Annotated in this window: 54 protein-coding genes and 1 tRNA gene (2 of these 55 cut by a window edge); 29 read left to right on the top strand and 26 right to left on the bottom strand. The window is 68.7% G+C overall.

Features of this window, described 5'->3' with window-relative positions:
* Window positions 1–223 carry the 5' portion of a YciI family protein gene (locus C9I47_RS07775; protein ID WP_111266230.1) on the bottom strand. Its footprint begins 77 nt before the window's first position, so 223 of the gene's 300 nt are visible here — the first part of the coding sequence; the start codon lies at window positions 221–223; the stop codon falls past the left edge of the window.
* Window positions 224–703: 480 nt separating this feature from the next.
* Between C9I47_RS07775 and C9I47_RS07770 the strand changes: the two genes are divergently transcribed.
* The 6 genes from C9I47_RS07770 (at window position 704) to C9I47_RS07745 (ending at window position 6,565) form a co-directional block, all read left to right on the top strand.
* Window positions 704–1,675, top strand: coding sequence for a segregation and condensation protein A (locus C9I47_RS07770; RefSeq protein ID WP_111266229.1), 972 nt, complete (start codon window positions 704–706; stop codon window positions 1,673–1,675).
* Window positions 1,676–1,715: 40 nt separating this feature from the next.
* Entirely contained in the window at window positions 1,716–2,672 is a 957-nt protein-coding gene (gene scpB / locus C9I47_RS07765) for an SMC-Scp complex subunit ScpB (RefSeq protein WP_111266228.1), read from the top strand.
* Window positions 2,665–4,173, top strand: coding sequence for a pseudouridine synthase (locus tag C9I47_RS07760; protein WP_111266227.1), 1,509 nt, complete (start codon window positions 2,665–2,667; stop codon window positions 4,171–4,173). Before scpB ends, C9I47_RS07760 begins: the two co-directional genes overlap by 8 nt.
* A 187-nt stretch (window positions 4,174–4,360) precedes the next feature.
* A complete protein-coding gene (locus C9I47_RS07755) occupies window positions 4,361–4,723 on the top strand; it encodes a DUF3592 domain-containing protein (protein WP_111266226.1) in 363 nt (120 codons plus the stop codon).
* A 136-nt stretch (window positions 4,724–4,859) separates the two neighbouring features.
* Window positions 4,860–5,966 (top strand): NAD(P)/FAD-dependent oxidoreductase, encoded by a 1,107-nt coding sequence (locus C9I47_RS07750; RefSeq protein WP_111266225.1) that lies wholly within the window; start codon window positions 4,860–4,862, stop codon window positions 5,964–5,966.
* A complete protein-coding gene (locus tag C9I47_RS07745; RefSeq protein ID WP_111266224.1) occupies window positions 5,963–6,565 on the top strand; it encodes a hypothetical protein in 603 nt (200 codons plus the stop codon). Before C9I47_RS07750 ends, C9I47_RS07745 begins: the two co-directional genes overlap by 4 nt.
* A gap of 93 nt (window positions 6,566–6,658) precedes the next feature.
* Here the strand turns inward: C9I47_RS07745 and C9I47_RS07740 are convergent, their stop codons facing one another.
* The 7 genes from C9I47_RS07740 to C9I47_RS07710 form a co-directional block, all read right to left on the bottom strand.
* Window positions 6,659–7,234 carry an OmpA family protein gene (locus C9I47_RS07740; protein WP_111266223.1) on the bottom strand — a complete coding sequence of 192 codons (576 nt, stop codon included), beginning with the start codon at window positions 7,232–7,234 and terminating at the stop codon, window positions 6,659–6,661.
* 300 nt (window positions 7,235–7,534) lie between these two features.
* Complete coding sequence (locus C9I47_RS07735; RefSeq protein WP_111266222.1) at window positions 7,535–7,999, bottom strand: aminoacyl-tRNA deacylase; 465 nt, start codon at window positions 7,997–7,999, stop codon at window positions 7,535–7,537.
* A gap of 176 nt (window positions 8,000–8,175) precedes the next feature.
* Entirely contained in the window at window positions 8,176–8,946 is a 771-nt protein-coding gene (locus C9I47_RS07730; RefSeq protein ID WP_111266221.1) for a slipin family protein, read from the bottom strand.
* Entirely contained in the window at window positions 8,943–10,427 is a 1,485-nt protein-coding gene (locus tag C9I47_RS07725; protein ID WP_111266220.1) for an NfeD family protein, read from the bottom strand. Before C9I47_RS07725 ends, C9I47_RS07730 begins: the two co-directional genes overlap by 4 nt.
* A 93-nt stretch (window positions 10,428–10,520) precedes the next feature.
* The gene (locus tag C9I47_RS07720) at window positions 10,521–12,833 is read right to left on the bottom strand and encodes a hypothetical protein (RefSeq protein ID WP_145985450.1); all 2,313 of its coding nucleotides are present in this window, start codon (window positions 12,831–12,833) and stop codon (window positions 10,521–10,523) included.
* Window positions 12,834–12,886: 53 nt separating this feature from the next.
* Window positions 12,887–13,684, bottom strand: coding sequence for an amidohydrolase (locus C9I47_RS07715; protein WP_111266218.1), 798 nt, complete (start codon window positions 13,682–13,684; stop codon window positions 12,887–12,889).
* 10 nt (window positions 13,685–13,694) lie between these two features.
* Entirely contained in the window at window positions 13,695–14,855 is a 1,161-nt protein-coding gene (locus C9I47_RS07710) for a pyridoxal phosphate-dependent aminotransferase (RefSeq protein ID WP_111266217.1), read from the bottom strand.
* Between the two features lie 130 nt (window positions 14,856–14,985).
* Between C9I47_RS07710 and C9I47_RS07705 the strand changes: the two genes are divergently transcribed.
* From C9I47_RS07705 to C9I47_RS07650, 12 genes are all read left to right on the top strand, one after another.
* Window positions 14,986–15,492, top strand: a complete 507-nt coding sequence (locus tag C9I47_RS07705; RefSeq protein WP_190238633.1) for a DUF3293 domain-containing protein — start codon at window positions 14,986–14,988, stop codon at window positions 15,490–15,492.
* A 42-nt stretch (window positions 15,493–15,534) separates the two neighbouring features.
* Window positions 15,535–16,248: a heme ABC exporter ATP-binding protein CcmA gene (gene ccmA / locus C9I47_RS07700; protein ID WP_111266216.1), complete on the top strand. Its 714-nt coding sequence runs from the start codon at window positions 15,535–15,537 to the stop codon at window positions 16,246–16,248.
* Between the two features lie 4 nt (window positions 16,249–16,252).
* The gene (ccmB, locus tag C9I47_RS07695) at window positions 16,253–16,939 is read left to right on the top strand and encodes a heme exporter protein CcmB (protein WP_111266215.1); all 687 of its coding nucleotides are present in this window, start codon (window positions 16,253–16,255) and stop codon (window positions 16,937–16,939) included.
* A gap of 41 nt (window positions 16,940–16,980) precedes the next feature.
* Complete coding sequence (gene ccmC / locus C9I47_RS07690; protein ID WP_111266214.1) at window positions 16,981–17,742, top strand: heme ABC transporter permease CcmC; 762 nt, start codon at window positions 16,981–16,983, stop codon at window positions 17,740–17,742.
* The gene (gene ccmD / locus C9I47_RS07685) at window positions 17,739–17,924 is read left to right on the top strand and encodes a heme exporter protein CcmD (RefSeq protein ID WP_111266213.1); all 186 of its coding nucleotides are present in this window, start codon (window positions 17,739–17,741) and stop codon (window positions 17,922–17,924) included. The genes ccmC and ccmD overlap by 4 nt, the downstream gene beginning before the upstream one ends.
* Before the next feature lie 25 nt (window positions 17,925–17,949).
* The gene (gene ccmE, locus C9I47_RS07680; protein WP_111266212.1) at window positions 17,950–18,429 is read left to right on the top strand and encodes a cytochrome c maturation protein CcmE; all 480 of its coding nucleotides are present in this window, start codon (window positions 17,950–17,952) and stop codon (window positions 18,427–18,429) included.
* Between the two features lie 52 nt (window positions 18,430–18,481).
* Window positions 18,482–20,470: a heme lyase CcmF/NrfE family subunit gene (locus C9I47_RS07675; RefSeq protein ID WP_111266211.1), complete on the top strand. Its 1,989-nt coding sequence runs from the start codon at window positions 18,482–18,484 to the stop codon at window positions 20,468–20,470.
* Window positions 20,467–21,036 (top strand): DsbE family thiol:disulfide interchange protein, encoded by a 570-nt coding sequence (locus tag C9I47_RS07670; protein WP_111266210.1) that lies wholly within the window; start codon window positions 20,467–20,469, stop codon window positions 21,034–21,036. The genes C9I47_RS07675 and C9I47_RS07670 overlap by 4 nt, the downstream gene beginning before the upstream one ends.
* 8 nt (window positions 21,037–21,044) lie before the next feature.
* Entirely contained in the window at window positions 21,045–21,506 is a 462-nt protein-coding gene (locus C9I47_RS07665; RefSeq protein ID WP_111266209.1) for a cytochrome c-type biogenesis protein, read from the top strand.
* Window positions 21,506–22,522 (top strand): tetratricopeptide repeat protein, encoded by a 1,017-nt coding sequence (locus C9I47_RS07660; protein WP_223250325.1) that lies wholly within the window; start codon window positions 21,506–21,508, stop codon window positions 22,520–22,522. The genes C9I47_RS07665 and C9I47_RS07660 overlap by 1 nt, the downstream gene beginning before the upstream one ends.
* 144 nt (window positions 22,523–22,666) lie before the next feature.
* Window positions 22,667–23,827 (top strand): homoserine O-acetyltransferase MetX, encoded by a 1,161-nt coding sequence (gene metX, locus C9I47_RS07655; protein WP_111266207.1) that lies wholly within the window; start codon window positions 22,667–22,669, stop codon window positions 23,825–23,827.
* A gap of 498 nt (window positions 23,828–24,325) precedes the next feature.
* A complete protein-coding gene (locus C9I47_RS07650) occupies window positions 24,326–24,919 on the top strand; it encodes a cysteine dioxygenase family protein (RefSeq protein WP_223250324.1) in 594 nt (197 codons plus the stop codon).
* Between the two features lie 46 nt (window positions 24,920–24,965).
* Here C9I47_RS07650 and C9I47_RS07645 read toward each other — a convergent pair whose 3' ends face one another.
* Window positions 24,966–25,457 carry a DUF1269 domain-containing protein gene (locus C9I47_RS07645; RefSeq protein WP_111266206.1) on the bottom strand — a complete coding sequence of 164 codons (492 nt, stop codon included), beginning with the start codon at window positions 25,455–25,457 and terminating at the stop codon, window positions 24,966–24,968.
* Between the two features lie 284 nt (window positions 25,458–25,741).
* On the opposite strand from C9I47_RS07645, the gene C9I47_RS07640 reads away from it, so the two are divergent.
* Window positions 25,742–26,209, top strand: a complete 468-nt coding sequence (locus C9I47_RS07640) for a DUF2214 family protein (RefSeq protein WP_111266205.1) — start codon at window positions 25,742–25,744, stop codon at window positions 26,207–26,209.
* Window positions 26,210–26,241: 32 nt separating this feature from the next.
* Here the strand turns inward: C9I47_RS07640 and C9I47_RS07635 are convergent, their stop codons facing one another.
* From C9I47_RS07635 to C9I47_RS07620, 4 genes are all read right to left on the bottom strand, one after another.
* Entirely contained in the window at window positions 26,242–26,787 is a 546-nt protein-coding gene (locus C9I47_RS07635; RefSeq protein ID WP_190238632.1) for a TFIIB-type zinc ribbon-containing protein, read from the bottom strand.
* A gap of 179 nt (window positions 26,788–26,966) precedes the next feature.
* Window positions 26,967–27,635, bottom strand: coding sequence for a phytanoyl-CoA dioxygenase family protein (locus C9I47_RS07630; protein ID WP_111266203.1), 669 nt, complete (start codon window positions 27,633–27,635; stop codon window positions 26,967–26,969).
* A gap of 70 nt (window positions 27,636–27,705) precedes the next feature.
* Window positions 27,706–28,065: a DUF1304 domain-containing protein gene (locus tag C9I47_RS07625; RefSeq protein ID WP_190238631.1), complete on the bottom strand. Its 360-nt coding sequence runs from the start codon at window positions 28,063–28,065 to the stop codon at window positions 27,706–27,708.
* Window positions 28,066–28,201: 136 nt separating this feature from the next.
* Window positions 28,202–28,672, bottom strand: a complete 471-nt coding sequence (locus tag C9I47_RS07620; protein WP_111266202.1) for a group II truncated hemoglobin — start codon at window positions 28,670–28,672, stop codon at window positions 28,202–28,204.
* A 716-nt stretch (window positions 28,673–29,388) separates the two neighbouring features.
* Between C9I47_RS07620 and C9I47_RS17495 the strand changes: the two genes are divergently transcribed.
* The 3 genes from C9I47_RS17495 to C9I47_RS07605 all read left to right on the top strand — a co-directional run bounded on the left by C9I47_RS17495 (window position 29,389) and on the right by C9I47_RS07605 (window position 32,322).
* Window positions 29,389–29,886, top strand: coding sequence for a hypothetical protein (locus tag C9I47_RS17495; RefSeq protein WP_145985448.1), 498 nt, complete (start codon window positions 29,389–29,391; stop codon window positions 29,884–29,886).
* 484 nt (window positions 29,887–30,370) lie between these two features.
* The gene (locus C9I47_RS07615; RefSeq protein ID WP_111266201.1) at window positions 30,371–31,123 is read left to right on the top strand and encodes an HNH endonuclease signature motif containing protein; all 753 of its coding nucleotides are present in this window, start codon (window positions 30,371–30,373) and stop codon (window positions 31,121–31,123) included.
* A gap of 935 nt (window positions 31,124–32,058) precedes the next feature.
* Window positions 32,059–32,322, top strand: a complete 264-nt coding sequence (locus C9I47_RS07605; protein WP_111266199.1) for a hypothetical protein — start codon at window positions 32,059–32,061, stop codon at window positions 32,320–32,322.
* A gap of 343 nt (window positions 32,323–32,665) precedes the next feature.
* Here the strand turns inward: C9I47_RS07605 and C9I47_RS17490 are convergent, their stop codons facing one another.
* Both C9I47_RS17490 and C9I47_RS07600 read right to left on the bottom strand, forming a co-directional pair.
* Window positions 32,666–32,917, bottom strand: coding sequence for a hypothetical protein (locus C9I47_RS17490; RefSeq protein ID WP_145985447.1), 252 nt, complete (start codon window positions 32,915–32,917; stop codon window positions 32,666–32,668).
* Between the two features lie 470 nt (window positions 32,918–33,387).
* Window positions 33,388–34,523 (bottom strand): IS3 family transposase gene (locus C9I47_RS07600; RefSeq protein ID WP_111265113.1). Its coding sequence is split into 2 segments (ribosomal slippage): window positions 33,388–34,268 and window positions 34,268–34,523, totalling 1,137 coding nucleotides; the frame shifts between segments, so codons are not numbered across the junction.
* 342 nt (window positions 34,524–34,865) lie between these two features.
* On the opposite strand from C9I47_RS07600, the gene C9I47_RS17485 reads away from it, so the two are divergent.
* Both C9I47_RS17485 and nhaA read left to right on the top strand, forming a co-directional pair.
* Window positions 34,866–35,123, top strand: a complete 258-nt coding sequence (locus C9I47_RS17485) for a hypothetical protein (protein ID WP_145985446.1) — start codon at window positions 34,866–34,868, stop codon at window positions 35,121–35,123.
* A 156-nt stretch (window positions 35,124–35,279) separates the two neighbouring features.
* Complete coding sequence (gene nhaA / locus C9I47_RS07595) at window positions 35,280–36,608, top strand: Na+/H+ antiporter NhaA (protein WP_111266198.1); 1,329 nt, start codon at window positions 35,280–35,282, stop codon at window positions 36,606–36,608.
* Between the two features lie 736 nt (window positions 36,609–37,344).
* Here nhaA and C9I47_RS07590 read toward each other — a convergent pair.
* Window positions 37,345–37,431: transfer RNA gene (locus tag C9I47_RS07590), tRNA-Leu, on the bottom strand.
* A 423-nt stretch (window positions 37,432–37,854) separates the two neighbouring features.
* Here C9I47_RS07590 and C9I47_RS07585 point away from each other — a divergent pair.
* The gene (locus tag C9I47_RS07585) at window positions 37,855–38,925 is read left to right on the top strand and encodes an aminopeptidase (RefSeq protein ID WP_111266197.1); all 1,071 of its coding nucleotides are present in this window, start codon (window positions 37,855–37,857) and stop codon (window positions 38,923–38,925) included.
* Window positions 38,926–38,949: 24 nt separating this feature from the next.
* Complete coding sequence (locus C9I47_RS07580; protein WP_111266196.1) at window positions 38,950–39,741, top strand: NRDE family protein; 792 nt, start codon at window positions 38,950–38,952, stop codon at window positions 39,739–39,741.
* Between the two features lie 67 nt (window positions 39,742–39,808).
* On the opposite strand, the gene C9I47_RS07575 is transcribed toward C9I47_RS07580, so the two are convergent.
* The 6 genes from C9I47_RS07575 to C9I47_RS07550 all read right to left on the bottom strand — a co-directional run bounded on the left by C9I47_RS07575 (window position 39,809) and on the right by C9I47_RS07550 (window position 43,844).
* The gene (locus tag C9I47_RS07575; RefSeq protein ID WP_111268031.1) at window positions 39,809–40,261 is read right to left on the bottom strand and encodes a hypothetical protein; all 453 of its coding nucleotides are present in this window, start codon (window positions 40,259–40,261) and stop codon (window positions 39,809–39,811) included.
* The gene (locus C9I47_RS07570; protein ID WP_111266195.1) at window positions 40,258–40,461 is read right to left on the bottom strand and encodes a PspC domain-containing protein; all 204 of its coding nucleotides are present in this window, start codon (window positions 40,459–40,461) and stop codon (window positions 40,258–40,260) included. Before C9I47_RS07570 ends, C9I47_RS07575 begins: the two co-directional genes overlap by 4 nt.
* Before the next feature lie 43 nt (window positions 40,462–40,504).
* Window positions 40,505–40,912: a YfeK family protein gene (locus C9I47_RS07565; RefSeq protein WP_190238630.1), complete on the bottom strand. Its 408-nt coding sequence runs from the start codon at window positions 40,910–40,912 to the stop codon at window positions 40,505–40,507.
* Window positions 40,909–41,979, bottom strand: coding sequence for a class III poly(R)-hydroxyalkanoic acid synthase subunit PhaC (locus C9I47_RS07560; RefSeq protein ID WP_111268029.1), 1,071 nt, complete (start codon window positions 41,977–41,979; stop codon window positions 40,909–40,911). Before C9I47_RS07560 ends, C9I47_RS07565 begins: the two co-directional genes overlap by 4 nt.
* 16 nt (window positions 41,980–41,995) lie before the next feature.
* The gene (gene phaE / locus C9I47_RS07555; protein WP_111266194.1) at window positions 41,996–43,105 is read right to left on the bottom strand and encodes a class III poly(R)-hydroxyalkanoic acid synthase subunit PhaE; all 1,110 of its coding nucleotides are present in this window, start codon (window positions 43,103–43,105) and stop codon (window positions 41,996–41,998) included.
* 124 nt (window positions 43,106–43,229) lie between these two features.
* Window positions 43,230–43,844, bottom strand: a complete 615-nt coding sequence (locus tag C9I47_RS07550) for a CDP-alcohol phosphatidyltransferase family protein (protein WP_111266193.1) — start codon at window positions 43,842–43,844, stop codon at window positions 43,230–43,232.
* A 216-nt stretch (window positions 43,845–44,060) separates the two neighbouring features.
* Between C9I47_RS07550 and C9I47_RS07545 the strand changes: the two genes are divergently transcribed.
* A complete protein-coding gene (locus C9I47_RS07545; protein ID WP_145985445.1) occupies window positions 44,061–45,956 on the top strand; it encodes a DUF1800 domain-containing protein in 1,896 nt (631 codons plus the stop codon).
* Window positions 45,957–45,966: 10 nt separating this feature from the next.
* On the top strand, window positions 45,967–47,532 hold the full coding sequence (locus C9I47_RS07540) for a DUF1501 domain-containing protein (protein WP_111266191.1): 1,566 nt from the start codon (window positions 45,967–45,969) through the stop codon (window positions 47,530–47,532).
* 159 nt (window positions 47,533–47,691) lie between these two features.
* Here the strand turns inward: C9I47_RS07540 and C9I47_RS07535 are convergent, their stop codons facing one another.
* Window positions 47,692–49,590: a D-(-)-3-hydroxybutyrate oligomer hydrolase gene (locus C9I47_RS07535; protein WP_223250323.1), complete on the bottom strand. Its 1,899-nt coding sequence runs from the start codon at window positions 49,588–49,590 to the stop codon at window positions 47,692–47,694.
* Between the two features lie 132 nt (window positions 49,591–49,722).
* On the opposite strand from C9I47_RS07535, the gene C9I47_RS07530 reads away from it, so the two are divergent.
* Window positions 49,723–50,400 carry a response regulator transcription factor gene (locus C9I47_RS07530; protein WP_111266190.1) on the top strand — a complete coding sequence of 226 codons (678 nt, stop codon included), beginning with the start codon at window positions 49,723–49,725 and terminating at the stop codon, window positions 50,398–50,400.
* A 27-nt stretch (window positions 50,401–50,427) separates the two neighbouring features.
* On the opposite strand, the gene C9I47_RS07525 is transcribed toward C9I47_RS07530, so the two are convergent.
* From C9I47_RS07525 to C9I47_RS07515, 3 genes are all read right to left on the bottom strand, one after another.
* The gene (locus C9I47_RS07525) at window positions 50,428–51,306 is read right to left on the bottom strand and encodes an amidohydrolase family protein (protein WP_170288342.1); all 879 of its coding nucleotides are present in this window, start codon (window positions 51,304–51,306) and stop codon (window positions 50,428–50,430) included.
* Between the two features lie 93 nt (window positions 51,307–51,399).
* Window positions 51,400–54,789 carry a hybrid sensor histidine kinase/response regulator gene (locus tag C9I47_RS07520; protein WP_111268026.1) on the bottom strand — a complete coding sequence of 1,130 codons (3,390 nt, stop codon included), beginning with the start codon at window positions 54,787–54,789 and terminating at the stop codon, window positions 51,400–51,402.
* Window positions 54,790–54,935: 146 nt separating this feature from the next.
* Window positions 54,936–55,326, bottom strand: the 3' end of a protein-coding gene (locus C9I47_RS07515; protein WP_111266189.1) for a TonB-dependent receptor. It continues 1,820 nt past the right edge of the window; only the last 391 of its 2,211 coding nucleotides appear in the window; the start codon falls outside the window, past its right edge; its stop codon occupies window positions 54,936–54,938.

The following is a 55,326-nucleotide window of genomic DNA, read 5'->3' as shown; positions in this document are numbered from 1 at the left end:
CCCAGGCCCGGGCGGCGTCCAGCGATTCGAACTCGGCGACCACCAGGCTGCCGCTGAAACCGGCCGGCCCCGGATCCTCGGCATCGATCGCCGGACACGGACCGGCCAGCATCAGCCGCCCCTCGTCGCGCAGCGCGACCAGTCGCGCCAGATGCCCGGCCCGGGCGGCCATGCGCCGCTCCAGTACCTCTTCACCGTCATAGCCTTCGATCACGTACCACATGCCGTCCGGGTCCTCTCCACGATGCCTGCGCCGGCTCCGGCGCTGAACCGGCATTGTAGGGCCTGGGGCCGATCGCCCCACAGCCGCTGGACAGGCTTCCCGCGAGCCCTTACCCTAGTTGTCAATAGCCAGAGGCCGGAACGCAGCGGCCCGTCACGACAGGCTCCCCACGCCGTCGTCACGCATTGCACCCACCGGTGCGTCGCTGCCGCACACCTGCCCGGGCCGTAACGACTCCCGCACCTCCTCCGCCGCGCGGCCCGCGTCGGGGCCATTGGGGCTGTTCCGCGCCGCATCGACCTTTATGCAGTCTGTCGCATCTCGTCCGTCGCACTCATGGGCAATCCGCCCGTGGCCGATCCAGGCTCCGGGGCATCCCGGCGTCGACGGCACCGCTCGATCCGTCTCCGACGGGTCGCGATCCGCAACACAGCGGCCGCCAAGGCCGAACCGCAAGGCCCCAGGAGGGGCCGCCCACGCATGACCCAGACAGCCGCGCCCGACGCGACCGAGCAGCCAGAAGCCGAGAACGGAGCCCCGTCGTCCGACGGCGGCGTCGCGACGGCCGAAGCCGGAGCGCAGGCGGAGACGGTGTCCGCCGCGGCCCAGCCGCAGCAGCAGGAGATGCCGCTGGCGGTGGTGCACGGCCAGCCGGTGCTGCAGATCCCGCAGGACCTGTACATCCCCCCGGACGCGCTGGAAGTCATCCTGGAGGCGTTCGAGGGACCGCTGGACCTACTGCTGTACCTGATCCGGCGGCAGAACCTGGACATCCTCGACATTCCGGTCGCCGACATCACCCGCCAGTACGTCGAGTACATCCAGGCCATGCACGAGATGCGCTTCGAGCTGGCCGCCGACTACCTGGTCATGGCCGCGATGCTGGCGGAGATCAAATCGCGGATGCTGCTGCCGCGGCCGCCGGCCGAGGAAGGCGAGGAAGAGGATCCGCGCGCCGAGCTGGTCCGCCGGCTGCAGGAATACGAACGCTTCAAGAAGGCCGCCGAGGACCTGGACGGCCTGCCCCGCCAGGATCGCGACACCGCGCCGGCAGCGGCCTTCGTTCCCGACCGGGCCGCGGTGCGGCTGCCGCCACCGGTCGAGCTGCGCGAGATGCTGCTGGCGCTGCACGACGTGTTCAAGCGCGCCGAGCTGTACACCCAGCACGCGATCAAGCGCGACGCGCTCAACGTCCGTCAACGCATGGGCGAGCTGCTGGAGCGGCTCAACGACGGCCAGTTCCACCGCTTCGAGCAGTTGTTCACCGTCGAGGAAGGCAAGCTCGGCGTGGTGGTGACCTTCCTCGGCCTGCTGACCCTGGCCAAGGAGCAACTGGTCGACATCGTCCAGGAGGCGCCGCTGGCGGCGATCTACGTCAAGTCGCTGGCGGTGCTGGACGACCCCAGCCAGATCGAGCTCAGCAGCGAGTTCGACGACGACGAGCCCGCCTGAGGCGCGGCCGTCCCCGACCCCAACCATTCCGAAGCACCGCATGGATCAATCGCTCATCACCCGGATCGTCGAGGCCGCCCTGCTGGCGGCGAACCAGCCGCTGACGCTGACCCAGTTGCACGCGCTGTTCCCCGAGGACGAGCCGGCGCCCAACGGCAGCGTCGAGAACGCGATCGAGACGCTGCAGGCGGGCTGCGCCGAGCGCGGCGTCGAACTGGTCGAGCTCGCCTCCGGATTCCGCTTCCAGGTCAAGGGCGACGTGCACCCCTGGGTCGCGCGCCTGTGGACCGAGCGCCAGACCCGTTACACCCGCGCGACCCTGGAGACCCTCGCCCTGATCGCCTACCGCCAGCCGATCACCCGTGGCGAGATCGAGCAGGTCCGCGGCGTGGCGGTCAACAGCAACATCATCAAGGCGCTGGAGGAGCGCGAATGGATCCGCGTCGTCGGCCATCGCGACGTGCCCGGCAAGCCGGCCCTGTTCGGCACCACCAAGGTGTTCCTGGACTACTTCGGCCTCAAGCGCCTGGACGAACTGCCGCCGCTGTCCGAACTCAAGGAGATCGGCGAGCTGGAACCCCAGCTCAAGTTCGACGACGGCCAGAAGCCGTCGGCCGCGCCCGGCGAAGGCGAGACGATCGCCGCCGGTGGCATCGCGACCGCCCCCCAGGAAGACGCCGCGAACGAGGCCGACGCCGGAACCGAGGCCGACGCCGACGCGGGCGACAACGAGAACCCAACCCCCCTTACCGCGGAGGACGACGGGACGCTCCCGTCCGAGGCCGCACAAGAACCCGAAGCCGCGCCGGGCGAGCGCGCGGCGGACGAGAACGACGAAATGGCGTCGCAGCCCGAGGCTGACGACGACCTTTCGGCAGCACCGGAAGTGGACGCGGGCGCACCGCCCGAGGCCATCGCCAACGCCGTCGAGACGACGACCGTTCCCGAGTCTGAGGCCGCCTCCGAAGAGGACGCGCCGGAGCAGAGAAATGACTGATACGAAGAGCCGCAAGCTCACCCTCAAGCGCGCCGGCAGCGACGCCGCCGCCCCCACGCCCCGCCTCGAGGAGCGCCTGCACAAGGTGCTGGCCCAGGCCGGGCTCGGTTCCCGTCGCGCCCTCGAACAGCGCATCGCCGACGGCCTGGTCAAGGTCAACGGCGAGGTCGCCCAGGTCGGCATGTCGATCAAGGGCGGCGACAAGGTCGAGCTGGACGGACGCCAGTTCGTCGCCAGCGCGCTGACCGATCCGGCACGCGTGCTGATGTACAACAAGCCCGAGGGCGAGGTGACCACGCGCGAGGACCCCGAAGGCCGTGCGACCGTCTTCGAGGCCCTGCCCCCGCTCAAGGGCGCCCGCTGGATCGCGATCGGCCGCCTCGACATCAACACCACCGGGCTGTTGCTGCTGACCACCGACGGCGAGCTGGCCAACGCGCTGATGCACCCCTCCTACGAGGTCGAGCGCGAGTACGTCTGCCGCGTGCGTCCGCCGGAAGGCCAGGAGAACGTCGCCGACAGCATCCCCGACCGGCTGCGCCGCGGTGTCGCCCTCGAGGACGGCCCGGCGAAGTTCGACGAGGTCGAACGCATCGGCGGCACCGACTCGCACGACTGGTTCCGGGTCGTGGTCAAGGAAGGCCGCAACCGCGAAGTGCGCCGTCTGTGGGAGTCGCAGGGCTGCCAGGTCAGCCGCCTCAAGCGCATCCGCTACGGCGAGGTCACCCTGCCGCGCGAGCTGCTGCGCGGCCACTCGCAGGAGCTGGCGGGCGACCGGGTCGAAGCGCTGCGCAAGCAACTGGGCCTGGAGGACGGCACGCCGTCCGCGCTGACCCTGCAGCCGGTGATCGGCCAGCGCAAGGCGGCCCGGGCGACCATCAACCTGACCGGCAGCGACCGTACCCAGGGCTATGTCGGCGGCCCCAGCCGCGCCGACGAGGGCCGCGAGCTGCGTCGCTTCGACCATGTCCGCGAGGACCGCGGTCGCGGCCGCGGCGGCAAGAAGGGTCATGGCGGCCTCACCGTCAGCGGCGAGGCCGCGGCCAAGCAGTCGCAGAAGCCGTTCAAGCAGCGCAAGCAGAAGGGCCCCAAGCTGCCCGAGGGCAGCCCGGCCGCGTTCCGCACCTGGTACGTCCCCGATGGCGTCGAGACCGGTCCCAACGGCCACCGCAATCCCGGCGGCGGTCGCGGCGCCGCCGGCAAGTTCGGCAAGGGACGTCCGGGCGGCGGCCAGGGCCAGGGCCAAGGCGCGAAGCCGCAGGGCAAGAAGGGCCCGGGCCAGCGCGCCGCGCATCCCTATGGCCATCCCGGCAATGCCGTGCACTTCCCGTCCGACCATGCCGGCGGCGGCGGCGGTGGCAACGGCCCCTACGGCGACAAGCCGCGCGGCCCGCGGCCTGGCGGCGGTCGTGGCCGGCCGTCCCACGGCCGCGGCGGCAACCGCGGCGGTGGCGGCGGTGGCGGCGGTGGCGGCGGTGGCGGCGGCAATCATCGCGGCTGATCCCGGCCGGATCGCGTGATCCCCACGAAGGGCGCCTCAACGGCGCCCTTTGCTTTATCTTGCGGGCACCGTTGCCAGCGGCCGACCGACCGGCGACCGTGCCGCGGCGCGGACATGAACGGCGGCCGCAGTCCGCCCGTGGCCGGTTTTTACGTTGGTGTCTGGGAAGACGGATACCGGAACGGACATGACAGGCCTGTTGCTGGGCATCGGCATTCCCATCGTCCTGCTGTTGGCGATGGTCGCGGTTCTCGCCCGCCGCGGCCTGCAGATGCGGCGGCTGCTGGCCGAAGGCGTCGAGACCGAGGGCCGGGTGATCGAGCAGGTCAGTCACACAGCCCGTACCTACCAGGCGCAGAAGCGGATCCGCTATGAATACATCGATGCCAGCGGCAAGCATCACCGGCACCTGTCCCTGGTTTCCGACGAGACCTGGGACGCGCATCCGCGCGGCACCCGCATCGCGGTGGTCTATGCACGCAGCCGCCCCTCGGTCAGTGCCCCACTGGCCCTGGTCGAACAGGCCCGCAAGGCGATGAAGTCGTCCTGATCGGTACGCCGCCCGGTGCCGTCCGCGGCGGACGCCATCCATGCCGGCGCCACTTCGCACCGGCTTCACACAGCCGCCATCCTGCCCACGCCGGCGGGATCGAGACTGCGCATGTCGCCTCTCCACGGACATGCCCATGCCCCTGCCCCCGGTCTCCCACGATTACGATCTGGTCGTCGTCGGCGCCAGTTTCGCCGGCGCCGCCTGCGCCCTCGCCGCCGCCCAGTCCGGGCTGCGTGTCGTCGTCCTCGAACGCAAGCGCGATCCCGGCGAGAAGCTCCACACCACCGGCATCATCGTCAAGGAAGCCGCCGAGCAGACCCTGCTGGGCCAGTTGCCGGCGCCCCTGACCCGGCGGGTGGAACAGGTGCGGCTGTACGCGCCCAGCCTGAAGCAGATCGCCCTCGCCGCGCCCGGCTACTACTTCCAGACCACCGACACCCCGCAGGTGATGCGCTGGCTGGCCGGGCAACTGCGCAGCCACGACGTCGAGCTGCGCCTGGGCACCCCGTTCACCGATGCGCGCCGGGTCGACGGCGGCTGGCACATCGAGGGCGTCGGCCGCTGCCGCTACCTGGTCGGCGCCGACGGGGCCCGCTCGCGGGTGGCCGCGCGCACCGGCCTGGGCCAGGTCCGGCAGTTCCTGTACGGGGTCGAATACGAGTTCCCCGGCGCCTGCCTGCAACACCCCGAGGCGCTGCACTGCTTCATCAGCAAGCGCTACGCGCCCGGCTACATCGGCTGGATCGCGCAGAGCCCGACCGGCATCCAGGCCGGATTGGCGCTACGCCACGATCCCGGCAACGCGCGGGTGCCCGACATCGACGGCTTCCTGCTGCGGGTCGGCGCGGCCGGCGGCCTGCCCCGCCGCCTCAAACCCGGCACCACCCGCGCCGGCCTGATTCCGTGCAGCGGCCCGGTCTGGCCGATGGTCGGCGACGGGGTGATGCTGACCGGCGACGCCGCCGGCATCGTCTCGCCGGTCACCGCCGGCGGCATCCACTCGGCCTGGGAACATGGCTGGGCCAGTGGGCGCGCGATCGCCGCCCATGTGCGCGGCGACGGCCCGCGTCCCGAACCGGTGGCGATGGCCGCGGCGCCGCGCTTCCGCACCAAGCGCGCCCTGCGCTGGGCCTACGACCGCCTGCAGTTCGACTGGCCGTTCGACCTGTTCATGCACTCCCCGCCGCTGCGCTGGGCCGCCGAGCAGGTCTACTTCCACAAGCGCGGCATCGCCGCGTGAGCGCGGCCGACGACGGCGCGCGGGTCGCGATGCCCGATACGGAACGCAAGGGGACGCCTCCCAGCGTCCGGCGCGGATGCCTGGATGCACTGGGTCTGCTGTTCGCACATGCGTGGATGACCTTCAACGTCGCCGTCGTGTTCGGCGTCCTGGTCGCGTTTGTCCATGCAATCCTTCCGCCCTACGCCCTGCTCGCGATGCTGGGATGGGCTCTCGACTACTGGCGGTTGAGCCTTCCAGCCATGCTGATCTGGATGGTGCTGCTCGCCGGCCTGTGGCGCGTCGCCGGCCCAACCTTCCTTCATCGTCCGATCGCATGGGGCATTTCCCTGCCGGTGCTGTTGCTGTGGATGCCGCTGCTGTCCGCCGAGTTCGTCCGCAGTTCCGCGATGGGCCTGTCCCTGAGGACTGCCCGAAGCCAATGCCATGACACCCGGAACATTCTCGAATCCACGCAAGGACGCATCGACGGATTCGCCATCCGCTCTCCTCACGCCTGGATGATCAAGGACGGTCAACGCTACCTGTGGAGCTATCGCACGATGGCGTTCGAGCCAGATCCGCGTCCACTGGCATGGGGACCGGTGTGCCGGCCATGAGAAACGAGGCGCCCCAAAGGATCCCGGCCGCGCAAACGACGAAGGGCGCCCTCAGGCGCCCTTCGCGTTCGATGCATCCCTGCCCGATAGTCCTTACATGGTGCTGGCGGTCTTCGGTCCGGCGTAGTCGACGACCAGGGCGATCCGGCGGTTGTCGCGGCCGGCCTCGCCGGTGGCGCCCGGACGCACCTGGCGGTTCTCGTCCTCGCCGTAGCTGACCGAACGTACCTGGGTCGCCGGCAGACCGGCGCTGTTGACCAGGTAATCGCGGGCGGCGTCGGCGCGACGCTGGCCGAGGCGCTTGTTGTAGGCGGCCGAGCCGGACGGGTCGGCGAAGCCTTCGACGGTGATCATCGCGCTGCTGTGGCTGCTGCGGATGGCATTGGCGAAGTCGTCCAGCAGCGGCTTGGCGTCCTCGCTGAGCATCGCCTCGTTGGTGGCGAAATAGGCGGCGGTGTCGACTCGGGTGCGGCCGGCCATCTGGGTGACCAGGGCATCGTGCTTGGCCGACAGTTCCTGGATCTGCGATTCCAGGCGGGCATCGGCGGCACGCAGGTCGGCGATCGCGGCGTCGAACTCGTCGCGCTTCACGTAGTGGCTGCAGCCGGCCAGCGTGGCGCTGGCCAGGACGACGGCCAGGATGGCCTTTCGGGACAGGGGCATGGTCATGTTGAGATTCTCCTTACATGTTCATTTGCGGCGTCGCGGCATGCGGGCATGCCGTGCGGGGGATGCGCCGACAGCGAAGCTAGGACAGCTTGAATTTGCACCGGATGAACGGGTGAACCGCTTGCGCGAACCATTCCCGAAACCGTGACGGCTCGCGCAGCGGTCGCGGCATACGCGTTCTATACGCACGCGTGTTCGGGCATGCGCCGGCACGCCGGGAGTCCGGTCACAGTTCCGGGCGCAGCGAACGGCGCTGTGGTTGTCGTTCATCCGCCCGGCGGCCCGGACCACCGCGATCGATCAATGGCGGGTCATAGACGCCATGTGCGGATGCACCAGCCGTTCGAAATCCTGCCAGCGGACCCACATCAGCTCGCGGTGGCTGCCGGCGTTGAACGCGATCCGCTCGTCGTCGGCCATGCTGTCGGCGACATAGACCTCCATCCCGTACAGATTGCCGAACGGCGGCATCGCGCCGACCTCGCACTCGGGGAAGCGGTCGCGGAACTCGGCCTCGCTCGCCAGCCTCGCCTCGCGCGCGCCGGCGGCGTCGCGCAGGCGCTCGATGTCGAGCCATTCGTTGGATGGCAGCACCGCCATCGCCAGTTTGCCGTCGACCCTGACCATCACGGTCTTGGCCATCGCATGGCTGTCGATATGCGCGCTGGCGGCGGTCTGCACCGCGGTGAACGCATGCGGGTGGGTCACGGTGTGGAAATCGACCTGCTGCTCGGTCAGGAATTCCTGCAAGCGTTGCGAAGTCATGGTCCGACCTCCTGGTTAAACCTGCTCTGGGCGGCCGCAGCCGGGCTGCGCGACCGCAATCGGTTGCCAAAGCCGTGCGACGACGACGGCCGCATCGGCCACCTACCCCAGTCTAGGACCGCCGCGCCACGGTGGGCCGCCGCACGTCGGAGATCCACACGTCGGAAATCCGCCGGCTATTCCCGCCCGTCGCCCTCGCCGCCGAGGCGGCGGGCCAGCGCCTCCACCGTGCCGACCGGCAGCGGGAACACGATCGTCGAACTCTTCTCGCCGGCGATCTCGGTCAGGGTCTGCAGGTAGCGCAACTGGATCGCACGCGGGTCCTCGCCCAGGATGCGGGCGGCCTCGACCAGCTTCTCGGCGGCCTGCTGCTCGCCTTCGGCGTGGATCACCTTGGCCCGGCGTTGACGCTCGGCCTCGGCCTGGCGGGCGATCGCGCGGACCATGGTCTCGTTGATGTCGACGTGCTTGATCTCGACATTGGCGACCTTGATGCCCCAGGCATCGGTCTGCGCATCGAGGATGGAACGGATGTCGTCGTTGAGCTTCTCGCGCTCGGCCAGCATCTCGTCCAGGTCGTGCTGGCCCAGCACCGAGCGCAGGGTGGTCTGGGCGAGCTGGCTGGTGGCCTCGTAGAAGTGCTCGACGTTGATGATCGCCTTCTGCGGATCGACGACCCTGAAATACACCACCGCATTCACCTGCACCGACACGTTGTCGCGCGATATCAGGTCCTGCGAGGGCACGTCCATCACGATCGTGCGCAGATCGACCCGGACCATCTGCTGGATGACCGGCACCAGGATGATCAGGCCCGGCCCCTTGACCTTCCAGAACCGTCCGAGCTGGAACACCACGCCGCGCTCGTATTCGCGCAGCACCTTGATCGCACTGGCCAGCAACGCCACCACGACCAGCAACAGGGGCACATAGAAGACCACGTTCATCGCTCACCTCCAGGTTGTGCGTGCGCGGGTTGCGGCCGTTCGCCGACCGGGGCGACGCGCAGGACCAGTCCGTCCAGCGCCTGCACCCGCACCGGTTCGCCGCGTTCGACCGGAACCGCGGCGCGCGCCTGCCAGACCTCGCCATGCACGCGCACCGTGCCGCGGCCATCGGCATCGAAGTCGGCCAGCGCCAACGCGCTGGCGCCGAGCAGTTCCTCGACCCCGGTGGTGACCGGCCGCGAACGCGCACGCGCGGCCAGCCAGACCGCACCGGCGAAGGTCAGCGCGCTGGCCATGCCGATACCCAGGATCAGCTGCCCCGAGACCCCGAACCCCGGCACCTGGGTGTCGAACATGATCAGCGAACCGGCGATCAGGGCGACCACCCCGCCGATGCCCAGCGCGCCGAAGCTCGGCATCGCGAACTCGACCGCGATCAGCACCACCCCCAGCACGATCAGGGCGACGCCGGCGTAGTTCACCGGCAGTACCTGCAGCGCGTACAGCGCCAGCAGCAGGCAGATCGCGCCGACCACGCCGGGCACGATCGCGCCGGGGCTGTAGCCCTCGAAGATCAATCCGTACAAACCGATCAGCAACAGCAGGTAGGCGACGCTGGGCTCGGTCAGCACCGACAACAATCTGAAGCGCCAGCCGGGCTCGACCGCGACCACCGGTCGGTCGCGGGTGCCCAGGACCGCCTCGCCGTCGCGCAGGCGCACGCTGCGGCCGTCGGCCTCGGCCAGCAGGCGCGGCAGGTCGGCGGCGATGATCTCGATCACCCCGCGCTTGTGGGCCTGGCCGGCGGACAGGGTCGCCGCCTCGCGCACCGCGGCCTCGGCGAAGGCGACGTCGCGACCGCGCAGTTCGGCCAGGCTGCGCAGATAGGCGACCGCGTCGTTGACCACCTTGTGGGTCATCGCGCTGTCGTCCCCGGCTCCGGCCCCGTCGTCGGCACCGTCGTCCCCGTCCCCGGGGGATTGGCCCGGGTCCGGCGCGATGCCCGGCCCGCCGCCGCCGATCGACACCGGGGTCGCCGCCCCCAACGATGTCGCCGGCGCCATCGCCGCCAGGTGGCAGGCGTAGAGGATGTAGGTACCGGCGCTGGCCGCGCGCGCGCCCTCGGGGGCGACCCAGCCGATCACCGGCACCTCGGAGGCGAGGATCGCCTGATTGATGTCGCGGGTCGCCGCATCCAGGCCGCCCGGCGTATCGATCCGCAACACCACCGCCGCCGCCGACTGCTCGGCGGCCTGTTTCAGGCCTCGGCGCAGGTAGTCGCGGGTGGCCGGGCCGATCCCGCCCTTGATCTCCAGCAGCAGGACGGCACCGGCAGCTTCTGTGCCAGCGGCCTCGGTGCCGGCGACTTCATCGCCTGCGTCGGCCGCACTCGCCTGTCGCGCCGACATCGCCGGCGCCAGCAGCGACCCCAGGAGCAGCAGCCCCAGGATCAGCAACGATGCGCGAACGTACCCGTTCATGATGATGGCAGCCGGGACGCGATTGCCCGCCTGCGGATTCAGTAAAGCGCAGAGCGCGTAAAAACGGCGGCAAGACCGGGCCTGCCGGCCCGTTCAGCGGATATACGCCGGCTGGGCGTCGTACCACCTGCGCGCCCGCAACAGGTGGTACTCGCGGTGCGCGCCGTCCAGGTCGACCGCCATGCTCAGCACGCCCCAGCGCGCGTAGAGATTGCCGCGGCGGTCCTGCCCCTGCAGGCGCAGGCGCGCGTTGACGTCGAAACGGTCGTTGTTGGCGACCAGGTTGTCGAAGATCAGAACATCGTCGCGCCAGCGCACGTCCCCGGTCACCCGCGCCTGGCCGGCATCGATCAGGCGTCCGACCCATCCGGGATAGTCGCGCTGGCGCGCGTACAACGCCAGCAGGAAGCCCACGTCCCTGGCGGTGATCCTGGCATGGCCGTCGATATCGACATCGGCCGCGGCGCCAGCGGCGCGGCCGGCCGCCCGCGCCGGATCCCAGTCCAGGCGCGCGCGGGTCAGATCGATCCGCGCCCACCAGCCGCGCCGGACCTCGCCGTCGGGCTCGACCAGGCTGATGTTGTCGAGCCTGACCTGGGAGCCGTCGATGTTGAAGCGGCCGTCCTCGATCCCGGCCCGGCGCAACCGCGTGTTGATATCGACGTTGCCGCGCAGCGCCATTCCCGCCGCATGCAGGCGGGTATCGCGTCCCCGGACCCGCAACCAGCCCTGTCCGACCGCACCGGCGCCGTCGACGCTGAGGTCGCCGCTGAGCCGGCCGCTGCCGCCCTCGAACCGCAACTGCGAACGCGGCAGATAGCGGTTGTAGGCGCGCAGGTCCGGCACCGATGCGTCCTCGAAACGCAGACGCGCCTTGAGCGCGCGCCCGGCGCGCGCCAGTGCCGCGCCCGGGGTCGGGCCGGCGGAGGCGCCCGCCCCCGCGCCGGACGGCGCCAGCAGACCGGTCGCCAGCGGCTCGACCGCCTGCACGTGCAGGCTGAGATCGCGGCCCTCGACGTAGCGCGCGCCGCGGCCCTTGTCGGCGGTGATCGAGAAGCGCTCCAGATTCAGCTCCAGCCGCGGGCGCACCCCGCCGGCCCCGGCGTCCTCATCCCCCTGCAGGGTGCCCAGCGCGCGGGCGCGGCCCTGGACCCGGTTGCCCATCAGGTCGACACTGACGTCGACGCCCGGCACTTCGACGCGGCTGCCGGCCGCGGGGGCGCCATCGACCAGACGCAGATCGGCGTCGACGCGTCCGGCCCCCTCCAGCGCCAGCCACGGCGCATCGGCGAAGAACGTGCCCAGCCAGTCCAGCGAGGCGAACTGCCAACTGCCGACCAGGTGTCCGGACGTCCGCGGTATCAGGCTGCGCGGGTCCCCCAACGGCACCTCGATGCCCTCGATCCGCAAGCGCGCGTCGACCGCCAGCGCATCGCCGTTCTCGTCGACCTGCCTGGGCAGATCGATGCGCAACCGGATGTCGTCGTCGACCTCCACGCCAAGCTGCAGGGTCGCCTGGCCGTCGCGCGAGGCCATCGACACCGGCGCGCTCCAGTCCAGCCGCCCGCCCGGCGCCAGTGCGCCGCGGTTCCACCCGATCCGCCCGCCGACCCGGCCATGGCCCGCGGCCGGCACCGGCTTCAGGTTCAGGCGTTGCGGGCCGCTGCGCTGCACCTGCAAGGCGCTGGTCCGCCCTTCCACCGACAGCTCCAGCTCGGTCTCGAGCAGTTTGCGCAGACCGCTGGCCTGTTCGCGGGTGTGCCGGTCGATCGAAAAACCCGCCTCCAGCACCGCCTCGTCCAAGAGCGTGTCGTCGGCGAGCGACAGGCGCGCGCGCTCGAAGCGCACCCGCGACGGGGTCAGCTCCAGCGGACCGCCCCGCAACTGCTTGTACAGGCCGAGCGTGGCCTGCCCCTCGCCATCCAGCCTCAGCGTGCCGAAGCGGGCGCCACGCACGCTGTCGCTGGCGATACGATCGAAGCGCAGGCGCCATCCGCCCGGCCGTGCCGGGGCCGGCTCCAGGCGCTGGTCGACACGCTCCAGTGCCGCCTCGACATCGGCGACCTCGATCGACGGGAACCGCAGTTCCTTCTCAAGCAACGGCAACAGCGCGATCCGGCCATCGGCGCGGCGCGCGTGCAGCGACCAGGTCACGTTGCCGGTGTGGCCCTGCAATCGCGGATCCCACAGCAACACCTGGCCCGGCCAGGCGGTCAGCCCGGCCTGCCAGTGCAACTGGAAGCGCTCGGGCTTGCGATTGATCGCCCAAGGCGCCAGCGCGGTGTTGAGGAACAGGTTGCCCAGCAGCAGGTAGACCAGATAAGCAGCGGCCAGGACGATGCCGGCGCGGCGCAACAGGCGTGCAGCACGCCGGCGTGATGGGGACCGTTCGGATATCTCGACCATGGCGCGAGCATAGCCGAGCCGAGCCGACCGGCGCGGCCGGCTGGCGCTGGCGGTCAGCGCAACTGGAAGCTGTCGCCGTCGAGCATCGCCGGGAACCGTTCGCGATGCGCGGCCAGTTCCGACGCCTGCAGGGTGGTGGTGACCACGACTTCCTCGTCGGTGCATTCGCTGACCGGGTGGCCGAGGAAGTCGATCACCGCGCTGTCGCCGGAGTAGTGAATGCCGTTGCCGTCGCTGCCGACCCGGTTGAGTCCGGCGACGTAGCACAGGTTCTCGATCGCCCGCGCCCGCAGCAGGGTCTTCCACGGGTAGGCGCGCGCGGCCGGCCAGTTGGCGACGAACAGCAGCAGGTCGTAGTCGAGCGCGTCGGCCCGCTCGACGTCGTAGCGGTTGCGCGCGAACACCGGGAAGCGCAGGTCGTAGCAGACCTGCGGACAGATCCGCCAGCCCTTCCACTCCACCGTCAGCCGCTCGCGGCCGGCGGCATAGCGCTGGTGCTCGTTGGCATAGCGGAACAGGTGGCGCTTGTCGTAGTGCTGGATGCCGCCGTCCGGGGTCACGAACAGCATCCGGTTGAAGACCTGGTCGCCGACCCGCAACTGCACGCTGCCGGTGATCGCCGCGCCGACCTTCGCCGCCTGCTCGCGCATCCACGCCACGGTCGGGCCGTCCATGTCCTCGGCGCGCTCGATCGCATCGTTGGAGAAGCCGCTGGTGAAGGTTTCCGGCAGCAGTACCAGGTCGGTGATGTCGTGCAATGGCGCGATCAGTCCGCCGTAGTACTCGCGGTTGGCCTCGGGGTCGTGCCAACGGGTGTCGCCCTGGATCAGGGAGATGCGCAGATTGTCCATGCTCGGGTCCTCAAAGCGTCTGCAGGCGGGCGATCGCCTCGTCGAGGGTCGCCTCGTTCTTGGCGAAGCACAGCCGCGCCAGGCGCTGGCCGGCCGGCGGCGCCTGGTAGAACGGCGACAGCGGGATCGCGGCGACGCCCTTGTGCTCGGTCAGCCAGCGGCAGAACGCGGCATCGTCGAGGTCGCTGACCGCCGAGTAGTCGACCAGTTGGAAATAGCCGCCCGGCACCGGCAACGGCTTGAGCCGGGTGGTCAGCAACTGTTCGCGGAAACGGTCGCGCTTGGCCTGGTAGAACGCGCCCAGTTGCTCGTAGTGCGCGGGCTCGGCCTCGATCATCTCGGCGAAGGCGGCCTGCGCCGGGGTGAAGGTGCAGAAGGTGTTGTACTGGTGCACCTTGCGGAACTCGGCGGTCAGCGCCGGCGGCGCGATGCAGTAGCCGACCTTCCAGCCGGTGCAGTGGTAGGTCTTGCCGAAACTGGAGATCACGAAGGCGCGCTCGCGCAGCTCGCGGTGGCGCAGCACCGATTCGTGGCGGGCACCGTCGAACACGATGTGCTCGTAGACCTCGTCCGACAGCAGCACGATGCCGGTGTCGCGCAGCAGCGCGGTCAGCTGGGCGATGTCGTCCGCACCGAGCATCGCCCCGGACGGGTTGTGCGGGGTGTTGATCATCAGCATCCGGGTGCGCGGGGTGATCGCCGCGCTGATCCGCGACCAGTCCGGCTCAAAGCCGGTCGGGCCACCGTCCCGCCCCAGCGGCACGTGCACGGCGATGCCGCCGGCCAGGTCGATCGCCGGTTCGTAGCAGTCGTAGCAGGGGTCGAGCACGATCACCTCGTCGCCCTGACGCACCACCGCATGGATCGCGTCGAAGATCGCTTCGCTGGCGCCGGAGGTCACGGTGATCTCGGCATCGGCGTCGGGACGGTGGCCGTAGCAGCGCTCGGTCTTGGCGGCGATCGCCGCGCGCAGGACCGGCAGCCCGTGAGCGGGCGCGTACTGGTTGAGGCCGGCACGCATCGCCCGGTCCAGCGCCTCGACCAGTCGCGCCGGCACCTCGAAGTCCGGAAAACCCTGTCCCAGATTGACCGCGCGGTGCTCGGCGGCCAGTTGCGACATCACGGTGAAGATGGTGGTGCCGACCTTCGGCAGCTTGGTCTCGGGAGTCATCGCTCGCGGGGGTGTCGGTGGGGCCTCCGAGTGTACGGAATCGTGGCGATCGGGGATGTTTCCGCCGCGCCGCCCGGCCCCGCCCAGCGCGGATGTTGCAGCCGGGCGCGACTACCGCGACACTGCGCGCATGCGCGAGCTCCACGTGGTCGATGCCTGCGAACTGGCCGCCGCCTATGCCGCGGCCCACTATGCGGTGGTGCTGGACGGCGACGCGATCCCGTTGCGCGTCGGCGAGAGCGCCGGCGACGTCGAGGCCTACTGGGCGGCGCGCCGCTACGCCTTCATCACCGCCTGGAATCCGGCCTCGCGCCCGTTGTCCGAGGAAGCCAACAATCTCGCCGACGCCCGACTGGTCGCCCGCATGCAGGTGCTGGATCTGTCCTTCCACCCGGCCTGGGCCAGCGACCACGACCGCCAATGGCGCGAATCCGGCTGGCTGATCGCCGACGTCGACCCGAGCACGCTCGACGCCCTCGCCGGCGAGTTCGGCCAGGCCGGCGTGCTGCACTGGGAACACGGCGAACCGGTGCGGCTGCGGATGATGCTGCAACGGCCCGGCGACTGCGCCGACCGGCCATGCGTGGACTGGCGGAGCGGAGCCGACGGCGACCGGACCGCCGACGCCATCCCGTAGAATGTCCGCTTCGCGGCCACAGCGGCCGCCCGCCGCCGCCTGATGACCCGACCCGACCGAACCACCGCGCCAGCGGATGCCCGCCCGCGGCCTTCCGCGCCAACCGAACCGGCCTTGCTGGAGGTGCGTGGCCTGCGTTTCTCGCGCAACGACCTGCCGGTGTTCGGCCCGCTGGATTTCGCGGTCGCCACCGGCGAGGCACTGCTGGTGCAGGGCGACAACGGCGCCGGCAAGACCACCCTGCTGCGGGTGCTGGCGGGCCTGCTGCGGGCCGATGCCGGCGAGGTCGCGATCCGTGGCGAGACGGCCGAACCCCTGTTGCGCGCCCGCGCGCTCGCCTACCTGGGCCACCTGCCGGGGCTGAAGGCCGACCTCAGCGTGGTCGAGAACCTGCAGCACCTGTGCGGCCTGCACGGCCAGCGCGGCAGCCAGACCATCGAAGGCGCACTGGAGGTGGTCGGGCTGGGCGGCTACGAGGAGGCGCTGAGCCGCCAACTCTCCGCCGGTCAGAAGAAGCGCCTGTCGCTGGCGCGGCTGTGGCTGTCGCCGGCACCGCTGTGGCTGATGGACGAGCCCTACGCCAATCTCGACCTGGAGGGCATCGAACTGGTCAACCGGATGGTTCGCGCGCACCTGGACGCCGGGGGCGCCTCGCTGGTCACCACCCACGGCGCCTATGCCGCGCCGCCGGTGCGTACCCGGCTGCTGGTGCTGGACCGGCGGGGACGCGACGGCGCTCCGCGGACGGAGGGCTGAGGGCATGGACGTCGAAGTAGGCCTCATCCAGTCCGCGCGCGCCCTGATCGTGCGCGACCTGCGCCTGGTCTGGCGGCGTCGCGGCGACGCCCTGCAGCCGGCCCTGTTCGCCCTGCTGATGGTGGTGCTGTTCGCGCTGGCGCTGGGCAACGAGCCGGCGACCCTGGCCCGGGTCGCCCCGGCCGTGCTGTGGCTGGCGGTTCTGTTGGCCGGATTGTTGTCGCTCGACAGCCTGTTCCGGGGCGATGCCGAGGACGGCTCGCTGGAACAGTGGATGCTGGCGCCGGTACCGCTGGCCTGGCTGGTCGGGGTGCGCACCGCGATGCACTGGGCCACCACCGCGCTGCCGCTGCTGCTGGCCGCGCCGCTGCTGGGCGAGATGCTGCACCTGCCGCGCGGCCAGTTGCCGGTGCTGCTGGCCTCGCTGGCGCTGGGGACCCCGCTGCTGAGCCTGATCGGCGCGGTGGTCGCCGCGCTGACGGTGGGGATGAGGCGCTCCGGTATACTGGTCGCCTTGTTGGCATTGCCCCTGTACGTGCCCGTCCTGGTGTTCGGCGCGGGCAGTGTCACCGCCGCCGCCCAGGGACACGACGTCGCGGGCGCGATGCTGTTGCTGGCCGCCGGACTGGTCCTGGCGGTGTTGCTGGCGCCGATGGCGGCAGCCGCCGCGATCCGCATCGCATTGAACTGACGCCCACCTCCCCTGCCCGGCATGGGAGCGGACAGACGCAAATGAATCCGATCGTCCTGTGGTTCCACAAACTCGGCTCTCCGCCCTACTTCGACCGCTTCGCCGCGCGTTGGGCGCCGTGGGGCCATGGCATCGGCCTGTTGATGATGGCGGTCGGGCTCTACGGCGGCCTGTTCCAGGTGCCGGCCGACTACCAGCAGGGCGACAGCTTCCGGATCCTCTACATCCACGTGCCCAGCGCCTGGATGAGCCTGGCGGTCTACGGCGCGATGGCCTTCTATGCGGCGATCGCGCTGATCTGGCGGATCAAGCTGTGCGAGATCCTGGCGATGGCCTGCGCGCCGATCGGCGCCGCCTTCACCTTCATCACCCTGGCCACCGGCTCGATCTGGGGCAAGCCGATGTGGGGCACCTGGTGGGACTGGGACCCGCGCCTGACCACCGAGCTGGTGCTGCTGTTCATGTACCTGGGCGTGATCGGCCTCTACCACGCGATCGACGACCGCCGCGCGGCCGCCCGTGCCGCCGGCCTGCTGGCGATCGTCGGCGTGGTGCTGCTGCCGGTGATCCGCTATTCGGTGGTGTGGTGGAACTCCCTGCACCAGGGACAGACCATCCGCATGTTCGGCGAGTCGAGCATGGACTCGAGCATGGTCTGGCCGCTGATCTGGGTCGTGCTCGGCAGCAAGTTCTGGTTCCTGGGCTCCCTGCTCGCCCGCGCCCGCGCCGACAACCTGCTCCGCGAATCGGGCAAGGCCTGGGTCGGCACCCTGGTGGCGCCGGCCACGGAGGCGCGTCGATGAGCTACCTCGGCTACGTGGCAGCCGCCTACGCGGTGTTCGCGGTGGTGATGGCCTGGGACTGGCTGGCGCCGCAACTGCAGATCCGCCGTGCGCTCGGCCGGGCCCGCCAGCGCGCGGCCCGCGAGGCCGCGCAGGCCCGGCGCGCCGAGACCCGCGCCGCCTCCGAGGAATTGATCCGATGAACCCTACCGAGCCGAAGCCCGCCGCATGAACCCGACCCGACGCCGCCGATTGATCTGGGTGATCGCCCTGGTCGCCGCCGCCGCCATCGCCGCGGTGCTGGTCGCGACCGCCCTGCAACGCAACATCGCCTATCTGTACACGCCCGGCGAGGTGCTCGACGGTCGCGCCGGTGCCCAGGTCGCCGGGGGCCAGACCCGCTTCCGCCTCGGCGGCATGGTCGCCAAGGGCTCCTTCCAGCGCGCCGAAGGCTCGCTGGAGTCGAGCTTCCGGGTCACCGACGGCGACGCCGAGATGGCGGTGCGCTACACCGGCATCCTCCCCGACCTGTTCCGCGAGGACCAGGCGGTGGTCGCCACCGGACGCATGCAGGGCGACACCTTCGTCGCCGAGGAAATCCTCGCCAAGCACGATGAGACCTACATGCCGAAGGAGGTCGCCGACAAGATGGGCAAGGCGCACCAGAAGCATGACGTGCAGACGCCGGCGGGCGACACGAATGACTAAGCCCGCCCAGGACACCCTCTCCCGCGCCCGGGAGAGGGGGGAGGCACGCTAGGTGCTGCCCGAACTCGGACAGATCGCGCTGCTGCTCGCGCTGCTGGTGACCTGCCTGCAGGGCGCGCTGCCGCTGCTGGGCGCCCACCGCGGCCTCGACAGCTGGATGGCGATCGCACGCCCGGCCGCGTACGCGCAGCTGGCCCTGGTCGGCATCGCCTACGCGATCCTGACCCATGCCTTCGTGGTGCAGGACTTCTCGGTCGCCTACGTCGCCCATCACAGCAACAGCCTGCTGCCGCTGGTCTACCGCTACACCGCGGTGTGGGGCTCGCACGAGGGCTCGCTGCTGTTGTGGGTGCTGGTGATCGCGCTGTGGACGGCGGCGGTCGCGCTGTTTTCCCGGCGCCTGCCGGAAACGGTGATCGCCCGCGTGCTCGGCGTGCTCGGCATCGTCGCCGCCGGCTTCCTCGCCTTCCTGATCTTCACCAGCAATCCGTTCGAACGGCTGTTGCCGGCCGCGCTCGAGGGGCGCGACCTGAACCCGCTGCTGCAGGACCCGGGCATGGTGATCCACCCGCCGATGCTCTACATGGGCTATGTCGGTTTCGCGGTGTCGTTCGCGTTCTCGGTCGCCGCACTGATTGACGGCCAGGTCGATGCGCGCTGGCTGCGCTGGACGCGGCCGTGGACCAACATCGCCTGGGCGTTCCTGACCCTGGGCATCGCCCTGGGCAGCTGGTGGGCGTACTACGAACTGGGCTGGGGCGGCTGGTGGTTCTGGGACCCGGTCGAGAACGCCAGCTTCATGCCCTGGCTGGCCGGCGCCGCGCTGATCCACTCGCAGGCGGTGACCGAGAAACGCGGCAGCTTCCGCAGCTGGACCCTGCTGCTGGCGATCGCGACCTTCTCGCTGTCCCTGCTGGGCGCGTTCCTGGTCCGCTCCGGGGTGCTGACCAGCGTGCACTCGTTCGCCGCCGACCCGTCCCGCGGGGTGTTCGTCCTCGTGTTCCTCGGCTTCGTGATCGGCGGTTCGCTGCTGCTGTACGCGCTGCGCGCGCCGTCCACCGGCGACGGCCCCGGCGGTTACGAGGGACGGCCATTCGCGGCCAGCTCGCGCGAGACCCTGCTGCTGATCAACAACCTGCTGCTGACCACCGCCTGCGCGATGGTGCTGCTGGGCACGCTGTACCCGTTGCTGGCCGATGCGCTGGAGCTGGGCAAGATCTCGGTCGGGCCGCCGTACTTCGCGCTGATGTTCACCCTGCTGATGGCCCCGATGGTGCTGCTGCTGCCGTTCGGGCCGCTGACCCGCTGGCAGCGCGAACAGGCGCTGCGGCCGCTGGCGCTGCTGGCGCCGTGGCTGGCGCTGGCCGCGATCGCCGGCATCGTCGCCTTCTTCTTCGCCCCGCAGGGGCAGTGGAAGGTCGCCGCCGGACTGGCCGGCGCGGTCTGGGTCGGACTCGGCACGCTGCGCTTCGTCTGGGCCCGCTTCAAGGCCAGCGGCCGGATGACCGCGGAGATGGCCGGCATGGCGCTGGCCCACTTCGGCATCGCGATCTTCCTGGTCGGCGCCCTGCTGACCGAGGGCCTGAGCCAGCAACGCGAGGTCGCGGTGGGGCCCGGCGAGTCGGTCGAACTGGCCGGCTACCGGTTCCGCTTCGACCGGGTCGAGCACCACCAGGGCCCGAACTACGAAGCCGACCGCGGCACCGTGTCGGTGTTCGAGGACGAGCGCCTGCTGGCGGTGCTGCATCCGGAGAAGCGCGCCTACGCCAGCGGCGGCCAGGTGATGACCGAGTCGGCGATCGAGCGCGGCTTCACCCGCGACCTCTATGTCGCCCTCGGCGAACCCCTGGGCGGCGGCAGCTGGGCGCTGCGCGCGCACGTCAAACCGTTCGTGCGCTGGGTCTGGGCCGGCGCGCTGCTGATGATGCTCGGCGGCCTGGTCACCGCCTGCGATCGTCGTTTCCGCCTCGCTCCCTCCGCGCGTCAGCGACAGAATCCGCAGCCCGGCGCAAAGCCGCACATGCAGGAGAACCCGGCATGACCGAAGCCCCCCGTTCCGCGATGCGCTGGCTGCCGCTGGCGGTGGTCGCCGCGCTGGGCCTGTTGCTGGCCGCCGGCATCTGGCTCAGCGCCCGGCCCGACCGCGAGGCCCTGCCCTCGCCGCTGATCGGCAGGCCGGCGCCGAGCTTCGCGCTGCCGGTGCTGCACGAGGCCGGCCGGCTGGTGTCCTCGGACGAGCTCAAGGGCGCGCCCTACCTGCTCAATGTCTGGGGCAGCTGGTGCCCCGAATGCCGGGTCGAACATCCGGTGCTGACCCGTTTCGCCGAGACCAAGCGCATCCGCGTGATCGGCTACAACTGGAAGGACGAGCACGCCGACGCGGTCCGCTGGCTGGAGCAGTACGGCAATCCGTACTGGCTGGTGCTGGTCGATTACGAAGGCAAGGCGGCGATCGACTGGGGCATCTACGGCGCGCCGGAGACCTTCCTGGTCGACGCCGACGGCATCGTGCGCTGGAAACACGTCGGCCCGGTCGGCGAGGCGGAGATCCGCGACCAGTTGCTGCCGCTGCTGGACCAGCTGGACGCCGGGCCCGCCGCGCCATGAGCTGCGCCATGAACCACGCCCCGTTCCATCGCCTCCGCCTGGCCCTGCTCGGGGTCGGCCTCTGGCTGATCGCCGCATCCGCGTTCGCCCAGGCCGGCACCGCCACCGCGCCTCCGGAATTCGTCGATGCCGCCGAGGAGCAGCGCTTCCACGCGCTGGTGGTCGAATTGCGCTGCGTGATGTGCCAGAACCAGTCATTGGCCGACTCCAACGCGCAGATCGCGGTCGACCTGCGCCGCGAGGTGCTCGAACTGATGCGCGAAGGCCGCAGCGATGCCCAGATCAAGGAATTCCTGGTCGAGCGCTACGGCGAGTTCGTGCTCTACCGGCCGCAGGTGAAGTCGCGCACCTGGCTGCTGTGGTTCGGCCCCCTGGCGCTGTTGCTGACCGGCGCCATCGCCGTCGCGGTGATCGTGCGCCGCCGCGGCAGCGGAGCACCGGTCCCGCCCGACGATTCGCAGGAATGGTGATGGACACCCCGATCGCGCTTTTCATCGCCCTCGCCGCGACACTGGCCGTCGTCGCACTGGGCTACGTGCTGCGCCCGCTGTGGCGTGGCGCCCGTGGCGTCGGCGCGACCCTGCTGATTGCCCTGGTGGTGCTGACCGGCACCGTGTACACCATGATCGGCACCCCCGAGGCGCTGGACCCGGCACGCCGCGCCGCGCCGCAGACCCTCGACGACGCGATCACCCAGTTGGAGATCAAGCTGGACCAGGACCCGGCCCAGCCCGAGGGCTGGCGCCTGCTTGCCGGCGCCTACGCCAGCAAGGGCAATCTGGAGGAAGCCAGCAAGGCCTATGCGCGGGCGGTCCAGCACGCGCCAGACGACCCCGACCTGCTCGCCGAGGCCGCCGAGGCGCGGGCGATGGCCGCGCCACAACGCCGTTTCGATGCCAAGGCGGTGAGCCTGCTCGAACGCGCGATCGCCCTGCAACCGATGCACCAGCGCGCACGCTGGTTCCTCGGCATCGCCCATCGCCAGTCCGAGCAGCCGGCCGAGGCGGTGAAGGTATGGGAACCGCTGCTGGACGTGGTCGATGCCCGTACCGCCGCGGCCCTGCGCGAACAGATCGACCTCGCCCGCCAGGAAGCCGGACTGCCGCCGCTGCCGGCGGCCGAGCCCGCCGTCGAAACCGCGCCCACGGTCACGGTGGCGGTCTCGCTGGACCCGCAGTTGGGGATGCAACTGCCGGCGGGGGCGACCTTGTTCGTGATCGCCCGTCAGCCCGGCGGTTCGCCGATGCCGGTCGCGGTGAAGAAACTGCCGGTCACCCAATTCCCGCTGACCGTCGGCCTGGGCGACGGCGACAGCCCGATGCCGACGATGAAGCTGTCGCAGCTGCAGCACGTCGAGCTGATCGCGCGCATCTCGGCCAGCGGCAACGCGATGCCCGCCAGTGGCGACTTCGCCTCGCAACCGGTCCGCATCGACACCGGCAAGGCCGCCAGCGCGGCATTGCTGATCGACCAGGTCGTGCCCTGAGCGCCTGCCCGTCGAGCGACGGGCAGATCGCCATAACCGATCGGCATCACGCCGGACCACGACATCGCCATGCGTTGCAGGCACACTGGGCCGCCGGCGCGCCGACGCGCGCCGTCGTCACCCGAAAGGACACACGCCCGCCGCATGACCGAATTCATCCCGCCCGGTACCCGCTACGTCGACCTGCCCTCGCCGTTTCCGATGAAGCGCGGCGGCGAACTCCGCCAGGCACGCGTCGCCTACGAAACCTGGGGCACCCTGGCCGCGGACGGCGGCAATGCGATCCTGATCGTGACCGGGCTGTCGCCCGACGCCCACGCCGCCGCCAGCGACAGCAACCCCGAGCCGGGCTGGTGGGAGGCCATGCTCGGTCCAGGCAAGCCGATCGATACCGATCGCTGGTTCGTGGTCTGCGTGAACTCGCTGGGCAGCTGCAAGGGCTCGACCGGACCGGCGTCGATCGACCCGGCGAGCGGACGTCGCTATGCACTGGGCTTTCCCGAACTGTCGATCGAGGACGGTGCCCGGGCCGCCGTCGCGGTCGTCGACGCGCTGGGCATCACCCGCCTCGCCTGCCTGATCGGCAACTCGATGGGCGGCATGACCGCGCTCGCCCTGCTCACGCAACGCCCCGGCCTGGCCCGCGGCCACATCAACATCTCCGGCGCCGCGCGGGCGTTGCCGTTCTCGATCGCGATCCGCTCGCTGCAACGCGAGGCGATCCGCCTCGACCCGAACTGGAACGGCGGCGACTACGACGAGGACAGCTACCCCGAGTCGGGAATGCGGATGGCGCGCAAGCTCGGCGTCATCACCTACCGCTCGGCACTGGAATGGGACGGCCGCTTCGGTCGCGTGCGGCTGGATTCCGACCGCGCCGACGACGAGCCGTTCGGACTGGAGTTCGAGGTCGAGAGCTATCTGGAAGCCCACGCGCGCCGCTTCGTGCGCCGCTTCGACCCGAACTGCTACCTGTACCTGAGCCGCTCGATGGACTGGTTCGACATCGCCGAGTACTGCAGCCCGCGCTGCGGCGAGCACGATGCCGACGCCCGCAGCGCGCTGGCGGCGATCGGCCGCGCCGGCCTGGAGAAGGCGCTGGCGATCGGCGTGCACACCGACATCCTGTTCCCGCTGCAACAGCAGGAGGAGATCGCCGAGGGCCTGCGCGCCGGCGGCTGCGACGCGCGCTTCCTGCCGCTGCCCTCGCCGCAGGGACACGACGCCTTCCTGGTCGACTTCGAGCGCTTCGGGCCGGCGGTGGCCGGATTCCTGGACGAGCTGCACGTCCCCTCCCCCGCGTAGAGACCGTGCCCGGGCACACCCGATCGCGGCTTACGCCGCTCCTACGAGATGCGGTACGGCATGGACCCAGCCCCCTGAGTCAGGGGGAACGATACCCGGCTGCGCCCGGATATCTCCCAAAATTTGCTGCGCAAACCTTGGGCCCCGCCGTTGCGCTTCCACACCCCCCATTCGCATCTGCGATGCGAATCGCCCCTGACTCAGGGGGGGAACGATATCCGGCTGCGCCCGGATATCTCCCAAAGTTTGCTGCGCAAACCTTGGGCCCCGCCGTTGCGCTTCCACACCCCCATTCGCATCTGCGATGCGAATCGCCCCCTGACTCAGGGGGCTGGACCACGCGGCCACGCGCCTTCATCCCGTAGGAGCGGCGTGAGCCGCGATGAAGCTTTCATGGGAAGGCCCGATCCCGGTTTTCGCCACTCCTGCCCGGGCGCAGCCCGGGGATTGCCGCATTGCGGTGTGCGGCCTTCCTCGCCCCGTCCTACAATGGCGGCCATGAGCGCCCAGACCCTGCCCGACCTGCCCTTTCCCGGCCACGACAAGCTGCTCCAGGCCCTGGACGCGGCGGTCGCCACCGGCGACGAACACGCGATCACGTCCGCGCTGCGCGGCACGCTGTGCCGGATGATCCGCGACCGCGACGTCGCCTTGCCGGGCTGCGTCTACGAGCCGATCGACGACCACTATGCCCGCCGCGAGATCTACCGCAGCCCGGTCCACGGTTACAGCGTGGTCGCGATGACCTGGGGCCCCGGCCAGGGCACGCCTGTGCATGACCACTGCGGCCTGTGGTGCGTGGAAGGGGTATGGGACGGCGAGCTGGAGATCACCCAGTACGAGCTGCTGGAACAGGACGGCGAGCGGTTTCGTTTCCGCGCCGCCGGCGGCATGCAGGCCGGCCCCGGCAGCGCCGGCAGCCTGATCCCGCCGCACGAGTATCACACCATCCGCAACACCAGCGCCGACGCGGTCGCGGTGTCCCTGCACATCTACAAGGCACCGATGGAGTCCTGCTCGATGTTCGTGCCGCAGGATGGCGAGTGGTTCGCCCGTCTCGACAAGCCGCTGGAGACCGACGAGACCCACTGAGGGCGCTCCGCCATCCGGCGCCGCCTGCCCGCGCGGCGCTGGCGGCTCAGCGCATCGCCGCCGCCGAATGATGGTCCAGGTGGATCGCCCCGCGTTCGCCCAGGCGCTGCTCGAGCATCTTCTGGGTGTCTTCATCGGCATCGACCACCACCAGCACCCGGCCGGCCTCGATCTGGTCCTGGAACTTGCGCCGGATCGGATCCGGCAGGGCCGAGCCCATCAGCGCCGAGGCCCAGGCGCCGACCACCGCGCCTACCGCCGCCATCAACGCGATCCCGAGCCCACCCAGCGGCACGAGCATCAGCCCGATCAGACCGATCACGATCCCGGCCAGGGCACCGTAACCGGCCCCGCGCAGCGCGGCGGGCATGAAGTCGGTGTCGGCCTCCTTGCGTTCGTTGGGCACCTCGCCCAGCTCGATGTCCGCGCGTGCGACCAGCGAGATGTCGCGGTCCGGCACCCCGCTTTCGCGGGTCAGCGCGACGACCTCGTTGGCGTGGCGCATGTCCCGCGTGCTGAATACATGGTGCTGTTTCATATCGGCCTCCCGGTCGGGGACGACACGGCAGGCGGCGATGCCCGGTACGGCCGACAAACCCGACCGAGATCGAGCGGCCGACGGACGACCGGCACGGCCCCCGCCCCATGTTCACTCAAGCACGATCGGGCTTCACGGCAGGAGAAGACCGCGTGACGGCTGGCTTCACAAACCCATGCCCGCTACCGGGTCGCAGCGATGGCCCCATCGGTTCCAGCGCAATCGGACTTGCGCCGGTCGCATCGCGCCGCTAGCGTGAGCCGGCCTTCGCCACGGACGCCACCATGCTCGTCGACCTGCTGCTCGCCGCCATCCACCACCTGCTGGTGTTCGGGCTGATCGCCATGCTGGTCACCGAATCCGTGCTGCTGCGCGGCCATGCCGACGATGGCGCCATCGACAGCCGCACCGCCGGCCGGCTCGCGCGCCTGGACGGCGGCTACGGCGCCTGCGCGGTGCTGCTGCTGGGTGTCGGCGTGCTGCGCCTGATCTACGGGGTCAAGGGCTACGACTTCTATCTGCACAACCCCTGGTTCCACGCCAAGATCGGCCTCTACGTGCTGACCGGCCTGCTCTCGGCGCTGCCGACGCTGAACTTCATGCGCTGGCGCCGCGCCCTGCGTAGCGACCCCGCCTTCGTGCCGGCAGTGGCCGATGTCGCCCGCGCACGCCTGATCGTGCGCCTGGAGCTGGTCGCGATCGCACTGATCTTCGTCCTGGCCGCGGCAATGGCCCGCTACGGCGGGTTCTGATCGCAGGCCCGGCGCGCGGCCGGGCGACTTCGTCAATCGGTATTTTCCTGGGCCAGATAGCGCAGGATCTCGCCGCGCGCCGGCTGCTGCTGCAGCCAGGCATGCAGCCGCTGCACTTCCTCGAAGGTGTCCGCACCTATCGCGGTGCGGAACCGCTCCTCGCGCTGCCGGGCCGAGGCCTGCTCACGCAGCCTGCGTTGCCAGGCTTCCGTGGTGACCTCGGTGACGCGCAGGTGCAGGCCCTCGGACTTCAGGTATGTCCACTCGCCACGGTCGAGCCAGACCTCCTCGCAACCGAAGCAGTAATCCAACCCGTGCCGGCCGTCGGCCTGGACCTTGTACTTGACCATCAACCGGCCGCACTTGGGGCAGCACATCGCATGCCGGGTATCCGAGCCGTCATGCTCGAAGGGCTCCGGCTGCGACTCCGACGCGGTCCGGTCCTGGGCCGCCATCCAGTCCACATACGGAGACAGCGACAACAGCGTGCCGCCGCAGTTCGAACACTGATAGCACGGCAGGCCATGTTCGAACCGGCTTGCCTTCAGCTCCCCCTCTCGACACGACGAACAGCGCATCCCTTCTCCCTTCAGACTCGTTTCAATGACGGCTTGCCGCCGATTGTCGGGCTTTACCGCAATCGGCGGAAGAGAAGTTCTGCCACGGCGAGGCTCTGATCGCAGCGGCATCGGTCACGGCCAGGATACGTCCCTGGCTTGCCGAACAAGCCGCGCCCACCGCACCGACAGCTCCGCCCTCACACCGCCTGCCGCCACTGCAGTCCATGGGGAAGCGAAGGCGGACCAAACAGGAAATGCAGCACTCTCCGCATGCTGGTGCCCGTGGCCCTGGACGAAGCGTGCAGCAACAACGGACGCATCGCCAGGACCGAGCCCCGCGGTGCCGCGCATACGACCTCCGGCCGCGCCGCACGCAGAGCTGCGATCTCCCCGGCCGCGATCCGTCCATGGGTGTGCGACCCCGGCACCACGCGAAGCGGCCCGTCCGTCTCAGCGCAGGCATCGACGTGAAGCCGGATTGCGACCAGGTCCCGCAGCACCCCCAGCGGCGGCTGGACGTAGAGCGCGCCCTGCTTCCGCGACCAGCCCGAAAGCGACGGATGCGGCACGCGCGCCCTCACCGGCACGGCCAGGTCCTGATGGGTCGCGACCAGCCAGTTGGTGGCGGTGGACTTCTCGAAGCAACTGCACTGGACGGCGACATGCGTGGCCGGAACCAGCCCGGCCAGCGCGGGGCTGGATCGAATCCGCGACGCCAGCGCGCCGCACCAGTCGCGCTGCAGCAGATCACGTGTACCCGGCCTGCCGAGGGACTGCAGGCGTGTCGACAGACGATCGCATTCGGCGCCATCGAGCACGTCCTCGACCACGGCGAAACCATGCTCGGAGAACTGTCGATGCGACATCACGGCGAGCCCCGATGTCCCGCGCGCCCCCGGTCGCGACGGCGCGACGGCTTGTGCGCCTGCACCGGGATCAACCGGCGAATATCACCAGCAGCAGGCCGATCAGCCCCGGAAGCGCCTGCACCATCAGGATCTTCCGGCTGGCGGTCAGCCCGCCAAAGATGCCCGCGACCACCACGCACGACAGGAAGAACACCTTGAACGCCGTGCCCTCGGCTCCCTGCAACAGGCCCCACAGCAGGCCCGCGGCGATGAAGCCGTTGTACAGGCCCTGATTCGCGGCCAGCACCTTGGTGGCTTCGGCCTTTTCCCTGCTCTGGCCAAACACCTTCAGCCCTATGGGCTTATCCCAGAGAAACATCTCCAGAATCATGAAGTACACGTGCAGCAGTGCCACCACGGACACCACGATTGCAGACAGCACGAACATCGATACCTACCTCCCTGTTGCTACAAACACCATCCAAAGAACCCGCTCGCGACACCCGGATCATGCCCCGGGGTCGGGCGGAATGCATGGATGCCTCACGCCCGACAAAGGACACCGGGAATGAGGCCTGCCGCGATCAGTTCGCGCCTGGATCGTACGGCCCCTTGACCTCGCCCCAGCCCCAGGCCGGCATCGGCGCATCCTCGTCCACCTCGGTACCCGGCTGCGAATTGATCACCGCCAACCGGCTGCCCCATTCCAGATAGCCGACCAGCGCGGATCGGAATTCCGGATCGTCAGGAAGCCCGAGCTCGTCGGCGGTGTCAAGGAACAGCGCGACCCAGGCTTTGCGCTGCTCGTTGCTGAGATGCCGGTTGAGATGATGGCGCACCATCTCGGCATGTCCACCGTGGCGGCTCGAGTACTCGCGGGGACCACCAAGCACCTCGGCAATGAATACGGCCACGTGTTCGGGATGGTCGCTCCCCATGTGCTCGAATATCGGCGCCAGCAACGGTTCGGACGGGACGCGCTGATAGAAGCGGGTCGTCAGCGCGGTCAACGCCGTCATGCCGCCGGCCCACTCATAGAGACTGGGAACGCTCATGCATCTCCACTCCTGATTGGTGATCTGCTCCGGATTCGAAACCGGGCCGCAGATCGCTGCCGGCCGCAATGGACCGACAGGTGGCGCGCCATCGATCCTGGCTCCCCCGGCCCGATCCACGCGACATCCCGCCCCCGTCGAGGCGGCATTGTGGCAGATGGCGCGATGCCGCACAGGCCCGGGCGCGGCAAGGTCCGCGGGCCTCCCGCGACTGGCATGGGCACGTGACGCTATCCCACCTCCGACACGATGATGCCGGGCCCGGGAAGGCTGGCCAGCTTGGTTGCGCTCTTGAGATGGTCAATCCAGCTGGGGAAGCCGGAGGGGCTTACCACCAGAACAATCCCACACCTCTAAGCGTAACCATCCCACGATTGAGACTATTGGCGAGAGCCGCAGCCAGCCGCCCGACAGGGCCTCATAACCGCCCTGCGCGCGTCGGTATGCGTCGCCGCGGCCACCCTTCAGATACCCCGCCCGCGCCCAGCGTGGCGCCCCTGATTGGGCGCCTGGCATCCGAGTCGAAAGGGACACAAATGGTGAGCAGGCGAGGTGGGGGACGACTGCGCGCGCTCCACATCTACAGCGCTTGTACCCTGGTGGTGCCGATACCGCTGAATACCAAACTTGACCAGTCTTACGCAGACCTGCACGATTCTGATATCACTTCATTTCTGGGGTCTACTTGGTGTTAGGCGACTCGGAGGAACTTCACAATGAATAATCACGCAAACAAGAAAAACGAAGAACATGTTTTTTGCAAATTCATGGAAATCACGGGAGTCCCCGCCTCGTCGATTGCCCAAGAAGAGCCACCCAAACCCGACATCACCTGCAAAATCTCCGGGCTTGAGGTTGGCTTTGAGTTGATGGCCTTAACTGATAGAACAATTGAAAGGAAGTTTGGATCGGGGGAATCCCATGGCTCGAACTTCAAAATTGAAATTTCGGATGTTATCGCATGCATCAACCGAAAGTCGGGAAAAAACTACTCAATGGAAGATATTGAGCTCCTTATCCATGAAGGATCAACGCCTCTTGACGACTTGTGGCGATACAATCAGTCAGACCTGAATGCACAGATCCAACAAGCAACCAACAAGTCGCCCTTCTCTAGAGTATGGATTCTTGACATTAGCAACAGCATCGCCCGCTCATTTGTCCCCAAAGCGAGCCTTGCCCATTCAAGAAAAGGTCAAGGGAGCGCCGCCTAACAATTCGTTCAAGCCGAACCCGCTTCGCGGCTTCGGCTTTCCGGGCCACTCTGCGCTAACATCGGCTTCGGAACCGGCCCCGGGCGGGTCGGCTTAACTCAGGCGTTAGGCGGCAGTGGAAGCGACTCTCCAAGCAGACCATGTGTTCGATCTATTTGCTGCTGCTCCCGCCCCCTCGCAACAGACTTCGTACCGGTAAGTTCTAATGAAGAGAGCTCATCTGATTGCACAGATTCCGCCGACGCGCTTTCGCTCAATAGACGGAAGCACTCCACAGATTGGTGATCTGGTTGTTCTAGACCAAGGTTTCACGTTCCCGGACGGGAAACCTGGGGGGCTCGTGTACTGTATGGGCCAAGGCGGGGAGTTCAGGTGGGAGGCTGAGGTGTATGAGTCGGAGATTGGCCCAGACATTGCCGCCTAACAATTCCTTCAAGCCGACGCTGCTTCGCAGCGCGGCTTAATTCAGGTGTTAGCCCTCCGCATGAGCATCACTGACAAGACAAGAAAAGTGCTCTGGGGCCGCTCCGGCAACTTGTGCGCATTTTGCAAAGCGCATCTGGTCGTTGATGCATCCGCTCTCGATGCCGAGTCCGTTGTTGGAGATGAATGCCATATAGTTTCTGGAGCTCCGAGTGGGCCGCGTCATGACCCCACCCTCGCCCCAGAACTGATTGATAGTCTTGCCAACCTACTTCTTCTATGCCGCGTTCATCACAAGCTGGTAGATGATCAGCCAGAGACGTTTACTGCAGACACACTGCGCCAACTTAAAGCAAATCACGAGAAATGGGTCAAGGACAGGCTCGGCCAGTCAGTGCAACCGGAGCCCGTCAGGGTTGTTCGGACAGCCGCCGAGATTCCCACGCACCTTGTCTTAGTCACCTCAGCCAAAAGCTTGCTGGATCTGGCCTCGGACTGTCATGAGCGCTACGACGACTATCCAGACGACCTGACAGAGACCGATCTCGACTGTGTCGGTGCCTTTCTCCATAACCTAACGGATTGGGTAGATCTAGGGTTGCATGAGCCGCACGAGAGAATCAGCGCTCAGAGGTCACTTGCGGAGAACATGTCGGAGCTGGATCAAGCCGGGCTTCGTGTATACGTAGCCCGCGAGAAACAGCTGCTCCGTGGCGGTGCCGTCGCACCGTCGGCGTTCTATGCCTTGCACTTACGGATAGTTCGGCATGACGACCCTAATCAAATTTCCCTGGCCACGCAGCCAGAGGACTAGCCGCTTCACAGCTCGGCTTAATTCAGGCATTAGGCCACACCAGACTCCAATGACAAGGAACCGCATGAAGAAGCCCTGACCTGCACGCCGTCCTTCTTGCCACTTGGGCTGTACAGGAACAGGCTGCGGAAGTTGCCCCACCCCTTCGAGTCCCGCACTACCTGCCGGATGCCATCGATGTCGTCCTCGCTCTGGGACGCGCAGACGCAGCCGCCGGCCACCGATGCTGTCGGTGCGCTCGAGGCAGCCGTTTCCGAAAATGAAGTAGTCGAGCGATCAGCGGGCAAACCCGGCTTGGGACAGCAGCCGGTGCGGCTTGAACGTCGAGACCCGCGTGGCGGAGGCAGCAAGCCCCCTCAGAGTCTTGCGCAACGCTGGTACCGGAGGTGGGACTCGAACCCACAAGGTTTTTAGGCCGGCGGATTTTGAATGCGCGTGCGAGTGTAGGATTCCCAACGCCTCCACGGCAATTTCCGCTCCGCAACTCTACGGATATCCACACGATGAAACCCTTGCGTAGCAAGGGCTCGCCTGAGATTGCGGAGCAGCTGAGCGGCACACAGTCGCCACCTGAAGCACCCCGAGATCGCCCTGACGCGCGCGAGCTGGAACCGGGCCAGCGCTCGATCGCAGCCTGACCACCTGCTACCCTCAGAACCGCTGTTGCAGAGCCTGCTCGTGCAGTTGGTCGACGAGCGAGGTCCGCGCAGCAATCCACGCCCCCCGGATCACCCGGCGGCACCAGGTTCGATCTCAGGTTCTGGCCAGCGCCGATAGACCCAGTGTCCTGCCTCCACCGGGCGTACCAGTGATTGCCGACAAAGCCCGGGATCGCACCCGAGACCTGCGCGCGTCCAACAGTTTGCCCAAGCTGACATCGCTTCGCGGCGCGCACTTGACTCAGGCGTTCGACCGTTATTAGGAGTTCTCTCAACATGGAAAAGACACACGCTGATGCAATCGCCCAAGCCATCTTGGAGCCAGACCTTCGCGTCCAGGAGGAAGTACGCAGGAAGCGGGCCAAGAAGGCTGCCAACCTTCTGCGCAAGCGTCGGGTTGCTTGGATTGTCTTGATCGGCTCGGCTATTGGGGCCGCCATTGCCTACTCAAGCGGCATTCACTTCTCGCTCGGCGTTATATGGGGCGGAGTTGCCGGTTCTGCGTTTGGCTGGATTGCCACGCACCGGGCAGCGGCCTAGCCATTCGGTCGAGTCGAGGTGACTTCACCGCTTGGCCTAGTTCGGATGTCAACGCCCACAAGGAGGAACAATGAAAAGCGTAGGTAGCGCAGCTCTTGCCGTATCGATTCTGATTTCACTGGTAGCTTGCGGGCGAATTGACGACGAGCAAACTGACGATCAGATTTTGCAGCAATTTCGCACAAACTTTCCAAGAGCGTGCGCAGAAGAGCCATCACCCGGCATAGCGCCTCAAAATTTGCTACAGCTTTGCGAATGCATCGGGAATGAGATGGCGAACACTTTCAGTGTTGAGACACTGAAACGAATGGCGAAGCATCACATTGAAACCGAGACGGAGAAATCACAAGTCGCTGCCATTAATCGTCGTTGCGCCGCCAGCCTCGACATCAAGATACGGCCTTAGATCACCTACTGTGCATATAGGTAGAAAGCTGGGGACGTACCAGAGCGGCACGCTGCCGCCACCTGAAGCGTCCCGAGATCGCCCTGACGCGCGCGAGCTGGATCCGGGCCAGCGCTCGATCGCCATGCCGGCCTCGACCTGCTTCAGGAACCCAATGATCTGCTCGGTGGTGAATCGACTCTTGCGCATGTCCGTCCTCTCGGGTTGACGGACTTTACTCAGATTCGACTGGTATGGCTCAGTGGGTGCAGGTCAAAGGAGCGCTTTACCAAAGAGCAGACCATCGGCTTCCAGCGTGAGGCCGAAGCCGGGATGCCGTTGTTGGCGAAATCCATTGAATTCTTGGAGTGCTAGCAAGCGCGAACTACTGCCTAAATGCTGGCACTTGGATAGTCGCGCACCTGGAGGCGCTTCCCTGAAGAACAACCACAGTCAACGCGCAAGTGTCGACATCAACAGGAATCGACCACCCTTCATTCTCTGCGCGCTCCACAGCTAAAGCCAACTCATTGGCAAGACAGTTACGAGAAGGGCCATCAAGCTGAAGACACTCTGAAGCGTTCAGCACAACGCGATGTTTCTTGAGGGGATTCATGGTTACTCCGGGTGCTATGCAAACCGGCACACTGCGGATGACCTGCCCCCGATAGCCGTACCAGTCATTCCTGACAAAGTCCGGGATTGAAGGTTACTGCGTTGTTGGCTTGTTGTGCTCGGTGGTTGGCAGCGAACTGCGATGGCGGGATGCGGCCGCAGCTGCTGTGCGGTCGAACCTCGTTGTAATCACGTCTCCAGTCGGCGATGACGTCACGGGCTTGGGCGAGTGACGTGAACCAATGCTCGTTCAGGCATTCGTCGCGGAACTTTCCGTTGAAGCTCTCGATGTAGCCGTTCTGCATCGGCCGGCCGGGTTCGATCAGCAGGTGTTCGATGCCGTGCTGCTGCGTCCAGGCGATGAAGGCGCGGCTGGTGAACTCCGGGCCGTTGTCAGTGCGCACGGCACGGGGATGGCCGCGGAAGCAGGCCGCCTGATCCAACATGCGCACGACGTAGGCGCCGCTGATGCCATGGTCGACCACGATGTCGACGCACTCGTGGCTGAAGTCGTCGGCGACGGTCAGGCACTTCAACCGGCGGCCATTGGCCAGGGCGTCGCTCACGAAATCCATGCTCCAGACCGCGTTAGGCTGGTTCGCCTGCAACAAGGGCTGGCGTTCTACAACCGGCCGCTTGGCCTTCCGGCGACGACACACGGCCAAGTTCGCCTCGCGGTACAGGCGATAGACCTTCTTGTGGTTCACGTTCGGGAACTCCGGGCGCAGCAAGTCGTGCAGGCGGCGATAGCCGAAGCGCCGGCGCAGCTGAGCCAGTTCGATGATCCGGGCCGACAGCGTCTGTGTAGCAGGTGTTGGGACCGGCTCGTTGCGGAAGGCATCGCGGGATAGCCCCGCAAGGCGGCAGGCCCGGCGCTCGCTCAATTTCGTGTGTTCAAGCATGCGCCGGACCACCTCGCGCTTGCGTTGCGGGGCTAGCGTTTTACCCCGAAGCCGACCTTCAGCGCCTCGATGTCCAGGTGGGCCTCGGCCAGCAACCGCTTCAGCCGGTTGTTCTCAGCCTCCAGCTCCTTCAGTCGCTTGGCGTCTTCGGCTTCCATCCCGCCGTACTTGGCCCGCCACTGGTAGAAGCTGGCCGGGCTGAAGCCGTGCTGGCGGGCCAGCTCGGCGACCGCCATGCCGGCCTCGACCTGCTTCAGGAACCCAATGATCTGCTCGGTGGTGAATCGACTCTTGCGCATGTCCGTCCTCTCGGGTTGACGGACTTTACCCAGATTCGACTGGTATGGCTCAGTGGGGGCAGGTCACGGACACGGGAGCTAGCCGAAATCGGAATCCCGCGCCTGATCACGCTAACACCCGCAGCAACGGAGCGAACAACTATCGGACGGGCGGACATCACGTTTGAGTAACAGCGCAACGCGCATGATGTCCTGGCTACGGTGCAATACCGTACCGGTTGCTCTGCCGCGTCACCTGTTCACCCCACACTCCGCAAAGAGCTAGAGCCTGGCATTCCGTCAAGGCTGCGGTTTCGGCCGCCCACGGGGACCAAGAACGGGTCCGCAACGCAGGAACCACTCATGAACAAGCAACGCAAATACCGCGCTGAACATAGCCTTTCGGCGACGTCGACCAGCACTCTCGGCTTCGACACCCCCGCGAGTTCGGCTGGAGGGGAAACCGCAGCAACACCCACCAACGCGACGGAGAAGTTCACAACGTTCAAACCAACGGACGAAACATTTGCGGTACCGCCTACACGCGATGACGACCGCCTCTTTTCATATCGTCAACCGAAGGAGGGTTGGCAGCCCGGAGGAATCGCTCCCCGGTCCTGACATGGCACCCATAGCTGTCAACCCTTGCCTCTAAAGGGCACTTCCAACATGGTATCTTCAGGGAGCAAGGCAGCAGGTTATTCATGCGGCGGGGAGCGCCCCGCCGCTTTCCATGTGAGCTGACCCTTCACCTGAGAGAAGCACGTTAGTGCAAGCATGAGCCATGACCTACAGCAGCTGCCTCGAGAGCCGGCAGATAGGCTCACGCGTCTCTTCGCGCGATTCCTTCGCGTGGAGGCGGCTGCTGGTGCGACATTGTTGTTGTGCGCGATCATCGCACTAGGATTTTCCAACTCGGATCTCGCGGCGACCTACACAGCGCTTTGGGAAACGCCAGCGGTCCTCCGACTTGGCTCGTTCAGCTACGCTGACTCAGTCAGACACTGGATAAATGACGGAGCGATGACGCTGTTCTTCTTCGTCGTCGCTCTTGAGCTTAAACGGGAGACGGTGCTTGGAGAGCTGCGCGATCTGCGCACAACAGCGTTTGCCGCATCAGCCGCACTAGGCGGAATGGTTGTGCCAGCCCTGCTGTTCATCATTCTGGACGGCGGTGAAACGCCTAAGGGTTGGGGAATCGTAATGGCTACCGACACGGCCTTCGTGGTTGGCTGCTTGGCGTTGCTGGGCTCGCGCATACCTCATAGCCTGCGCCTGTTCCTGCTCTCTCTCGCGATATTCGATGACATTGGTGCAATTCTGGTCATCGCAATTGGCTACGGAAGCGACGTCAACTGGCAGCCGCTAGGCTGGGCCGCACTCGGGCTGACAGGAGTGGCCCTTCTGGGTCGCATGGGCGTTCGTCCTGTCGCCGCGTATGTGGCGCTTGGCGGGTTCGTCTGGGTCGCCGTGTATGAGTCTGGAATACACCCCACCCTGAGCGGCGTGATTCTTGGGCTGATGACACCGACCAGGAGCTGGGTAAGCGACGATCGCCTTCAAGCAATCCTGGCCAAGGTCACGGCCTACCCGGCGGGCGCGCATTGGAGCGGTGATACTCCGGACCGTCGAGACCTGCGTCGTGCAAGTATTGCCACGCGAGAAGCCCTCTCTCCACTGGAAAGAATTGAGCTTTCGCTACATCCGTGGGTCGCCTTTCTCGTGCTCCCTATGTTCGCGTTGGCCAATGCAGGGTTCTCCCTATCACCGAGCGGGATCGATTGGCAGCTGGCGACCGCTGTAGCTGTAGGCCTCTCATGCGGAAAGCCTCTCGGCATCCTGTCCTTCAGCTATCTGGCGGCCAAACTCGGTATTGGCTCAAAGCCTTCGGGGCTGTCCTGGCCATTGCTTACCGCCGGAGTGCTGCTGGCCGGCATAGGCTTCACGATGTCGCTTCTGATCGCGGAGCTCGCACTGGATGCCGGGCACTTGGACTCGGCTAAGCTCGGCATACTCATCGCCTCGGTCGTATCGGCGGCATCTGGCCTCTCCATGTTGGCCTGGATGACCCATACCGCACATCGCCAGAAGCACATCCATACCTGATCGAGCGTCGAAGTAGGCACAAGATGTCGGTTCCATCGGATATATGGAAGCCAACCAGACCCGACCACGGCTTCCGCTACGCGAACATCATCTTCGCGAACAGTCACGCGAACCCACGACGATCCGCGCTTAACCCCTGGATCATCCTGCGGCACCAGATTCGACTCCAGGTGCGAGCCAGGCGCCGACAGCCCAGATCGCGGCCTGATCCGGCCAGCAGCAATCCCCCTCCACTCCCTCTCCTGCCAACCCTCTCCGCGCCGACGCCGCAAGTGTGACGGCGAGGCGGCCCGGCACTAGCATCGAACTCACCAATAGCTGCCCGGCGTGGCTGCCATTGAGGCAGTAGTTGCGCCGGAACAGCGTCGAACTCTCGTTGAGCAGCACGGACTGCAATGCGCTCAGACACTCCGGCAGGCCGTAGATCTCCTGGTGCGCGCCGGATTCCAACAGATGGTAGGCAGCGCCATGCTTGAAGTCGTGCTCCAGCCGGTGCCCGGGGACGAAGTAGTACTGACCGTCCCCCCGCCCGCGGGCAGGTGTACTTCGCCAACGAGCTGCGCAGCCGGAGCGGCCGGCCGCCGATGCTATCGGTGCGCTCGAGGCAGCCGTTCCCGGGGATGAAGTAATCGAGCGATCAGCGGGCAAACCCGGCCAGGGACAGCAGCCGGTGCGGCTTGAACGTCGAGACCCGCGTGGCGGAGGCAGCAAGCCCCCTCAGAGTCTTGCGCAACGCTGGTACCGGAGGTGGGACTCGAACCCACAAGGTTTTTAGGCCGGCGGATTTTGAATCCGCTGCGTCTACCAATTCCGCCACTCCGGCGCGGCCGCGCAGTATAGCCCAGTGCAGCGGGCTCGGAAACGTGGTCGCCATTCCGTCCGGCGGGCACGCCCCGCGGGCGCCCGGCACGGCGGCGGCGGCCATACGGCCGGGGTCGGCGGTGGCCTCTGCCCTATCCTCCTGCCCTGCCGCAAGCGCTGGGAGGGTCACCCCGCGCAACAGGACCGGACAATGAGAAGACCCGGTCTCCCAAGTCTCCGTCGCTTGGTCGGCCGGGCCTTCTTGGCCGGGCAGGTTGCGCAGGCTTGTGCGTATGTCAGGCTTCGCCTGAATCGCCGTCCTGTCCGGTGAATCGATGCTATGCCGGTGACTGAAGCGCGTCGTTACGAAGTCGTGAATGAACGGGGACCGCTCGTCGGCCCATCGCCGAGGGCGACGGCCCGCGCCAGGGCGCCCCACGGCCGCATGCGTCGCGCCGCGCGTCGGCTCGCACTGGCGGTGCTGGCCGCACTGGCGATTCTGCTGCTCGGCGGCTGCCGCACCCTCGGCTACTACGCCCACGTCGGCCATGGGCAACTGGCGTTGATGGCCCAGCGCGAACCGATCGCCGAGGTGATCGCCGACCCGGCCACCGACCCGGCCCTGCGCGAGCGCCTGGGCGAGCTCCGCGATGCGCGCGCGTTCGCGTCCGAACGGCTCGGGTTGCCGCGCAACGGCAGCTACACCGCCTATGTCGCCCTGCCCGGCCCCTATGTGACCTGGAACGTGTTCGCGGCGCCGGAATTCTCGGTCGAACCGCTGACCCACTGCTTCCCGATCGCCGGCTGCGTCGCCTATCGCGGCTACTTCGACGCCGACCGCGCCCGCCGCGAGGCGGCGCGCCTCCGCGGCCGTGGCTACCAGACCTATGTCGGCGGCGTCGCCGCGTACTCGACCCTGGGCTGGTTCGACGATCCGGTGCTGAGCAGCATGCTCGCCCCCGGTCAGGACGACCCGGTCGGGGTGATGTTCCACGAACTGGCGCACCAGTGGCTGTACCTGCGCGACGACACCGCCTTCAACGAATCCCTGGCCAGCTTCGTGCAGCGGCAGGGCCTGCGCGAATGGCGCGCGGCGCGCGGGAAGTCGCCCCCGGACCCGGCCCTGGACGCGCACGAGCGGGCCTTCGTGAGCCACGCGCTGGCCCTGCGCGACACGCTGGCGGCGATCTACCGGCGTCCGCTCACCCACGAGGCGATGCGCGCCGAACGCGACACCGCCATCGCCGGATTCCGCGCCTGGCATGCGCAGGTGCGCCGCGAACGCTGGCCGGACGACGCCCGCTTCGACCGCTGGGTCGCCGAACCGATCAACAACGCCAAGCTGGTGCCGCTGGGGCTGTACGACCGCTGGGTGCCCGCTTTCTCGGCCCTGTTCCAGCAGTCCGGCGGCGACTGGCAGCGCTTCGAGGCCTCGGTGCGCGCGATCGCGGCGCAGCCGCGGGCGACCCGCTCGGCAAGCCTGGAGGCGCTGCTGCCTCCGGGGTCGGCGGACTGACGGTTTATCCCCTAACATCGCCGCATGTGCCTGATCGCCGTGGCCTGGCAGGCCCACCCGAGATACCGGCTGGCGTTGATCGCCAACCGCGACGAATTCCACCAGCGCCCGACCGCCGCCGCCGGCCCGGACCCGGAGCGGCACGAGCTCTACGGTGGCCGCGACCTGTTGCAGGGCGGCAGCTGGTTGCTGGCGTCGTCGCGACGCCGGCTGGCGGCCGTCACCAATGTCCGCACCGGCACCTCCCCGGCACCGGCGCCGCTGTCGCGCGGCCGCCTGGTCCGCGACTTCGCCTCCGCCGACGCGCCGGTGGCCGACTGGCTCGCCGGCCTCGCCGCCGATGCGCCGGATTACGGCCACTTCAACCTGATGGCCTGGGACGGAGAGACCCTGGGATTCGCCAGCAATCATCCACGGTTCGCGCGAGCCGAGATCGCCCCCGGCCTGCACGCGATGTCGAACGGCGCCTTCGACGCGCCGTGGCCCAAGAGCGGCCATGCGACACGCGCCCTGCAGGAATGGCTGGACACACCGCTGGCATCGTCGCGACGGACGGAGGACGCCGACAGTCTGGCCCCGCTGCTCGACGCGCTCGCCGAAACCACGCCGGCGCCGGACGCGCAGCTGCCGGACACCGGGGTCGGCCTGGAGCTGGAGCGGATGTTGTCGCCGGCCTTCGTGTCCGGCGAGCGCTACGGCACCCGCTGCAGCAGCGTGGTCCTGGTCGAGGACGATGCGATCGCGTTCTTCGAGCGACGCTTCGGCCCCGACGGGGTGCGGTTGGGCGAGTCGATCCAGGTGTTGTCGAACGAGTGAGACGGCCGCATCGCCGTCGTCGCGGTCGCGTATCGGCAACGACTGCAGCGAGCAACGCTGGAGTCCGTCATCCTTCCCCGCGCGACCAGGGCCACCAGCCGCGGCCGCTGCGCGCATAGCGATCGGCGGCACGCTCGAAGCGGTTGCGCACGCTGACGCCGCCGCACAACAGGTACAGCGGCAGGAACAATGGGCCCAGCACCATGTACTGGTAGACGTGGGCGCGTTCATGATCGGCCAGTCGAATGCCCGGCTCGTTGCCCAGACCGGCCCGGTGGGCATAGGTCAGGCAGTCGGTGTCGAGGCTGGCGCCGGTGTGCAGGATCACGTTGCCGAGGGTCAGCGCGCCGCCCGGCCCCCACGGCCAATGCTGGAACACCACCGCGCAATCGTCGGCGCGCCACCTCACGCGCGCGCCGAACGCCAGCCCGACCGCACCGCCCACCAGGCCCAGCACGGTGTTGGGCAGGGTCCAGGCGATGCCCAGCGCGAACAGCGCCGCTCGCGACGCCGGGTTCAGTCGGTTTCTTCCGGCATCAGCAGCCACAGGATCAGGTACACGATGATGCCGGGGAACGCGGCGGACGCGATCGACACGACCACGAACACGATCCGCAGCAGGGTCGCGTTCCAGCCGAAGCGACGGGCGATTCCGCCCATCACGCCGGCGATCATTCTGTCGTGTCTGGACCGCGTGAACGGTCGCGGTTTATCGGCCATGGGGGAGCTCCTTGATCCTGCAATATGTGCCAGTGTCGGGCACTCAACGTGATGGCGGCGTGGGTTCGCGGATGCCCTCGAGCGCGCGCCGCAACCACGTCGCGGAAGGTTCGGCCGGACGGTCCGGACAACGCACCTGGTAGGCCCGGCCACTGACGCTGCTGCGGGTCGCGGCACGTTCGATGAACTGCTCCGCCGAGGCGACCATGTCGCGCTCGACCAGCCAGTCCAGCTTGCGTCGCAGGTGCGACTGCGCACGTCCGGCGTCGTACCAGCGCCCATTGCGCTGGAACTCGCATCCCGAATCGGCCAGGGCCGAGATCAACCGGTCGATCTCGACGGCGGCGGCGGCCGGAGGCGGTGCGGCCCGCCCCTTCGCCGGCGCCAGCAGCGCCGACACCGCCAATACGCACGGCAACAGCGCCCTCCCGGCCAGCCTGCCGACATTCATCGGTCGCGCTCCCGCAGCCAGTCGCGAATCGAGTCCGGCACCTCGCGCTGGGCGCGGCTGGACACGTAGATGCCGATGTGACCGCCGCGGAACGAATGCTCGGTGTAGTCGGTGGTTCCGATCAGCCCGCCCAGCGCCTGCGACGCCGCCGGCGGCACCAGATGGTCCTGCAGCGCGTAGATGTTCAGCACCGGCATGGTGATGTCGGCCAGGTCGACCTCGCGCTCGCCGATGCGGACGCCGCCATTCACGAAGCCGTTGCCCTGATAGAACATCTTGATGAACTGCCGGAACGCCTCGCCGGCCAGGTCCGGCGAATCGAAGATCCACTTCTCCATCCGCAGGAAGTCCTCGATCGCCTGCTTGTTGTCGAGGATGTCGACCAGGCCGACGTACTTCTGCACGAACAGGCGCCACGGCTTGAGCGTGAGGTAGCACCAGTTCATCAGGTCGGCCGGCACGTTGCCGAGGGTGTCGACGAACTGGTCGACGTCGATGTTGCGGGTCCAGTGCGACAACATGTTGTCGTCGGTATGGAAATCCACCGGCGTCACCATGGTGATCAGGTTGCGCACCTTGTCCGGGTTGAGCGCGGCGTAGCACAGCGAGAACGCGCCGCCCTGGCAGATGCCGAGCAGGTTGATCGCATCGTGGCCGCTGGCCTGGCGCAGATGGTCGACCGCGCCGCCGAGGAAGCGCTGGATGTAGTCCTCCAGCTCCAGGTAGCGGTCGGAGCGGTCCGGATAGCCCCAGTCGAGGATGTAGACGTCCTCGCCGCGCTCGAGCAGGCCGCGCACGATCGATTTGTCGGCCTGCAGGTCGGTCATGTACGGCCGGTTGACCAGAGCGTAGGCGATCAGCAGCGGCACCTTCGCGGTCGGCGCCTTGTCGCCGCGGAAGCGGTACAGCACCACCCGGCCGTCGCGCCAGACCTCTTCCTTGCCGGTCGCGCCGTAGTCGACGTCCTCGACCTGGCGCAGCGTGTCCAGACCGGCGCGCAGCTTGGCCTGGAACTGCATCGCCTCCTGCGCCAGCGACTCGGCGGTGAAATTGAGCGGCGCATTGATGTCGATACGCGTCATCTCAACGCCCTCCCTTGCCCGTGCTGCCGCCGGCCTTGCCCGTCGCGCGCTTGCCGGCGGGCTTCTTCGTCGGCGCCTTGGCCGCCGCCGTTCGCCCGCTCGCCGGTGCCTTCTTCGCCGCAGTCTTCGTGCCCGCGGCCTTAGCCGCACGGCGCGGCGTCGCGGGTTCGTCCCCGTTCCGCGCGGACGCGGCCTGCGGCGAGCGATGGATATCGTCGCGCAGCCGCCGCAGCTCGCGTTCGAGCTGGACGATCTTGCGGTGGGCCGAGTCGATCTCGGTTCGCGACGGCATTCCGAACAGGCCCGCGACCAGCTCGACCTCGTGCTGAATCGCCGCGCGCAGACGCATCTGCGCATTGACCATCTCGCCGAAGTCCTCGCGATAGCGCGGCGACATCGCGACCTCGGCGTAGGCCTCCTCGGCGGCATCCACCCACAGGTCGAACAAGGCCCGCGCCGAGCTCAGCTGGCGGCCGGGTTCGGCATGTTCCTCAAGCTTGCGTTCGAAGTGCCCGAAGGCGCGCTGACCGGCCTCGGCCATCAGCGCCTGGCAGGCCTGGCTGCGTTGCTGGTAGTCCACCTGCAACTGGCCGATGCGCTGCCAACGCTGCTGGTGCTCGCGGCTGAAGCCGAATGCCGGCATTCCCATCCAGCTGCGCCCCTCGCCCTGCATCGAGGCGATGAACGGCGCCACCTGCTCCATCCACTGATCGAAGCCCTGCTGCCCGCGACCGCCCATGCTGGCGAACACATCGCCGAAAGGATTGGCATTGCCGCCGCCGAGCATGTTCTTCCATGCGGCGACGACCTCGGACACGGCCGGGTTCTGGCCGGCGAAACCGGCCGCCAGCTGCTGGATGCGGCCGAACCAGTCGCGGGCCTGACGATCGAAGCGGCCGACCGCGGCGTTGGCGTCGGGTTGCGCGCCGCGCGCCAGTTGCGACCACCAGCCGATCGCCTCCTCCCATCCAGGCATGCCGCCGCCGGCGGCGAAGTTCGGCGGCATCGCCTGCGCGCCCGGGGCGGCGCCTGCGCGCATCATCTCGCCCCACTGGTTCCAGTACTGCTTCGCTAGCGACTCGAAATCACTGCCGAACGGGTTGTTTGCCATGGTGCCCTCCGATACTGGGGGCGATCATAGCAACGCGATGTTCATTCCATGTGGCTGCGACGGCGCCGCATACGCGTGCGCACGGGCCTCGACAGCACCGCAGCACCGCCCGTGGCCGACCCGCTCAGGGTTTGGGAATGTGCAGGGTCTTGCTGATCATCAACGAACCGGACAGGGCGAACACCAGCACCAGGGGGTGCAGCTGCCAGGGCCCCAGTTGCCAGGTGCCGAACCACAGATCGGGGCCGATCGCGCCCTGCCAGGCCGCCACCGCGAGCACGACCACCAGCAGCAGGCTGGTCGGGATCGGCGTGCCCTCGAAGTAGCGGACCTTGTCCTCCCCGCCCGACAGCTGCTCGGCGGTGACGTTGTAGCGGGCCAGGCGGCTGACCCCGCAGCCGACGAAGTAACTCAGCACCAGCCAGTCCCAGCCGCCCTGCAGGCCGCAGGCATAGGCCAGCGCGGCGGGAGCGACGCCGAAGGAAATGATGTCGGCCAGCGAATCCAGCTCGCGGCCCAACGTCGACGACGACTTGCGCCAGCGCGCGATGCGCCCGTCGAGCGCGTCGAACACGAAGGCCAGAGGGATCAGCGCCATGCCGATCAGCAGGTCGCGCAGTTGATCGCTCTGCAGATAGCGCATCGAGGCGAACACCGCCCCGGTGCCGCAGAAAGCGTTGGCGAGCGTGAACCAATCGGCGAGGTGGAACTCGCGGAGCATCGAGAAATGGCGCGACATCGGGACCGTGTCATGCGGCCGCAGCGGCCGTTACCCGTGCCAGCGTGCCAAATGTTGCCGGAATGCTGCAAGACCGGCGTGCATCGCCCCCCTGCCGGAGCCGGCACGCGCGCTTCGACGGCAAGCGCCTCGCGATCTGTGAAACCCGGCACGGCGGGTCCGTGGCACGCCGCTATAGTCGCCGGATCGGACACACGTTCATGGGGAAACGCTTCGATGTCCATGTTTGACAAGGTCTTTCGCGACCTGTTCGAAGACCGTGCCGCGCGCGCGGATCGCACGCCATCGATGGCGGATACGCAGCCGGCCGCTCCGGCGCCGGCACCCACGCCCGGCCCCGCGCCCGCACCCGCGCCCGCGCCGACCCCGGCCAATGCCGGCTTTCTCGCCCGCCGCTACGGCGACGGCGTGCGGATCGCGACCCAGGCCCACCTCGGCGACAACGCCGGTGGCCCGGCGTCGACCGCGGCCCCCTACGCCGGCCGCCAACCGCAGGCCGCGCGCAGCGCGCCGCCGCAGCTGCTGACCCTGGCGCGCCCGCCATTCGCGGTCCGGATGCTGTCCAACCTCAGCTACGGCATCACCCCGCAGAGCATTGCCGAGTTCAATGCCCTCGGCGACAGCGACGCCGAACGCCTGGCCAACTACGTCGACTGGCAGCTGGACTGGACCGCGATCGACGATTCCGCGCTGGACAGCCGCCTCGCCAGCGCCGGCTACACCACCCTGGACAAGCCGCTCACCCGGCTGTGGAGCGAGCATGTGCAGGGCGACCCGGACTATTCGATCAGGATGCGCCCCGCCTGGGAGGTCCAGTGCGCCGCGTTCGTGCGCGCGACCTATTCCAGGCGCCAACTGCGCGAAGTCGTGGTCAACTTCTGGCACGACCACTTCAATGTCACCGCCGAGGAGTATTCCGCCGCCCCGGTCTACGTCCATTACGACCGCGACGTGATCCGCCAGCATGCGCTGGGCAACTTCCGCGCGATGCTGGAAGCGGTCGCGACCAGCCCGGCGATGCTGTACTACCTCGACAACGTCTCCAATTCCCGCGCCGGCCCGAACGAGAACTGGGCGCGCGAACTGCTGGAGCTGCATACCCTCGGCGCCGAGAACTACCTGGGCTTCATGGACCCGTTCCAGGTACCGCCGGACCCGGTCGATCCGGCCTACCCGTCGGGCTACACCGATATCGACGTCTACGAGACCGCGTCCGCATTCACCGGCTGGACCCTGAAGAACGGCCACTGGGAGTTCCCCGACGACAACGACGGCACCTTCGTCTATCGCCAGTCCTGGCACGACGCCGGCCCCAAGTTCGTGCTGGGGAACCTGCTCAATCCCGAGCAACCGGCGATGAAGGACGGCCGCGACATCCTCGACCGTCTCGCCAGCCACCCCGCGGTCGCCCGTTTCGTCTGCGCCAAGCTGATCCGCCGCTTCGTCAACGACACCCCGCCGCCGGCACTGGTGCGCAGCGCCGCCCAGGTGTTCCGCCAGCACTGGCGCAGCGCCGACCAGCTCGAACGGGTGCTGCGCCACATCCTCACCTCGGACGCGATGTTCAACGCCTGGGGCCAGAAGAGCCGGCGTCCGTTCGAGGCGATCGTCGCGGCGATGCGCGCGACCGGCTGCGACTGGACCCTGCGCCTGGATCACGAGGCTTCCAACAGCTTCCTGTGGCGACTGGGCTTCACCGGCCACGAACCCTATGCCTGGCCGGCGCCGAACGGCTATCCCGATACCGAGCTGGCCTGGTCTGGCGCCAACAGCCTGGCGATGGGCTGGAAGCTGCTCAACTGGCTGACCAACACCACCGACGAAGGCACGCCACTGCTGCCGATCCTGGCGATCAGCCGCAACCAGGTGCCGCAATGGACCGCGACCAAGCTGGTCGACTACTGGTGCAGGCGCATCCTCGGCCGCCTGCCGAGCAATGTGCGCCGGCAGACCCTGATCGGCTTCATGGCGCAGAACGGCGACCCGGCCAGCCATGTGATCGCCGATACCAATGCCTGGGCCGGCAACGACCTGAAGAACCACTACAACCAGGAGCGCCTGACCAGCATGGTCTCGCTGATCCTGATGTCCCCCGAATTCCTGAGCCGTTGAGGAGGCGACGATGAACACGATCGAAGAAAGCCGCCGCCGTTTCCTCAAGGGCTGCGCCGCCGCCTCGGCGATCGGCGCGGTCGGACCGGGCCTGTTCTTCTCCGGCAGCGCGCACGCGGCCAACGGCCACGACACCGTGGTGTCGGTGTTCCTGCGCGGCGGCATGGACGGATTGAACCTGGTGATCCCGGTTTCCGGCGAGGACCGCGTGCACTACGAACAGGCGCGTCCGGAACTGGCGATCGCCGCCACCGGCACCTATGGCGCGCTGCCGCTGACCCTGGGCACCGGCGCCGCCACCGGTTTCGGCCTGCACCCGGCCGCCAGCGGTCTGCGCGACATGTGGAACGACGGCCTGCTGGCGATCGTGCAGTGCTGCGGCCTGCTGACCTCGGTGACCCGCAGCCATTTCGATGCGCAGTTGTCGATCGACCTGGGCACGCCCGGCCAGCAGAGCATCGGCAGCGGCTGGCTGGCGCGTGCGCTGGCGACCCAGCCCGGTATCAGCGGCACCCCCGCGTTGCCGGGCCTGGCGGTCAACAGCCGGCAACCGGCGAACTTCAACGGCAGCACCGCCGCGCTGACCATGGGCAGCCCGGGCGACTTCGAGCTCAACGCCGGCGCGTGGTCGTGGCAGAAGGCGCGCGACAACTCGCCGGCCGGCCTGGTCGGCGTCAACGACGTGCTCGAATCGATGTGGAATCCCGGTTCGACCGGCCTGGAGCATCACGGCGCCCGCGCCGAACGGGCCCTTCGGGTCATCGCGCAACAGCCCTACGGCGCCTTGCCCGCGGACTGGCCGAACAACAACTTCTCGCGCCAGCTGTGGACGATCGCGCAGTCGATCCAGATGAACCTGGGCCTGCGCTACGCGACCCTGGACCTGGGCGGCTGGGACACCCACGAGGGCCAGGGCACGGCCGGCAGCGGCTATCACTACTACCAGGGCAGGATCGCCGAGCTGTCGGAGGCCTTGGCCGCGTTCCATCGCACCCTGGCGGCGAGCGGACACCTCTCGCGGGTCACCACCGTGGTGCAGTCCGAGTTCGGCCGCCGCGTGCGCGAGAACGCCAATCGCGGCACCGATCACGGCTACGGCAATCCGATGCTGGTGATGGGCGGCACCGTCAACGGCCGGCGCCTGTACGGCAACTGGCTCGGCCTGGATCCGCAGGTCCTGTCGCCCTACTACGGCGACGTCCCGGTCACCACCGATCACCGCCGGGTGCTGTCCGAGATCCTGATCCGGCGCATGCGCAATCCGAACCTCGGCGCGGTGTTTCCCGGCTACGGCGGCTATGCCCCGCTGGGCCTGATGAAGGGCAGCGACCTGACACCGGTGGGCATGGCGGCCAGCGCGGCGCCGGTCGCCGTGGCGGCATCCACCGCGGCATTCCGGCCACGTCCCGCACAACCGCGACCACAGCCGCCACGGCAGGCCGTGCCGACGCCGCCGAAACCGCAACCGCGACCGGCGTCGCAGCCACCGGCCCGCGACTGGACGCAGCGCCTGCAACGCGAGGTCATGCAGCTACAGGGACGGCTGGAACGCTGGCTGCGGGAGGTCATGCCCTGACAGCGCCCGGTCCGCCGGCACCGACCGCGGACCGCGACACGAACGACGACGGGCGAGCGGATGAACACCGGTCGCCCGCGCCGATCCGTTCAACCGGAAGGGCCGGACGGAGCGCCTTTCGTCGATGGCGCCCGGCGGCCCCGCCCGGCCCTGTCCCGTCTACTCCTGCGGCATCGCCAGATGTGCCGGGGTCAACGGCTTGCCGGGACCGCGCGGCATGGTCGCGATGACCGCGTCCGCCGGCAGCGCGGCGTTGCCGTCCAGATGCGCATCGACCCGGTCCAGAGCCGCGTACACGTACGGCAGCAGGGGCACGTAGCGGGCCGCGTAGTCGGGCAGGCCGAGGAAGGCGTCGAAATGCTGCGCGTGACGCACCTGCCAGTAGCGCACGTCGCGGCCGGCCGCGCGCGCCATCGCGACGTAGGGCTGACTGCTGAACGCCATCGGCACCAGGCCGTCGTCGGTGCCGTGAATCACGACCACCGGCAGCCCGGCGCGTGGCGCCGAAGCGCGGACTTCGGCGACGCCCTTGCGCACGCGTTCGGCGCCCGCACCGTCGCCGGTCCACAGATCGCGCAGGCAGCGCAGTCCGAAGAAGTGCGGATCCGGGGCCGCGTTCGGCGTTTCGGCGATGCCGACCCCGGCGCCGGGAGGAATGCCACTGCCATCGGCCCACCACGCCGCGCGCTCGGCATCGCCGGCACGCCGCGGCGCGAAGTTGCCGTCCAGCGCGGCGAAGTCGAAACCGCAGGGGTGTTCGCCCGGCGCATGGCGGCCGTAGGCGGAGGCATAGGTCACCGCGATCGCGCGCCACAGATCGAAACCCGCCGAGGCCGCACCCGCGCGCAGCGCTTCGTCGCTCCAACCGCTGGCGTTGAGCCGACGGTGCGCATCGACCGCCTGCGCGCCGGCGTCGGCGCCTTCGACCAGGCCATTGCTGCGCAGGCTGCCGCAACGCGCCAGTCCGATCGCTTCCACCTGCGCCGCCAACGGTGGCTGCGACAACGGCGCCAGCGCGGGGTCCAGCAGGGCGCAGGGCATCAGCAGCCCCGCCTCGGTGGCGAAGTCGTACAGGCTGCGCCCGCCCTCGGCGTCGATGTTCGGCTCGCCGGCCACGACCGCGTCCAGCCAGTCGGCATCGGAATCGCCGTCGTCGAGCTCGGCCGCGCGCAGCACCGCACCGCCGCCGTTGGAAATGCCGACCGCGATCACCCGGGTGTCGTCGAAGGTGAATGGCGCATCGTCCGGCCGCGCCTGGTCGAGCGCCTGCAGCGCGAACTGCGCGGCCTGGCGGACATGACGGCCCCAGTCGGCTTCGGGGTTGTCCTGCGAATGGGCGTGCTTGACCGCGACCCCGCGCACCTGGCCGTCGCCGCTGCCGGTCGCGGGCGCGTCGGGCGCAAACCCCAGTTCGGCAGCGCCGGCGAAGGCGATCGTGCCGTCGGCGGAGACGCCCTGCCCGCTGTCGAGGTCGAAGTAGTCGGTGCCCGCGCCCTTGTCGGTGTAGGCCACCGCGCAGCCCTTCGGCAGCCCCCAGGCGCCGGCGACCGCGATCGAACCATAGACCCCGCGCGAACCCGACGAAGCGGTCACCACCACACAGCGCTTGCCGGCATCGAAATCGTCCGGCACCTGCACCAGGACCCGATGCGGCTGGCGCGCGCCATCGACGCGGGCGAACGCGCTGTACTCGCGGCCCGGCACCCTGGCGGTGCTGCCGAACAACTCGCCATAGCCGCCACCGGGGGCGAGATCGGCGATCCCGCGCCAGTTGCCCCAGATCGCACGGCGGCGCAGCTCGACCGCCGTGGGATGGGCCGGGTCGGCGAAGGTCGGCGGCGTCATCGCGCGCAGGCCATCGAGACCGAGTCCCGCGGTCAACAGATCGTCGCCGTCGCGATGCGTGGTGGTGCGCATGTCGGTGAATGAGGAGGTCGCTGCGGTGGTGGCCGCCATGTTCTGATCCGGATCGGAGGAGGCGCCGGTGGACGCGCATGCGGACAACGCCAGGGCCAGTGCCGACGCCTGCGCGAAGGTGCGGAATATGGGCATGTTCATGGCTTCCAGCCTAACAAGCACGCTCGGGCTTCTCATCGTACTTATGTACGAGCGCGATCGACGTCCCGGATTGCGCATCGGCCTGCTAGGCTGGCGACGAAGCCGGGCCTGTCCCGACCCCTACCCTGCCCGATGTCACACCTGCTCATCGCCGACGACCATCCATTGTTCCGCGCCGCGCTGCGGCAGGCCGCGGCCGATGCCGTGTCCGGCGCACAGGTGAGCGAGGCCGATACCCTCGACGCGGTGCTGGCGGCGCTGGACGACGCGCCCGACACCGATCTGGTGCTGCTGGATCTGCACATGCCCGGCAATCACGGGCTGGCCGGCCTCGCCGCGATCCGCGCCCAGTACCCGGGGGTCGCGGTGGTGGTGGTTTCGGCCAACGACGATCCGCGCGTGGTCCGGCGCGCGCTCGATCACGGGGCCGCCGGCTACCTGCCCAAGAGCGCCGGGCTGGAGGAACTGCGCGACGCGATCCGCGCGGTCCTGGCCTGCGAGCAATGGCTGCCCGCCGCGCTGCGCGGCGCGGTCGCGCGCACCGAGAGCACCCGCGCCGACGCCGACCTTGCCGCGCGCCTGGCCAGCCTTTCGCCGCAGCAGTTCCGGGTGCTGACCCTGGTCGCCCAGGGCCTGCTCAACAAGCAGATCGCCGACCGCCTCGACGTGCAGGAACGCACCGTCAAGGCGCACCTGTCGGCGATCTTCGAACGCCTGGGGGTGCGCAACCGCACCCAGGCCGGGGTGGTGCTGCGCGAACTGGAGCTGAGCGACCCGAGCCGCCAGTTGCCCGACGACCCGCCCTCCTGACCGGACGTTCCCGGCCGCGCCCAGGCGCTACAGGCCGAACAGCCTGCGCGCGTTGCCGCCGCGGATCTTCGCCTTCTCCTCGTCGCTGAGGTCCAGCTTGTCGAGGGCTTCCAGCGTGTCCGCCAGCGACAGCTGCGGATAGTCCGAGCCCAGGATCAGACTGTCGATGCCGACGTTGCGCAGGGTCCAGACGAACTCCTCCTCGATCGGCGAGTCGGCCGCCAGCAGCACGGTCCCGGAAATGTCGAAGTAGACGTTCTCCAGCGCCAGTCCCTCGGCGGTACGCGCCAGCGGCAGGATATTCCAGAAACGGAAGTTCAGGCCGCCGATGTGGGCGAAGACAAACTTCGTTCCCTGCGCGCGGATCGCGAGGCTGAACAGGTTTTCGCTGTCGCCGGCGACGATATTGGCGTTGTCCATCAGCACGACGACGCCCAGCTCGCCGGCCTTGCGCACCAGCGCCAGCAGCCGCGGGTCGTCGACGTCGAACCGCTGGGTATGCGCGTGCAGCTTGATCACCTTGACGCCACGGCCGGCAATCCGTTCGAGCTCGTCGAGCGCGGCCTGGCCGTCGTAGGGATGCACGGTCGCGATCGGCATCACTGCCGGGTCCGATGCCGCCATCCCGATCAGCGCGTCGTTGCGGGCGCGGATATCGTCGGGATCGCCCGCCTGGGCCTGGTTCGGACCGCCGAACCACATCGCCCCGAGGCCGATCGGCGCCAGGCCAGCGGACTCGGCTGCGGCGCGGTACTCGCGCAACGACTCCGCGCCATCGTGCAGATGCACGTGGATGTCGAATACGGGGGTATCGAACACGGGCGGCGACGCGCTGGCCCGGGGATTCTCCTCGGCGAAGGCGACGCATGAGAACAGCAGCAACAACGAGGTCAGTGCACGTTTCATCGGTCCACGGTTCCGGTTCGGACTGGCGGCCAAGTCTAGCGGCAACGCCGGTCGGTCCGGTGTCGCCCGGCATCGAAAGGCGCGGAACGTGACCTAGACCGGCGCCGCCTGCGCGCCGCGCGCGGCCAGCAACCGGTCCAGCACCGATTTCAATGCCAGCGGCTTGATCGGCTTGGCGATCAACGCCAGGCCGGCTTCATGCACCGCCCGACGCACTTCGCCACCGCCGTCGGCGCTGAGGATCAGGGTCGGACGCGCGCCGAAGCGCGCGCCCAGCCGCTCGGCCAGGGCGACACCGGTATCGTCGTCGTCGAGGTGGTAGTCGAACAGCCACAGCGACGGCGCGCCCGCCCGCAACTGCGCCGCGGCGCCCTCGCCGTCGGCAGCCGCGCGTACCCGGTAGCCCCAGCGTTCCAGCAGCGCGGTCAGCGCGGCCAGGGCCTGGGGGTCGTTGTCCACCACCAGCACTTCCAGCGCGGCTCCGGATGCGTGGCGCTCGACCGGCATGTCGGCCACCGCGGCCGGCCCCGCCACCCTCACCACCCGCACTGTGAACGCGGTGCCGCGACCGGGCGCACTGCGCAGGCCCAGCGGCACCTGCAACAACTGGGCGATGCGGTCGGCGATCGACAACCCCAGCCCGAGCCCCTGTCCCGGTGCGTCGATGCCACGGCGGAACTCGTCGAAGATCACCCGCTGCTGCGATGGCTCGATGCCCGGACCGGTGTCGTGCACCTCGATCCGCAGGCCGTCGCCATCGCGACGCACGCCCAGCAGCACGCTGCCGGTCGCGGTGTAGCGGATCGCATTGGCGAGGAAGTTCTGCAGCACCCGCCGCAGCAACTGCGGATCGCTGTGCACCCAGGCCTGGCTGCCGATGAAACGGAAGCGCAGGCCGCGGTCGGCGGCGATGGCGCCGAACTCCGACGCCAGCGGCTCCAGCACCTCCGACAACGGGAACCCGCGCGGCTGCGGCACCAATCCGCCCGCCTCCAGCCGGGACATGTCGAGCAGTCCGGTCAGCAGGTCGCCGGTGGAATCCAGCGCGCCGATGATCTGGCGCGCGGTCTCGCGCTGGCCCGATGCCACCTGCTGCTCGAGCGCATCGGCGAACAGCTGCGCCGCGTGCAGCGGCTGCATCAGGTCGTGGCCGACCGCGGCCAGGAAGCGGCTCTTGGCCTCGTTCGCGCGCTCGGCGTCGCGCTTGGCCGCCTCCAGGTCGGTGGTGCGCTCGACCACGCGTTGCTCCAGGGTTTCGTTGGCCTGGATCAGTCCGGCCTCGGCGCGGCGGAACGCGGTGACATCGGTGAAGGTGGCGACGAAGCCGCCGCCGGGCATCGGGTTGCCGCGGATCTCGATGATCGTGTCCTCGATGCCGCCGCCACCGGGCAGCACCCGCTCGGTCAGATGCACGGTGCCGGCGCGCATATAGGCCAGACGCCGTTGCAGGGCGCGTTCCAGATCGCCCTCCGGCGGCACCTGCCGCATCGCCCAGCGCGCGAGGTCGGCGATCGGCCGGCCGACCTGCAGCAACTCCTCGGGGAAGTCGAACAACTCGGCATAGCGGCGATTCCACGCGACCAGGCGCAGCTCGGCGTCGACCACGCTGATGCCCTGGCTCATGTTGTGCAGCGCGGCCTCCAGGACGCGCTGGTTGAAGCGCAGGTCGGCGGAGGCCTCGCCGACGATCTGGGCGACCGTGTCCAGCGCCCGGCCGGCCTCGCGACGGGCCGCGTCCAGCAGCACCCGGGCCGAGGCCGAACCCAGTACCGCCGCCAGCTCGCGCTCCAGCGCGGCCTCGGTCGCGGCCGGCACCGCCCCCTCGGCGGGGGCGTTGGACAACAGCTGTTCGACGCGTTCGCGCGGCAGGAACCGTACCCCGGCATCGCGCAGGCTCTTGGCATCGAGTCCGCGCCGGGCCGAGCGCGGCGCTTCGCGGCGCAGCGCCGCCGCCAGCACCGTCGCCAGGGTGCCGGTGAACAGGCTGGCGCCGACCGCGCGGGCGAGCCGGCTCCAGCCGGTCAGGCCGAACAGGCCGTCCGGCGACAGCCAGCGCCAGCCCGCCGGCCCTTCGCTCAGCCAGTCCGGCGACAACCCGCGCGCGGCCAGGAACATCGGCACCAGCAGCACCCACGCCCACACCGCGAACCCGGCCAGCACCCCGGCCACTGCGGCGCGCGGCGGCGTCTGTGGCCGCCACACCGCGAACGCCAGCGCGGGGGCCAGCGTCGCCAGCGCCGAGAACGACACCGCGCCGACATCGGCCAGCGCGTCGTTGCTGGCGACCATGCGACTGTAGACCCAGGCCAGCAACATGATCACCACGATCCCGGCGCGGCGCAGCGCCAGCACCCGTCCACGCAGATCGCTGCCATCGTTGCGCGACCACGCGCCGCGCAACAGGCCCGGCGCGAACCAGTGGTTGCCGATCATCAGGCTCAGGGTCAGGGTGCTGACCACGACCATGCCGGTGGCCGCGCTCAGCCCGCCGAGGAACGCGACCAGGGCCAGTCCCTGCTGTCCCTGCGACAGCGGCAGGGCCAGCACATAGAGGTCCGAGGGCACGCCGGTGCCGCCCAGCAGGGCCGCGCCGGCCCGGGCCAGCGGCAGCACCGGCAGGGCGATCAGCACCAGGTACAACGGAAACAGCCAGCGCGCGGTGGCGATGTCGTGCTCGTTGCGGCACTCGACCACGCCGACGTGGAACTGGTGCGGCAGGATGAACATCGCCAGCGCGCCCAGCAGCACCAGCGGCACGAAGCCGCCTCCCGGCGGCGGTTGCGGGGGCGCCGCGACCACCGCCTCCGGCACCGTCGCCCCCTCTAGTCCGAACCAGACGAAGGCGCCGATCGCCAGCATCGCCGCCAGCTTGAACAGCGATTCGAACGCCATCGCCAGCACCAGCCCGCGGTTGTGCTCGGCGGCGCTGGCCCTGCGGGTACCGAACAGCATCGCGAACAGCGCCATCGCCAGCGCCACGTACAGCGCGCTGTCCTGCCAGGCCGGCAGCGCCGACACGTCCGTCGCCTGCGCGGCCGACGCGCGCGCGGTGAGCATCTGGAAGCTCATCGCGACCGCCTTCAGCTGCAGGGCGATGTAGGGCACCAGCCCGAGCGCGGCGACCAGGGTGACGGTCGCCGCCAGCCATGCGTCCTTGCCCAGCCGGGTCGCGATCAGGTCGGCCAGCGAGGTCGCGTTGGTCTCGCGCGCCAGCCGTACCAGCCGCACCATGAAACCGACCGCCAGCGCATAGAACAGGATCGCGCCGAGGAAGGTCGGCGGCAGCGGCCAGCCATAGCGGGCGGCCTGGGTGACCGTGCCGTAGAAGGTCCACGAGGTGCAGTGCACCGCCAGCGACAGCGCGTAGACGTGGCGCCAGTGGCGGGCCCATGCGGTCGGCCGGCGCTCGGCGTACAGGGCGGCGCCGAACATCAGCGCCAGCCAGGCCAGGCTGGCGATCGCGACCGTGGTCAGGCTCAGCATGGGTAGGACGGAGGCCGCATCGGCCGGCAGCATAGCGCAGCGCGAGCCGGGCTCGTCCCTGATCCCGTCCCGCGCTACTTGATCGGACCGCGCACCGCCCGCTCAAGCGCGGGCGGCGGCGGCATTGCCCGGATCGTCCGTCGGGATCAGAAGTCGTAGCGGGCGGTCGCCCAGTACTCCCGCGGCGGGCCGTAGAAGCCGGTCAGCACGCCGAGCACACCGATGTTGTAGCCGGTGGTGCGGTACTCCTCGTCGAGCAGGTTCTTGCCCTGCAGCGCGAAGCTCCAGGCCTCGTTCATGCGCCAGTTGATGCCGGCGTCGAGCAGGCCGTAGCCGTCCTGCCTGATCGCTTCCGACAGATCGGTGGTCGGGTAGACCTCGCTCTGGTAGGCGTAGCCGACCCGCGCCGAGAAGTCGCCGCCGTTCGCCAGCGGCATCCGGTACTCGACGTTGATGGCTCCGGAAAACTCCGGCGCATTGGTGAACTTCTGCTGGTCGGCGACGTTGACGCCGTTGGTGATGAACTCGTCGTAGTCC

Origin of the sequence: Marilutibacter maris (genome assembly GCF_003233695.1) — a bacterium.
GTDB lineage: Bacteria > Pseudomonadota > Gammaproteobacteria > Xanthomonadales > Xanthomonadaceae > Marilutibacter > Marilutibacter maris.
Note: the sequence above shows the minus strand (reverse complement) of the source record. Positions and strands in the feature narration are given on the sequence as shown.

Excerpts from the sequence above, each read along its gene's own strand:
- C9I47_RS07770 (WP_111266229.1), top strand. The coding sequence starts at position 704 with ATGACCCAGACAGCCGCGCCCGACGCGACCGAGCAGCCAGAAGCCGAG.
- scpB (WP_111266228.1), top strand. The coding sequence starts at position 1,716 with ATGGATCAATCGCTCATCACCCGGATCGTCGAGGCCGCCCTGCTGGCG.
- C9I47_RS07760 (WP_111266227.1), top strand. The coding sequence starts at position 2,665 with ATGACTGATACGAAGAGCCGCAAGCTCACCCTCAAGCGCGCCGGCAGC.
- C9I47_RS07755 (WP_111266226.1), top strand. The coding sequence starts at position 4,361 with ATGACAGGCCTGTTGCTGGGCATCGGCATTCCCATCGTCCTGCTGTTG.
- C9I47_RS07750 (WP_111266225.1), top strand. The coding sequence starts at position 4,860 with ATGCCCCTGCCCCCGGTCTCCCACGATTACGATCTGGTCGTCGTCGGC.
- C9I47_RS07740 (WP_111266223.1), bottom strand. The coding sequence starts at position 7,234 with ATGACCATGCCCCTGTCCCGAAAGGCCATCCTGGCCGTCGTCCTGGCC.
- C9I47_RS07735 (WP_111266222.1), bottom strand. The coding sequence starts at position 7,999 with ATGACTTCGCAACGCTTGCAGGAATTCCTGACCGAGCAGCAGGTCGAT.
- C9I47_RS07730 (WP_111266221.1), bottom strand. The coding sequence starts at position 8,946 with ATGAACGTGGTCTTCTATGTGCCCCTGTTGCTGGTCGTGGTGGCGTTG.
- C9I47_RS07725 (WP_111266220.1), bottom strand. The coding sequence starts at position 10,427 with ATGAACGGGTACGTTCGCGCATCGTTGCTGATCCTGGGGCTGCTGCTC.
- C9I47_RS07720 (WP_145985450.1), bottom strand. The coding sequence starts at position 12,833 with ATGGTCGAGATATCCGAACGGTCCCCATCACGCCGGCGTGCTGCACGC.
- C9I47_RS07715 (WP_111266218.1), bottom strand. The coding sequence starts at position 13,684 with ATGGACAATCTGCGCATCTCCCTGATCCAGGGCGACACCCGTTGGCAC.
- C9I47_RS07710 (WP_111266217.1), bottom strand. The coding sequence starts at position 14,855 with ATGACTCCCGAGACCAAGCTGCCGAAGGTCGGCACCACCATCTTCACC.
- C9I47_RS07705 (WP_190238633.1), top strand. The coding sequence starts at position 14,986 with ATGCGCGAGCTCCACGTGGTCGATGCCTGCGAACTGGCCGCCGCCTAT.
- ccmA (WP_111266216.1), top strand. The coding sequence starts at position 15,535 with ATGACCCGACCCGACCGAACCACCGCGCCAGCGGATGCCCGCCCGCGG.
- ccmB (WP_111266215.1), top strand. The coding sequence starts at position 16,253 with ATGGACGTCGAAGTAGGCCTCATCCAGTCCGCGCGCGCCCTGATCGTG.
- ccmC (WP_111266214.1), top strand. The coding sequence starts at position 16,981 with ATGAATCCGATCGTCCTGTGGTTCCACAAACTCGGCTCTCCGCCCTAC.
- ccmD (WP_111266213.1), top strand. The coding sequence starts at position 17,739 with ATGAGCTACCTCGGCTACGTGGCAGCCGCCTACGCGGTGTTCGCGGTG.
- ccmE (WP_111266212.1), top strand. The coding sequence starts at position 17,950 with ATGAACCCGACCCGACGCCGCCGATTGATCTGGGTGATCGCCCTGGTC.
- C9I47_RS07670 (WP_111266210.1), top strand. The coding sequence starts at position 20,467 with ATGACCGAAGCCCCCCGTTCCGCGATGCGCTGGCTGCCGCTGGCGGTG.
- C9I47_RS07665 (WP_111266209.1), top strand. The coding sequence starts at position 21,045 with ATGAACCACGCCCCGTTCCATCGCCTCCGCCTGGCCCTGCTCGGGGTC.
- C9I47_RS07660 (WP_223250325.1), top strand. The coding sequence starts at position 21,506 with ATGGACACCCCGATCGCGCTTTTCATCGCCCTCGCCGCGACACTGGCC.
- metX (WP_111266207.1), top strand. The coding sequence starts at position 22,667 with ATGACCGAATTCATCCCGCCCGGTACCCGCTACGTCGACCTGCCCTCG.
- C9I47_RS07650 (WP_223250324.1), top strand. The coding sequence starts at position 24,326 with ATGAGCGCCCAGACCCTGCCCGACCTGCCCTTTCCCGGCCACGACAAG.
- C9I47_RS07645 (WP_111266206.1), bottom strand. The coding sequence starts at position 25,457 with ATGAAACAGCACCATGTATTCAGCACGCGGGACATGCGCCACGCCAAC.
- C9I47_RS07640 (WP_111266205.1), top strand. The coding sequence starts at position 25,742 with ATGCTCGTCGACCTGCTGCTCGCCGCCATCCACCACCTGCTGGTGTTC.
- C9I47_RS07635 (WP_190238632.1), bottom strand. The coding sequence starts at position 26,787 with ATGCGCTGTTCGTCGTGTCGAGAGGGGGAGCTGAAGGCAAGCCGGTTC.
- C9I47_RS07630 (WP_111266203.1), bottom strand. The coding sequence starts at position 27,635 with ATGTCGCATCGACAGTTCTCCGAGCATGGTTTCGCCGTGGTCGAGGAC.
- C9I47_RS07625 (WP_190238631.1), bottom strand. The coding sequence starts at position 28,065 with ATGTTCGTGCTGTCTGCAATCGTGGTGTCCGTGGTGGCACTGCTGCAC.
- C9I47_RS07620 (WP_111266202.1), bottom strand. The coding sequence starts at position 28,672 with ATGAGCGTTCCCAGTCTCTATGAGTGGGCCGGCGGCATGACGGCGTTG.
- C9I47_RS17495 (WP_145985448.1), top strand. The coding sequence starts at position 29,389 with ATGAATAATCACGCAAACAAGAAAAACGAAGAACATGTTTTTTGCAAA.
- C9I47_RS07615 (WP_111266201.1), top strand. The coding sequence starts at position 30,371 with ATGAGCATCACTGACAAGACAAGAAAAGTGCTCTGGGGCCGCTCCGGC.
- C9I47_RS07605 (WP_111266199.1), top strand. The coding sequence starts at position 32,059 with ATGGAAAAGACACACGCTGATGCAATCGCCCAAGCCATCTTGGAGCCA.
- C9I47_RS17490 (WP_145985447.1), bottom strand. The coding sequence starts at position 32,917 with ATGCGCAAGAGTCGATTCACCACCGAGCAGATCATTGGGTTCCTGAAG.
- C9I47_RS17485 (WP_145985446.1), top strand. The coding sequence starts at position 34,866 with ATGAACAAGCAACGCAAATACCGCGCTGAACATAGCCTTTCGGCGACG.
- nhaA (WP_111266198.1), top strand. The coding sequence starts at position 35,280 with ATGAGCCATGACCTACAGCAGCTGCCTCGAGAGCCGGCAGATAGGCTC.
- C9I47_RS07585 (WP_111266197.1), top strand. The coding sequence starts at position 37,855 with ATGCGTCGCGCCGCGCGTCGGCTCGCACTGGCGGTGCTGGCCGCACTG.
- C9I47_RS07580 (WP_111266196.1), top strand. The coding sequence starts at position 38,950 with ATGTGCCTGATCGCCGTGGCCTGGCAGGCCCACCCGAGATACCGGCTG.
- C9I47_RS07570 (WP_111266195.1), bottom strand. The coding sequence starts at position 40,461 with ATGGCCGATAAACCGCGACCGTTCACGCGGTCCAGACACGACAGAATG.
- C9I47_RS07565 (WP_190238630.1), bottom strand. The coding sequence starts at position 40,912 with ATGAATGTCGGCAGGCTGGCCGGGAGGGCGCTGTTGCCGTGCGTATTG.
- phaE (WP_111266194.1), bottom strand. The coding sequence starts at position 43,105 with ATGGCAAACAACCCGTTCGGCAGTGATTTCGAGTCGCTAGCGAAGCAG.
- C9I47_RS07550 (WP_111266193.1), bottom strand. The coding sequence starts at position 43,844 with ATGTCGCGCCATTTCTCGATGCTCCGCGAGTTCCACCTCGCCGATTGG.
- C9I47_RS07545 (WP_145985445.1), top strand. The coding sequence starts at position 44,061 with ATGTCCATGTTTGACAAGGTCTTTCGCGACCTGTTCGAAGACCGTGCC.
- C9I47_RS07540 (WP_111266191.1), top strand. The coding sequence starts at position 45,967 with ATGAACACGATCGAAGAAAGCCGCCGCCGTTTCCTCAAGGGCTGCGCC.
- C9I47_RS07535 (WP_223250323.1), bottom strand. The coding sequence starts at position 49,590 with ATGAACATGCCCATATTCCGCACCTTCGCGCAGGCGTCGGCACTGGCC.
- C9I47_RS07530 (WP_111266190.1), top strand. The coding sequence starts at position 49,723 with ATGTCACACCTGCTCATCGCCGACGACCATCCATTGTTCCGCGCCGCG.
- C9I47_RS07525 (WP_170288342.1), bottom strand. The coding sequence starts at position 51,306 with ATGAAACGTGCACTGACCTCGTTGTTGCTGCTGTTCTCATGCGTCGCC.
- C9I47_RS07520 (WP_111268026.1), bottom strand. The coding sequence starts at position 54,789 with ATGCTGAGCCTGACCACGGTCGCGATCGCCAGCCTGGCCTGGCTGGCG.